49 protein-coding genes (2 of these 49 only partly in view) are annotated in these 57,671 nt (G+C 62.7%); 27 read left to right on the forward strand and 22 right to left on the reverse strand.

Going from position 1 to position 57,671, the window contains the following annotated elements; genetic code table 11:
* The 5 genes in view from RS897_RS30385 to RS897_RS30405 are tightly spaced (at most 10 nt apart) and all read right to left on the reverse strand, a layout consistent with a single transcriptional unit that may run on beyond the window.
* A protein-coding gene (locus RS897_RS30385; RefSeq protein ID WP_315832383.1) for a branched-chain amino acid ABC transporter permease crosses the window boundary here: on the reverse strand, nt 1–782 show its 5' portion. Its footprint begins 97 nt before the window's first position; the window shows 782 of its 879 coding nt (coding positions 1–782); its start codon is at nt 780–782; its stop codon lies off the left edge, out of view.
* 10 nt (nt 783–792) lie between these two features.
* Nucleotides 793–1,506: an ABC transporter ATP-binding protein gene (locus RS897_RS30390; protein ID WP_315832384.1), complete on the reverse strand. Its 714-nt coding sequence runs from the start codon at nt 1,504–1,506 to the stop codon at nt 793–795.
* Nucleotides 1,503–2,312, reverse strand: a complete 810-nt coding sequence (locus tag RS897_RS30395) for an ABC transporter ATP-binding protein (protein WP_407654577.1) — start codon at nt 2,310–2,312, stop codon at nt 1,503–1,505. The genes RS897_RS30390 and RS897_RS30395 overlap by 4 nt, the downstream gene beginning before the upstream one ends.
* A complete protein-coding gene (locus RS897_RS30400; protein ID WP_315832386.1) occupies nt 2,296–3,009 on the reverse strand; it encodes a glutathione S-transferase family protein in 714 nt (237 codons plus the stop codon). Before RS897_RS30400 ends, RS897_RS30395 begins: the two co-directional genes overlap by 17 nt.
* A 1-nt stretch (nt 3,010) precedes the next feature.
* A complete protein-coding gene (locus RS897_RS30405) occupies nt 3,011–3,754 on the reverse strand; it encodes an SDR family NAD(P)-dependent oxidoreductase (protein ID WP_315832387.1) in 744 nt (247 codons plus the stop codon).
* Between the two features lie 337 nt (nt 3,755–4,091).
* On the opposite strand from RS897_RS30405, the gene RS897_RS30410 reads away from it, so the two are divergent.
* Nucleotides 4,092–4,841 carry an SDR family NAD(P)-dependent oxidoreductase gene (locus RS897_RS30410; protein WP_315832388.1) on the forward strand — a complete coding sequence of 250 codons (750 nt, stop codon included), beginning with the start codon at nt 4,092–4,094 and terminating at the stop codon, nt 4,839–4,841.
* 65 nt (nt 4,842–4,906) lie between these two features.
* Here RS897_RS30410 and RS897_RS30415 read toward each other — a convergent pair whose 3' ends face one another.
* Entirely contained in the window at nt 4,907–6,469 is a 1,563-nt protein-coding gene (locus RS897_RS30415; protein WP_315832389.1) for an acyl-CoA carboxylase subunit beta, read from the reverse strand.
* 40 nt (nt 6,470–6,509) lie between these two features.
* Nucleotides 6,510–7,046 carry an acyl-CoA carboxylase biotin carboxyl carrier protein subunit gene (locus tag RS897_RS30420; protein ID WP_315832390.1) on the reverse strand — a complete coding sequence of 179 codons (537 nt, stop codon included), beginning with the start codon at nt 7,044–7,046 and terminating at the stop codon, nt 6,510–6,512.
* 70 nt (nt 7,047–7,116) lie between these two features.
* Between RS897_RS30420 and RS897_RS30425 the strand changes: the two genes are divergently transcribed.
* Nucleotides 7,117–8,334: an ABC transporter substrate-binding protein gene (locus RS897_RS30425; protein ID WP_315832391.1), complete on the forward strand. Its 1,218-nt coding sequence runs from the start codon at nt 7,117–7,119 to the stop codon at nt 8,332–8,334.
* Between the two features lie 233 nt (nt 8,335–8,567).
* Here the strand turns inward: RS897_RS30425 and RS897_RS30430 are convergent, their stop codons facing one another.
* Nucleotides 8,568–9,086 carry a winged helix-turn-helix transcriptional regulator gene (locus RS897_RS30430; protein ID WP_315832392.1) on the reverse strand — a complete coding sequence of 173 codons (519 nt, stop codon included), beginning with the start codon at nt 9,084–9,086 and terminating at the stop codon, nt 8,568–8,570.
* Nucleotides 9,087–9,427: 341 nt separating this feature from the next.
* Here RS897_RS30430 and RS897_RS30435 point away from each other — a divergent pair, with 341 nt between their 5' ends.
* The 8 genes from RS897_RS30435 to RS897_RS30470 all read left to right on the forward strand — a co-directional run bounded on the left by RS897_RS30435 (nt 9,428) and on the right by RS897_RS30470 (nt 18,975).
* Nucleotides 9,428–10,048 (forward strand): 2-hydroxychromene-2-carboxylate isomerase, encoded by a 621-nt coding sequence (locus RS897_RS30435; RefSeq protein ID WP_315832393.1) that lies wholly within the window; start codon nt 9,428–9,430, stop codon nt 10,046–10,048.
* A 70-nt stretch (nt 10,049–10,118) separates the two neighbouring features.
* Nucleotides 10,119–11,348, forward strand: a complete 1,230-nt coding sequence (locus tag RS897_RS30440; protein ID WP_315832394.1) for a CaiB/BaiF CoA transferase family protein — start codon at nt 10,119–10,121, stop codon at nt 11,346–11,348.
* 467 nt (nt 11,349–11,815) lie between these two features.
* Entirely contained in the window at nt 11,816–13,399 is a 1,584-nt protein-coding gene (locus RS897_RS30445; RefSeq protein WP_315832395.1) for a class I adenylate-forming enzyme family protein, read from the forward strand.
* 34 nt (nt 13,400–13,433) lie between these two features.
* Nucleotides 13,434–14,177: an SDR family NAD(P)-dependent oxidoreductase gene (locus tag RS897_RS30450; RefSeq protein WP_315832396.1), complete on the forward strand. Its 744-nt coding sequence runs from the start codon at nt 13,434–13,436 to the stop codon at nt 14,175–14,177.
* Nucleotides 14,178–14,197: 20 nt separating this feature from the next.
* A complete protein-coding gene (locus tag RS897_RS30455; RefSeq protein WP_315832397.1) occupies nt 14,198–15,421 on the forward strand; it encodes an ABC transporter substrate-binding protein in 1,224 nt (407 codons plus the stop codon).
* 12 nt (nt 15,422–15,433) lie between these two features.
* Nucleotides 15,434–16,615 carry an acyl-CoA dehydrogenase family protein gene (locus RS897_RS30460; RefSeq protein ID WP_315832398.1) on the forward strand — a complete coding sequence of 394 codons (1,182 nt, stop codon included), beginning with the start codon at nt 15,434–15,436 and terminating at the stop codon, nt 16,613–16,615.
* 19 nt (nt 16,616–16,634) lie between these two features.
* Nucleotides 16,635–17,774 carry an acyl-CoA dehydrogenase family protein gene (locus RS897_RS30465; RefSeq protein WP_315832399.1) on the forward strand — a complete coding sequence of 380 codons (1,140 nt, stop codon included), beginning with the start codon at nt 16,635–16,637 and terminating at the stop codon, nt 17,772–17,774.
* Between the two features lie 16 nt (nt 17,775–17,790).
* Nucleotides 17,791–18,975, forward strand: coding sequence for an acetyl-CoA C-acyltransferase (locus RS897_RS30470; protein WP_315832400.1), 1,185 nt, complete (start codon nt 17,791–17,793; stop codon nt 18,973–18,975).
* 28 nt (nt 18,976–19,003) lie between these two features.
* Here the strand turns inward: RS897_RS30470 and RS897_RS30475 are convergent, their stop codons facing one another.
* Complete coding sequence (locus RS897_RS30475) at nt 19,004–19,984, reverse strand: sugar-binding transcriptional regulator (protein ID WP_315832401.1); 981 nt, start codon at nt 19,982–19,984, stop codon at nt 19,004–19,006.
* A 206-nt stretch (nt 19,985–20,190) separates the two neighbouring features.
* Between RS897_RS30475 and RS897_RS30480 the strand changes: the two genes are divergently transcribed.
* The 5 genes from RS897_RS30480 to RS897_RS30500 are packed head-to-tail and all read left to right on the forward strand — an operon-like array spanning nt 20,191 to nt 25,687.
* Nucleotides 20,191–21,471 (forward strand): alkaline phosphatase family protein, encoded by a 1,281-nt coding sequence (locus RS897_RS30480; RefSeq protein WP_315832402.1) that lies wholly within the window; start codon nt 20,191–20,193, stop codon nt 21,469–21,471.
* Nucleotides 21,471–22,580 (forward strand): ABC transporter ATP-binding protein, encoded by a 1,110-nt coding sequence (locus RS897_RS30485; protein WP_315832403.1) that lies wholly within the window; start codon nt 21,471–21,473, stop codon nt 22,578–22,580. The genes RS897_RS30480 and RS897_RS30485 overlap by 1 nt, the downstream gene beginning before the upstream one ends.
* Nucleotides 22,577–23,515, forward strand: coding sequence for a carbohydrate ABC transporter permease (locus tag RS897_RS30490; RefSeq protein ID WP_315832404.1), 939 nt, complete (start codon nt 22,577–22,579; stop codon nt 23,513–23,515). Before RS897_RS30485 ends, RS897_RS30490 begins: the two co-directional genes overlap by 4 nt.
* Nucleotides 23,516–23,553: 38 nt before the next feature.
* Nucleotides 23,554–24,375 carry a carbohydrate ABC transporter permease gene (locus RS897_RS30495; RefSeq protein ID WP_315832405.1) on the forward strand — a complete coding sequence of 274 codons (822 nt, stop codon included), beginning with the start codon at nt 23,554–23,556 and terminating at the stop codon, nt 24,373–24,375.
* A gap of 19 nt (nt 24,376–24,394) precedes the next feature.
* Nucleotides 24,395–25,687 carry an ABC transporter substrate-binding protein gene (locus RS897_RS30500; protein ID WP_315832406.1) on the forward strand — a complete coding sequence of 431 codons (1,293 nt, stop codon included), beginning with the start codon at nt 24,395–24,397 and terminating at the stop codon, nt 25,685–25,687.
* A gap of 197 nt (nt 25,688–25,884) precedes the next feature.
* Here RS897_RS30500 and RS897_RS30505 read toward each other — a convergent pair whose 3' ends face one another.
* A complete protein-coding gene (locus tag RS897_RS30505) occupies nt 25,885–26,625 on the reverse strand; it encodes an SDR family NAD(P)-dependent oxidoreductase (protein ID WP_315832407.1) in 741 nt (246 codons plus the stop codon).
* 202 nt (nt 26,626–26,827) lie between these two features.
* On the opposite strand from RS897_RS30505, the gene RS897_RS30510 reads away from it, so the two are divergent.
* Nucleotides 26,828–28,051: a multidrug effflux MFS transporter gene (locus RS897_RS30510; protein ID WP_315832408.1), complete on the forward strand. Its 1,224-nt coding sequence runs from the start codon at nt 26,828–26,830 to the stop codon at nt 28,049–28,051.
* 61 nt (nt 28,052–28,112) lie between these two features.
* On the opposite strand, the gene RS897_RS30515 is transcribed toward RS897_RS30510, so the two are convergent.
* Nucleotides 28,113–29,315, reverse strand: a complete 1,203-nt coding sequence (locus RS897_RS30515) for an acetyl-CoA C-acyltransferase (RefSeq protein WP_315832409.1) — start codon at nt 29,313–29,315, stop codon at nt 28,113–28,115.
* A 263-nt stretch (nt 29,316–29,578) separates the two neighbouring features.
* On the opposite strand from RS897_RS30515, the gene RS897_RS30520 reads away from it, so the two are divergent.
* Both RS897_RS30520 and RS897_RS30525 read left to right on the forward strand, forming a co-directional pair.
* Entirely contained in the window at nt 29,579–31,267 is a 1,689-nt protein-coding gene (locus tag RS897_RS30520) for a methyl-accepting chemotaxis protein (protein ID WP_315832410.1), read from the forward strand.
* A 155-nt stretch (nt 31,268–31,422) separates the two neighbouring features.
* The gene (locus tag RS897_RS30525) at nt 31,423–31,764 is read left to right on the forward strand and encodes a GrlR family regulatory protein (protein ID WP_315832411.1); all 342 of its coding nucleotides are present in this window, start codon (nt 31,423–31,425) and stop codon (nt 31,762–31,764) included.
* A 64-nt stretch (nt 31,765–31,828) separates the two neighbouring features.
* Here RS897_RS30525 and RS897_RS30530 read toward each other — a convergent pair whose 3' ends face one another.
* Nucleotides 31,829–32,833: an NAD(P)H-dependent flavin oxidoreductase gene (locus RS897_RS30530; RefSeq protein ID WP_315832412.1), complete on the reverse strand. Its 1,005-nt coding sequence runs from the start codon at nt 32,831–32,833 to the stop codon at nt 31,829–31,831.
* 333 nt (nt 32,834–33,166) lie between these two features.
* On the opposite strand from RS897_RS30530, the gene RS897_RS30535 reads away from it, so the two are divergent.
* A complete protein-coding gene (locus RS897_RS30535; protein WP_315832413.1) occupies nt 33,167–33,751 on the forward strand; it encodes a TetR/AcrR family transcriptional regulator in 585 nt (194 codons plus the stop codon).
* 230 nt (nt 33,752–33,981) lie between these two features.
* Entirely contained in the window at nt 33,982–35,457 is a 1,476-nt protein-coding gene (locus RS897_RS30540) for an MATE family efflux transporter (protein ID WP_407654349.1), read from the forward strand.
* Here RS897_RS30540 and RS897_RS30545 read toward each other — a convergent pair.
* Nucleotides 35,409–36,146 (reverse strand): haloacid dehalogenase type II, encoded by a 738-nt coding sequence (locus tag RS897_RS30545; protein WP_315832414.1) that lies wholly within the window; start codon nt 36,144–36,146, stop codon nt 35,409–35,411. The genes RS897_RS30540 and RS897_RS30545 overlap by 49 nt on opposite strands.
* A 142-nt stretch (nt 36,147–36,288) precedes the next feature.
* Here RS897_RS30545 and RS897_RS30550 point away from each other — a divergent pair, with 142 nt between their 5' ends.
* Nucleotides 36,289–37,887, forward strand: a complete 1,599-nt coding sequence (locus RS897_RS30550) for an alpha-amylase family glycosyl hydrolase (protein WP_315832415.1) — start codon at nt 36,289–36,291, stop codon at nt 37,885–37,887.
* A 12-nt stretch (nt 37,888–37,899) separates the two neighbouring features.
* Here RS897_RS30550 and RS897_RS30555 read toward each other — a convergent pair whose 3' ends face one another.
* From RS897_RS30555 to RS897_RS30595, 9 genes are all read right to left on the reverse strand, one after another.
* A complete protein-coding gene (locus RS897_RS30555) occupies nt 37,900–39,492 on the reverse strand; it encodes a methyltransferase regulatory domain-containing protein (RefSeq protein ID WP_315832416.1) in 1,593 nt (530 codons plus the stop codon).
* A 10-nt stretch (nt 39,493–39,502) separates the two neighbouring features.
* Nucleotides 39,503–42,145 carry a type VI secretion system ATPase TssH gene (gene tssH / locus RS897_RS30560; protein ID WP_315832417.1) on the reverse strand — a complete coding sequence of 881 codons (2,643 nt, stop codon included), beginning with the start codon at nt 42,143–42,145 and terminating at the stop codon, nt 39,503–39,505.
* Nucleotides 42,146–42,316: 171 nt separating this feature from the next.
* Complete coding sequence (gene tssG, locus RS897_RS30565) at nt 42,317–43,378, reverse strand: type VI secretion system baseplate subunit TssG (RefSeq protein WP_315832418.1); 1,062 nt, start codon at nt 43,376–43,378, stop codon at nt 42,317–42,319.
* Nucleotides 43,342–45,309 (reverse strand): type VI secretion system baseplate subunit TssF, encoded by a 1,968-nt coding sequence (tssF, locus tag RS897_RS30570; protein ID WP_315832419.1) that lies wholly within the window; start codon nt 45,307–45,309, stop codon nt 43,342–43,344. Before tssF ends, tssG begins: the two co-directional genes overlap by 37 nt.
* Nucleotides 45,306–45,812, reverse strand: coding sequence for a type VI secretion system baseplate subunit TssE (gene tssE, locus RS897_RS30575; protein WP_315832420.1), 507 nt, complete (start codon nt 45,810–45,812; stop codon nt 45,306–45,308). Before tssE ends, tssF begins: the two co-directional genes overlap by 4 nt.
* A 243-nt stretch (nt 45,813–46,055) precedes the next feature.
* Nucleotides 46,056–46,538 carry an Hcp family type VI secretion system effector gene (locus RS897_RS30580; RefSeq protein ID WP_315832421.1) on the reverse strand — a complete coding sequence of 161 codons (483 nt, stop codon included), beginning with the start codon at nt 46,536–46,538 and terminating at the stop codon, nt 46,056–46,058.
* Nucleotides 46,539–46,584: 46 nt separating this feature from the next.
* A complete protein-coding gene (tssC, locus tag RS897_RS30585; protein ID WP_315832422.1) occupies nt 46,585–48,087 on the reverse strand; it encodes a type VI secretion system contractile sheath large subunit in 1,503 nt (500 codons plus the stop codon).
* Between the two features lie 16 nt (nt 48,088–48,103).
* Nucleotides 48,104–48,637 (reverse strand): type VI secretion system contractile sheath small subunit, encoded by a 534-nt coding sequence (tssB, locus tag RS897_RS30590; RefSeq protein ID WP_315832423.1) that lies wholly within the window; start codon nt 48,635–48,637, stop codon nt 48,104–48,106.
* A 133-nt stretch (nt 48,638–48,770) separates the two neighbouring features.
* Nucleotides 48,771–50,084: a type VI secretion system protein TssA gene (locus RS897_RS30595; RefSeq protein ID WP_315832424.1), complete on the reverse strand. Its 1,314-nt coding sequence runs from the start codon at nt 50,082–50,084 to the stop codon at nt 48,771–48,773.
* A 374-nt stretch (nt 50,085–50,458) separates the two neighbouring features.
* Here RS897_RS30595 and RS897_RS30600 point away from each other — a divergent pair, with 374 nt between their 5' ends.
* The 6 genes from RS897_RS30600 to tssM all read left to right on the forward strand — a co-directional run.
* Complete coding sequence (locus RS897_RS30600; RefSeq protein WP_315832425.1) at nt 50,459–52,342, forward strand: type VI secretion system Vgr family protein; 1,884 nt, start codon at nt 50,459–50,461, stop codon at nt 52,340–52,342.
* 36 nt (nt 52,343–52,378) lie between these two features.
* On the forward strand, nt 52,379–52,918 hold the full coding sequence (locus tag RS897_RS30605) for a DUF6931 family protein (protein ID WP_315832426.1): 540 nt from the start codon (nt 52,379–52,381) through the stop codon (nt 52,916–52,918).
* A gap of 12 nt (nt 52,919–52,930) precedes the next feature.
* Nucleotides 52,931–54,346 (forward strand): type VI secretion system-associated FHA domain protein TagH, encoded by a 1,416-nt coding sequence (tagH, locus tag RS897_RS30610; protein WP_315832427.1) that lies wholly within the window; start codon nt 52,931–52,933, stop codon nt 54,344–54,346.
* A gap of 56 nt (nt 54,347–54,402) precedes the next feature.
* Nucleotides 54,403–55,740 carry a type VI secretion system baseplate subunit TssK gene (gene tssK / locus RS897_RS30615; protein WP_315832428.1) on the forward strand — a complete coding sequence of 446 codons (1,338 nt, stop codon included), beginning with the start codon at nt 54,403–54,405 and terminating at the stop codon, nt 55,738–55,740.
* Between the two features lie 125 nt (nt 55,741–55,865).
* Complete coding sequence (gene tssL, locus RS897_RS30620) at nt 55,866–57,323, forward strand: type VI secretion system protein TssL, long form (protein WP_315832429.1); 1,458 nt, start codon at nt 55,866–55,868, stop codon at nt 57,321–57,323.
* A gap of 64 nt (nt 57,324–57,387) precedes the next feature.
* Nucleotides 57,388–57,671: the 5' end (the start) of a type VI secretion system membrane subunit TssM gene (gene tssM / locus RS897_RS30625; protein ID WP_315832430.1), read on the forward strand. It continues 3,262 nt past the right edge of the window; 284 of the gene's 3,546 nt are visible here — the first part of the coding sequence; it begins with the start codon at nt 57,388–57,390; its stop codon lies beyond the right edge, outside the window.

Consider the following 57,671-nt stretch of genomic DNA (forward strand, 5'->3'; position numbering starts at 1 on the left):
CCGCCCACCACCGGAATGTAGGTGCCCGACAGGTTTTCGATGATGCCGACGGCGAAGCCGCCGAGCACTGCGCCGGGTGGGCTCGACAAGCCACCCAGCACGGCGGCGGCGAAGCCATACAGCAGGATGCCGAGCATCATGTTGGGTTCAAGAAACACGATGGGCGCGATCAGCACGCCCGCGATGGCGCCGATGGCGGCGGCCATGCCCCAGCCCAGCGCAATCATCCATTCGACCCGGATGCCGACCAGCCTGGCGGAGGCTGGGTTCTCGGCTGCCGACTGCATCGCAAGTCCCACCCGGGTGTAGCGAAAGAAGCCAAACAGCAGCAGCAACAGGCCGAAGGTGATCAGGATCATCGCCAGTTGATGGGTGCTGATCAGCCCGCTGCTGAACAGCGGATCGGCCCCAAACGGCGTGGGAAACGGCTTGCTGGTGAAATCCCAGATGAAGCCGGCGAGGCTGTTCAGCATGGCCAGAAGGCCGACGAACATCACGATCTGGGTCAGCATCTGGGCGTTGCGGACCGGCTTGAAGATGGTGCGATCGATCAGCACGCCACCGGCGAACGAGACCACGACGGCGGCTGACAACGCGACCCAATAGGGCGCGCCCCACTGCATGAATTGCCAGGCGAGAAACGTGGAGAACATCGCCATTTCGCCCTGGGCGAAATTGATGTGGCCGATCGCCTGGTAGATCATCACCAGCGCCAGTGCGACGCAGGCATAGATGGCGCCGGTCGCGATCCCGGCCGTCAACTGCTGTGCGAACAGCTCCATGGCAGTCTCCTCAATAACCGAGATATGACCGGCGCAACTGTTCGTTGGCGCGGATGTCCGATGACGCGCCGGAAAATACGATGCGTCCGGTTTCGATCAGATAGGCGTGGTCGGCGAGTTCGAGCGCGATCGAGGCATTCTGCTCGACGAGGAGGATGCTGACCTTCTCATTGCGATTCAGTTTGCGGAAGATGTCGAAGATCTCGCGCACGATCAGCGGGGCGAGGCCGAAGGAGGGCTCGTCGAGCAGCAGCAGTTTGGGCCGCAGCATCAGCGCACGGCCGACCGCCAGCATCTGCTGCTCGCCGCCGGACAAAAGTCCGGCCTGCTGGGTGCGCCGCTTTTTCAGGATCGGGAAATAGCCATAGACCATCTCCATGTCGGCGGCGATGCCAGCCTTGTCGTGCCGCGTCATGGCGCCGAGCTGGAGATTGTTCTCGACGGTCTGCTTCGTGAAGGTGCCGCGGCCGTCGGGCACATGCGCCACGCCAAGCCGGACGATGTCCTCGGTCTGCGACTGGATGATCGAGCGGTCGCGCAGGCGGATATCGCCGGAGCGGCGGACCATGCCGGAGATGGCGCGCAGCGTGGTGCTCTTGCCGGCGCCGTTGGCGCCCAGCAGCGCCGTGACGCGTCCCTCCGCGATGGAGAAATCGAGGCCATGCAGGGCGGCGGTCTTGCCGTAATAAGCGTGCAGGTTCTCGACGGTCAGCAGCGCGCTCATGCCGCCTCCGCGCCGAGATAGGCCGCGATCACATCCGGATGGGCCTGGATCTGCGCCGGGGTGCCTTCGCCGATCTTGCGGCCGAAATTCAGGGCCACGATCTTGTCGGAGATCGACATCACCAGCGCCATGTGATGCTCCACCAGCAGGATGGAAATGCCGCGCTCAGTGCGAATGCGGCGAATTAGCTTGGTGAGCTCGTCGACCTCTTCGTGATTGAGGCCGCAGGCCGGCTCGTCCAGCAGCAGGAGTTTGGGATTGGTGGCCAGCGCCCGCGCCAGCTCGACGCGCTTCTGCGTGCCGAACGGCAGATCCACCACCTTGCGCTCCGCCACCGGGCCGAGGTCGAGATAATCGATCAATTCCTGGGCGACACGGTTCGTGAATTTTTCGCCGCGGCGTGTCCAGGGCAGGTACAGCGCGTCGCTGGCGTAGTTGCCTTTGACCCGTGCATGGGTGCCGATCCTGACATTGTCGCGCACCGAGAGGTTCTGGAACAGCGCCAGGTTCTGGAAGGTGCGGCCAATGCCGATCTCGACCATGCGATGCGCCGGGCGATCGAGAATGGAGCGGTCTTCAAACACCACATCGCCGGAGTTCGGCGTGTAGAGCCGGCTCAGGCAATTGAACAACGTGGTCTTGCCGGCGCCATTGGGGCCGATCAGGCCGAGAATGGTACAGGGATCCATCTCGAAGCCGACGCCGTCCAGCGCGACAATGCCGCCGAACCGGACGCAGACGTCGCGGACCGAAAGAATGGGCTGGGTCACAGATAAGCTCCGGCTCTGGTCAAGTGGCGGGGGCAGGGCGCGGCGGCCGCACCGGTGGACTGCCGGGCGGCGGAGTGTTGGCGGTCTTGCCGCGCTGATAGCCGGCGCGCGCAGTGGTGCGCTCCAGATAAGGGTAGGCGTTGTCGCAGATGCCGACGCCATAATCGATCGCCCAGACCAGGCAGGTGGTGAGCAGGATGTCGGCGCTGGTGAATTGCTCGCCCATCAGATACTTGCGCCCGTCGGTCAGCGCGGTTTCGACATGGCGCAACTGGCCGCGAAAGTATTTTGCGGCTTCGGCCACGACCTCGGGCGCGTCGCCATAGATGTGCTTGAGGTCGGTGTGCCGGCGCATCACATAGAGGCTGGTCGAGTCGAGTTCGGCCACGATGAAGAAACACCATTCCAGCCAGGCCGCATATTGGCGGCGCTCGTCCGGCACCAGCGAACAGTCCGGCGTCGAATAGGTGCGCGAGAGGTAGGCAACGATGGCGGCGCTTTCACCGATGGTGAAATCGTCATCCTGCAGCAGCGGGATCTTTTGGCGCGGATTGAGTGCGGTGTATTCCGCGGTCAGGGTTTCGCCGGTGCGTGGCAGGATCGGACGGGACTGATAGGTCAGCCCCAGTTCCTGCATCGCCCAATGCGGGCGGATGGTGCGGCTGGTGCCGACGCCCCAGAGGATCAGCGGTTTGTTCGGCGTATTGGTTGTGGATGCGGTTGCGGAAGCCATCTCACCATGTCTCCACACCGGGGCGCAGATCGAGCTCGTGAGTCCAGCCGTCGCGGCTTTGGTGGTGCACGAACCAGTAGGCCTCGGCGATGGATGAGGTCTTGGTCAGGCTGTCGGGCGGAATGTCAGTCACATCGATCCCGCGCATGGCCTTGTAGCGGCGGTGGATCTCCTCGCTGTCGACGCCGGCGTCGATCAGGAGGTGCACGACATGGATGTTTTGCGGTCCCAGTTCGCGCGCCATGGCCTGGGCCACCGCACGCAGACCGAACTTGGCGGCGGAAAATGCAGCAAAGCCCTTGCCGCCGCGTACACTGGCGGTGGCGCCGGTGAACAGCATCGTGCCGCGTCCCCGCTTGAGCATGTGATTGGCCGCCTCGCGGCCGACCAGGAAGCCGGCGAAGCAGGCGAGCTCCCAGGCCTTGAAGAACAGCTTCTCGGTGGTTTCCAGCAGCGGCTTGTTGACGTTGGAGCCGGCGTTGAACAGGCAGACCTCGATCGGCCCGACCTTGTCCTCGACCTCGGCGAACAGCGCTTTCACCTGTTCTTCATTGCGGGCATCGACGCTGAAGGCCCTGACGTCCGCACCGGTCGCTTTCAGTTCATCGATCAGTGCCTGTGACTTGGCGGCTTCCCGCCGTGCGATGCAAACCTTGAAACCACCGGCCGCAAACCGCCGGGCGACCGCCGCGCCAATGGCGTCACCGGCGCCGACAAGCAAAACCACTCCAGATCCCTGAGCCATCGCTCTTCTCCCATTAAGTTCTTTTTTTAGACTGATAGAGCAAAAGCCGATTGTTAGGAAGTCATAAATTTCAATGGCGGGTCGAAATCACGACTTCTTGGTTCTCGTGCGCCGGGTTTTCCGGCGAGGAACACGGACATAACATTCGGGAGAAACTGGCTATTCGCTGCGAGATGGGCTCCGTCGTCCGGCGGTGGGGCGGTGTGCTATTGTTGTGGGCGGCCGCGTTGATCGGCCGGATTGCGACGGGCTGGTAGCGGCAAGGGTGCTGACGAGGCGGCAATTGACAAAGTCCTAAAAAAGAACTTTATGGTTTGAAATACAATGTCGGGAGGTCATGGTGGCAACAAAGCGCAATGCGACGGTGGTGGTGGTCGGGGCCGGTGATTTCATCGGCGGCGAGATCGCAAAGAAATTCGCGTCCGAGGGCTTCACGGTGTTCGTCGGACGGCGCAACGGCGACAAGCTGGCCGGCCTGATCAAGGAGATCGAGGATGCCGGCGGCACGGTGTTCGGTCGCTCGCTCGATGCACGCAAGGAGGAGGAGGTCGTCAAGCTCATTGCCGACGCCGATGCGCATGCACCGCTCGAAGTCTGCGTGTTCAATATCGGCGCCAATGTCAATTTCCCTGTCGTCGAGACCACGGAGCGGGTGTTCCGCAAGGTCTGGGAGATGGCGTGTTATTCCGGCTTCCTGACGGGGCGCGAGGCGGCGCGCGCCATGCTGGCCCGCGGCAAGGGCAACATCTTTTTCACCGGCGCCACAGCCAGCCTGCGCGGCGGCTCAGGTTTCGCCGCCTTCGCCAGCGCCAAGTTCGGCCTGCGTGCGGTGGCGCAGGCGATGGCCCGCGAACTCGGGCCGAAGAACATCCATGTCGCTCACCTGATCATCGATTCCAGTGTCGACACCGAATGGGTGCGGCAGCTGATCACGACGCGGGAAGGCGCCGACGCCATGAAGAACCTCGATCCCAACCGGCTGATGCGTCCGGCGGCGGTCGGCGAGGCTTATTGGAGCCTCTATCAGCAGCCGCGCGACGCCTGGACGTTCGAGCACGAGATCAGGCCCTTTGGCGAGAAGTGGTGACGCGTTCACAAGATCTGGACGACAAAAGCGGGCCGAGTGGCCCGCTTTTTCGTGCCGATGGGAGATCAGGGCCGGAAGCTGAACTGCGGCGGCCCCAGCTGCAGCTTGAGCTGGGCCTGCACCAGTTCGATCCAGTCGGTCAGGCGCGCGCGGGTCTCGCGCGGATGAATGAGATCATGAACTGAAAAGGTCTCCGCCTGGCGGAACGGCGATTGCAGCGCTGCGAACTGGTCTTCCAGTTCGGTGCGCCGGGCGACCGGATCGGGAGAGGCCGCGATTTCGTGCCGGAAGGCCAGCGCCACGCCGCCTTCGACCGGCAGCGCGCCGCTCTCGGCCGAGGGCCATGCCAGCACATAAGCGCCGGAGGGCATGTGCGCGTAGTTGGCAAGCCCCATGCTCTTGCGCACCAGGATGGTGGCCCAGGGCACGGTCGACAGCGCCACCGAAATCAGCGCCGAGGCGCCATGGCGAATGGTGGCGTCGCGCTCGGCCTCGGGGCCGATCATGAAGCCGGGTTCGTCGACCAGGGTGACGATGGGCAAATGAAATGTCTGGCAGAGATCGACAAAGCGGCGCAGCTTCTGTGCGCCGGCTGCCGTCAGTGAGCCGGCATTGTGTTTGGGATCACTGGCGAACACACCGATCGGATACCCGTCGAGGCGGGCGAAGCCGGTGATCTGTCCCGGACCGAATTTTCGGCCCATTTCGAAGAACGAGTCCCGATCGACAATGGCGGCCACGACCCGGCGCATGTCGTAGATTCGCCGGCGATTGGCGGGAACGATGTTTTCGAGTTCGGCGCTGGCTTCTTCCGCGGGGGCGACCGACGCACTGCGCGGCGACAGCTCCCAGACATTCTGCGGCAGATACGACAGGAAACGCTTGATGGCGTCGAAGGCAGCGCTCTCATCCTCGACCACGTCGTCGACCAGGCCGCTCTTCTCATGCACCTGGGCGCCGCCCAGCTCCTCCTTGGTCATCTTGATGCCAAGCGCGCGTTCGACCAGCGCCGGACCGCCAGTCAGGATCTGCGAGGTGTGGCGGGTCATCACGGTGTAGTGCGAGGCCACCAGGCGGCCGGCCGGAAAACCGGCGACGGCGCCGAGCGCGGCGCTCGCGACCGGGACCGTTCCGAGACAACGGGCGATGGCTTCAAAGCGGTCGCGGGCATAGACAGGCTCGGGCAGGGTCTTGGCGGTCTTGCCGCCGCTGCCGGTGATGCTGGCGCCGGATCCCTCATGCAGTCGCACCAACGGGATGCGGTACTGCAGCGCCAGGTCTTCGGTATAAATGCTCTTGCGCAGGCCGGCGGCGTTTGGTGATCCCGCGCCCATGGTGAAATCCTCGCCACCGATCACGCAGTGACGTCCCGCGATCTTGCCGATCCCGAGCACGAAATTGGCGGGGGTGAACGACAGCGAGCCGTCGTCGTTGCGTTCGCCCGCGCCGGCAATCGGGCCGACCTCGCGCAGCGATCCCTCGTCCAGCACCCGGTCGATCCGTTCCCGGACGGTCAGGCGATCCCTGGAATGCTGCTTGCGGACGGCTTCCTCGCCGCCCTGGCGTTTGGCCAGCTTGCGGCGCTGGTCGATTTCATCGGCCTTGTCTTGCCACGGCGTGTCGCGCATCGCGTCCTCCGAAAAACTGTTCAGTTCAAGCGTGTCGTCGTCAGGTATCGAGGGTCACCAGCAGCTGACCTTCTTCGATCATGTCTTCGACGGCAACCGCGATGCTCCTGACGATTCCCGAGACGGGGGCCGCGACCGGAATCTCCATCTTCATGGCCTCGACGATGGCGACGTCTTGCCCGCTTGTTACTTTGTCGCCGATCCCGACGTTGATCAGGAACACGCGTCCAGCGAGTTCGGCCGTGATTTTCGTTTCCGCCATGAGGGTGTTCACCTGATCGTTGCTATCGAGAGATGCGAAATTTAGTTCGATAAAAGAACCTGTCAATCCAGCTGCATTCACGTCACCAGAAGCTGTTCCAAAGCTAGTGTTATCAATCTGGAGTCGATCCTTCTTGACATAGTTCTTAAAAAGAACCTTTATTGTGGCAACGACGGCCGGCTCATCGGCCGCGACAGGTTGAGGAAACGGAAGCAGGTCGGCCGGTCGCGTTACCTGAAAAGGTGCGACCGACGCCACGGCAGACACGTCTCCAGCGTCAGGACTGAACGATTCTCCCGGCACGGTGCGCTGCATCGGCCGGGGTCGATTGCTCATGGGAAAATGCCGGATGCATCCGGCATCAACGCCAACAGAGGAGGGATAAATGCTTGCAGGGAAAAGACTGATTGCCGCGATGCTGCTGGGAACGCTCGGAGTGTGTTCCGACGCATTCGCCGCGGAGATGCCCGGTGTCACGGCAACGGAGATCAAGATCGGCGGCGTGTTTCCGTTCAGCGGTCCGGCGTCGTCGATCGGCCTGGTCGGCCGCGGCATGCTGGCCTATGTCAATTCGATCAACGATCGTGGCGGCATCAATGGCCGCAAGATCAACTATATCGCGCTGGACGATGCCTACAGCCCGCCGAAAGCGGTGGAGCACGTCCGCAAGCTGGTCGAAAGCGACGAAGTCGCCTTCATGTACAGCCAGCTCGGAACGCCCGGCAATTCAGCGACGGCGAAATATCTGATCGGCAAGAAGGTGCCGACCATCGCGATCATCAGCGGCTCCAGCAAGTTCACCAACGTCAAGGAGTATCCGACCACGACGACGGGGCTTGCGAGCTACGACACCGAAGGCAAGATCTACGCAAAGCATATCGTCAAGTCGCTGCCGAACGCCAAGATTGCGATTCTTTATCAGAATGACGATCTCGGCAAAGACTACGTCAGCGCCTTCAAATCCTACTTCAAGGATGCATTCGACAAGAAGGTTGTGACCGCTGCGTACGAGATCACCGATCCGACGGTGGATTCCCAAGTGGTCAATCTGAAGAGTTCGGGCGCCGAGGCGCTGCTGGTCGCGGGCACTCCGAAATTCGCCGCCCAGGCCATTCGCAAGGCCGGCGAGATCGGCTGGAAACCGCTGCTGATCGTCAACTTCCCCTCGAGCTCGGTGAACGCCACCTTGAGACCGGCGGGCCTCGACAGGGCGGTCGGCGTCGTGGTCGGCACCTTCCACAAGGATCCGGTGGAGCCGGCCTGGGACAACGATCCCGGCATGAAGGCCTATCGCGAGTTCTTTGCCAAGTATCTGCCCGGCGCCGACATCGCGGAGGGCAATTATCAGACCGGCTATGAGCAGGGCGTGATCCTCGAGCAGATCCTCAAGCAGTGCGGCGACGACCTGTCGCGCGAGAACATCCTGAAGCAGGCCAAGAATCTGAAAGACTTTGTGGTTCCGACGGCGCTGCCCGGTGTGAAGATCAACACCAGCGCAACCAACAACAAGATCTGGACCCAGCTGCAGTTGCAGCGCTGGACCGGGATGGCGTGGGAGCGGTTTGGCGAGGTGCTGACCGCGGACGAGGACGCAGGGCAGTAATCATCGAGAAAGCCGGCGTCCTTCGAGGGGCGCCGGCTTTGTCATGTCTGTGGTGCGGTGTGGATGAGATCTTACTCGGTCAATGTAATCCGTCATCCTGAGGTGGCCGTGCGTAGCGCGGCCCTCGAAGGGCGACGGCCAATTCTTAAGAAGATTGGGCCGTGCATCCTTCGAGGCTCGCCCAGCGGTGCAAGTGCACCGCAGGGCTCGCACCTCAGGATGACGGGATTAGTTCAGGAGGCGCGGAGCAGGGCCTTCTTGCGCGGAGCCTTGTCCGACGCCGCTGCAACTTCCTTGACCGGCAAAGCTCCGGGGCCAGGATGGGTGTGCACTTCCTTGGCCTTCAGCGGCTCGCCGCATTCCGAGCAGACCATCACCGGATCGAAGAACTTGCCGCAGGTCTTGTGCTGATGAACCAGCGGCCGGCCACGCTCGTCGACCATGTGGATATCGCCCCAGTGCACGATGGTCATCAGGATCGGATAGAGGTCGAGGCCCTTCTGGGTCAGGATATATTCATGGCGCTTGGGGTTGGTCTGGTAGGGCGCGCGCCGCAACACGCCAAACCGCACCAGCTTTTTCAGCCGGTCTGCCAGCAGGTGGCGGGTGATGCCGAGCTTGGACTGGAATTCCTCAAACCGTCGGACCCGCAGGAAACAATCGCGCAGGATCAGCAGGCTCCAGCGGTCGCCGATCACCGCGAGGGTGCGCGAAATCGAACACGATTCTTCCTCGAGAGCATCCCACTTCATATCGATCTCCAAACCCTAGTCCAGAAGCCCCGCCATGAGGTGCCAGGGATATGAGCTGTGTTTCCCGCGGTACCGACGCTGCTTTCATTACCCTACAAATAGCAAATATTTCGAAAAGTGCCATTCCGAATCGGCATTCAAGTTTAGCAGGGATTGCGTATTTGCCGCTCATAACGCTCAAAATCACGGCGATTGCCGTAAAAGCCAGATCGGTTTGACAGTTCTATTTTAGAACTGTATAGAGGGGCTATCGTTCGATGGCCGACCTGCTTGTCGGCCAGCGCCGGCTCCAGGAGCTGCGCGAATACTGACACCAACAAGGTTTTAGGGAGGAGATTGCCGTGGCACCCAAGGTGGAGTTTCTGTTCGACTTCGGCAGCCCCAACGCCTACCTGGCGGAAAAAGTGATCCCGTCGATCGAAAAACGCACCGGGGTCAAGTTCGAGTATGTCCCGGTGCTGCTTGGCGGGATCTACAAGCTGACCGGCAACAGCTCGCCCGGCGACTATCTGCGCGGCATCAAGAACAAGCCGCAGCATATGCAGGTGGAGACCGAGCGGTTCATCCGCCGTCACAACATCACGACCTTCAAGCAGAACCAATTTTTCCCCGTCATCACCCTGATGCTGATGCGCGGCGCGATCGCGGCGCAGTTCGAGGGTGTGTTCGAGCCATATTTCCGCGCCGCCTATCACCACATGTGGGAAGAGCCCAAGAAGATGGACGATCCCAAGATCCTGCGCGAGGCGCTGATCTCGTCCGGGCTCGACGCCGACAAACTGATTGCCCGCTCGCAGGAGGCCGACGTCAAGAACCGGCTGCTGGAACTCACCCAGAATGCGGTCGATCGCGGCGCGTTCGGATCGCCGACCTTCTTTGTCGGCAACGAGATGTTTTTCGGCAAGGACCAGTTGCGCGACGTGGAAGAAGAAATCGTCGCGCAGAAGGCCAAAGCTGCCTAGACTTGGCGGCATGATATCGGACTTGGATGCGTAACCACCAATAACAAAAGACGGCTTCGGGAGAATGGCGATGGCGGGACCACTGAGCGGCGTGAAGGTCATCGACCTGACGGGTGTGGTGTCAGGCCCCCTGGCCACCATGTTCCTGGCCGACCAGGGCGCCGACGTGCTCAAGATCGAGCCGCTCGGCGGCGACATCACCCGGCGCAGCCGTCAGACCATCGACAAGGCGGGGAATTTCTCCGCCTTGTTCATTTCCACCAACCGCGGCAAGCGCTCGCTCGCCATCGACATCAAGACCGACATCGGGTGCGAGGTGCTGGCCAAGCTGATCGGGCAAGCAGACGTGCTGGTGCAGAATTTCCGTCCCGGCACCATGGAGCGGCTGGGGCTCGGTTTCGAGCAACTGCGCAAGTCTCACCCGCGGTTGATCTATGTCTCGATCAGCGGCGTCGGCGACAGCGGCCCCTATGTCAAGAAGCGGGTGTATGACCCGATCATCCAGGGGCTGTCGGGCTTCGCCGACATCCAGTCCCAGCCGGTCACCAATCGCCCGCAGATGATCCGCACCATCGTTGCCGACAAGACCACGGCGATCTTTTCCGCGCAGGCGGTTTGCGCCGCGCTGTATGCGCGGGAGAAGTCGGGCGAGGGCCAGCATATCCAGGTGGCGATGCTGGACACCATGATTTCCTACCTCTGGCCCGAAGGCATGATGCAGTACACCGTGGTCGGCGCCGAGGCGACCGCGACGGATCCGAACGACCGGCCGGATCTGGTGTTCAAGACCAGCGACGGCTACATCACCGTCGGCACCATCTCGGACTCCGAATGGCGCGGCTTCTGCCAGGCGAGCGGCGACAGCAAGCTTGCCGAGGATCAGCGGTTCGCGACCCCGGCGGGGCGTTCGGTGAACGCGACGGCGCGCATCAACCTGATGGGCGAATACATCGCCAAACATACCACCGCCGAATGGCTGGCGCGTCTCGATGCGTCGGATGTGCCCTGCGCACCGATCCTGCGGCGTGGCGAAATCATTCACAACGAGCAGGTGATCGCGCGCGGCCTGATCGAGGAGTTCGATCAGCCCACCGTGGGCAAGGTGCGACAGCCGCGGCCGGCCGCCCGCTTCGATGTCAACGAAGCCGGCATCCAGGGGCCCGCGCCGCTGATCGGCGAGCACTCGCGCGACGTGCTGCGTGAGCTCGGTTATTCGTCCGGTGAGATCGATGCGTTCGTGAGCAGCGGTGCTCTGCGGGTGGCCGGCGAGGCGCCGCCGCCGAAGCGTCAGGCGTCGTAGTCGCTGTTGCGGTGATCTGATATCCGGTCGACGGCATTTCGGTTGCTGCGGCTGGATAGTTAATTCCGATTCAGAACTTAATGGTCAGGACTGCTGTCGTATTGCGTAGGCAATGCGATGCTGCGTGCACGTGGATGTCATCTCGCTGTCCACTGTAGCCGAGTTTATCTCCAACTCGCGTCATCGTCGCTGTGGGAGCCGAGCGCATTCACACCCTCCATCGTCATCACCGGGCTCGTCCCGGTGATCCCGCTTAGGGACGCAGTGCGCTCCTAAGCGAGGTTGCCGGGACAAGCCCGGCAACGACAGAAAATATGATTGTGTTTCGATGCATCGCGACCGTGGAAAATCGTCACATGCGCTTCATGCAATGGATTTCAATTGACGGGTTCTAAAAAAGAACTTTATATCTCGCGCAGACATGAAGTCGTGTTCAACACGACCAGCACCATCAGCGGAGAAACGTCTTGACCGATTTCTACAGCATGACTGCGGCCGATCTGCTGGAAGGACTTCCGGCGCGGGTTCACCAGGTTTACGAACCATTCGTTCGCGAAACGCCGGATCATCCGGCTTTTGTCGAAGCTGGGCGAGTGTGGACGTATCGCCAGTTCGCGGCGGCGGTCGATCAGGTTGCGAAGGATTTGACCGCGCTGGGCATCCGTCCGGGCGACCGCGTGATGATCGCCAGCGAGAACAGCGTGGCGCTGTCGGCGCTGCTGCTGGCGTCGAGCAAGCTCGATGCCTGGGGCATCTGCGTCAATCCACGGCTGTCGCCGCGCGAACTCGATCAGATCTATACCCACAGCGGCGCGCGCCGGGCGTTCTTTACCGTCGATATCTCAAAGGAAGCTGCCGATCATGCCGCGCGTCTCGGTGCGCTGACCAGCAGCATCGGCCCGTTCGGCGAAATTGGCGTGGGCGCCTTGAACGAGGAGACCCAGGCTGAGCCCGTGCATGCCGAGGGCGCGGAGCAGGTTGCGGCGCTGATCTATACGTCCGGCACCACCGGCACGCCGAAGGGCGTGATGCTCAGCCACGACAATCTGCTGTTCAGCGCCAAGATCTCGGGGCTCACTCGCCACCTCGCGCAGACCGATCGCATCTACGGCGTGCTGCCGATGTCTCACATCGTCGGCTTCTCCATTATCCTGGTGTCGACACTGATGTTCGGCGCCACCGTCCAGATCGAGCCGAAATATGATCCGGCGCGGCTGGCGGACGCCATTGCCAATGACGGCGTGTCGATTCTGTTCGGCGTTCCCGCGACCTATCAGCGGCTGCTGGCCTATCGGATCTCGAAAGACCTGCCGAAGCTGCCGCGGGGATCGCTGCGGCTGATGAACGTCGCCGGTGCGCCGCTCGATCTCGATCTCAAGGAACGGGTCGAGGCGGAGTTCGACCTGCCGCTGATCAATGCCTACGGCATCACGGAATGTTCGCCCGGCATCTCGGGGGTGCGCGCCCACGATCTGCGCCAGGACGACACCGTCGGCCCGCTGATCCCGGGCATCGAAGCGCGGCTGGTGAAGCTCGACGGTTCGATTGTCGTGCCGGGCAGTGGTGAGGTCGGCGAGCTGCACATTCGCGGCCCCAACGTCATGCTCGGCTACTACACGTCGCCCGATTTGACCGCAAAGGCGATCGACCGCGACGGCTGGTACAACAGTGGCGATCTCGCCCGGTTCGACGGACCCTATCTCTATATCGTCGGGCGGACCAAGGAGATGATCATCCGCTCCGGCTTCAACGTCTATCCGGCGGAAGTGGAGGCGGTGCTCAATTCGCACGATCAGGTGGTGCAATCCGCCGTGGTCGGACGCGCCGTGGACGGCAACGAGGAGGTGGTGGCGTTTGTGCAACTGATGCCCGGCGCCAAGATCTCGCCGGCCGAGCTGATGATTTATGCCGGCCAGCAACTGACCTCCTACAAGCGTCCCTGCGAGGTGTTCGTGCTGGATGTGCTTCCGGCCGGCTCGACCGGAAAAATCCTGAAACATCGCCTGTGGGAAGCCGCGCGCAGCGCCGCGGTTCAGACCCCGGCGGCCTGAGTTTTCATTCCATCGTTATATCGGGAGACCTGACGTGCAGAAAAGAAACGCGACAGTCGCCGTGATCGGTGCGGGAGACTTCATCGGTTCGGAAATCGCCAAGAAATTCGCCCGCGAAGGCTTTACGATCTTTGCCGGGCGTCGCAATGGCGACAAGCTGGCGCCGCTGGTGCAGGAGATCAGCAGGGAGGGCGGCACGATTTCCGCCCGCTCGCTCGATGCCCGGAACGAGGCGGAGATCGCCGCCTTCCTGTCCGATGCCGACAAGCATGCGCCGCTGGAAGTCTGCATCTTCAACATCGGCGCCAATGTCAATTTCCCGATCCTCGACACCACCGAGCGGGTGTTCCGCAAGGTGTGGGAGATGGCCTGCTATTCCGGCTTCCTCGCCGGGCGCGAGGCGGCGCGGCTGATGCTGCCGCGCGGACAGGGCAACATCTTCTTCACCGGCGCCACAGCCAGCCTGCGCGGCGGCTCGGGCTATGCGGCATTTGCCAGCGCCAAGTTCGGTCTGCGCGCCGTGGCGCAAGCAACGGCACGCGAGCTGTGGCCGAAGAACATCCATGTCGCCCATCTCATCATCGACTCCGGCGTCAACACCGAATGGGTGCGTGAGCGCCTGAAGGAGCGCGAGGGGCAGGAGGCGCTCGATAATCTCGATCCGGATCGGCTGATGCCGCCGGCCTCCGTCGCCGAGAGTTACTGGCAGCTGTACCAGCAGCCGCGCAGCGCCTGGGTGTTCGAACAGGAAATCCGGCCCTTCGGCGAGAAGTGGTAGTGGCGATGGGACCGGCGACGATGACCTCTGCACGGTTCAACCGGCGCGCGATGCTCGCGACCGTGGGCCTGATCGCCTTTGCGCCATTGACCGCGTCTTTCGCGGCGGATGAGCTTCCCGGCGTCTCCGCAACCGAAGTGAAGGTGGGGGCGACCTATCCGTTCAGCGGACCGGCGTCGCCACTCGGCAATACCGGCAAGGCGGTGATCGCCTATGTCAATCTGATCAACGACCGCGGCGGTATCAATGGCCGCAAAATCAACTATCTTGCACTCGATGACGCCTACAGTCCGCCGAAGGCGGTCGAACACGTCCGGCGCCTGGTGGAGAGCGACGAGGTGGCCTTCATGTTCGGCCAGCTCGGCACGCCCGGCAATTCCGCAACCATTAAATATTTGAACGGCAAGAAGATCCCGGATGCCTTCATCGTCACCGGTGCGTCGAAGTTCACGGACTTCAAGGAATATCCGTACACGACGACCGGGCTGCCGAGTTACGACACCGAAGGCAAGGTGTTCGCGAAATACATCGAGCAGATGCTGCCCAAGGCCAAGATCGCGATTCTCTACCAGAACGACGATCTCGGAAAAGATTTCGTCAACGCGTTCAAGGCCTATTTCAAGGATGATTACGCCAAGCGGGTGGTGACGGCCTCCTACGAGGTCACCGACCCGACGGTGGATTCCCAGGTCGTCAATCTGAAGAACTCGGGCGCCGAAGCCTTCCTGTTCGCGGGCACGCCAAAGTTCGCGGCCCAGACGATCCGCAAGAAATTCGAGCTGGGCTGGACGCCGCTGTTCCTGTTCAACACCGTGGCAGCTTCGATCGCGTCCGCAATCCAGCCGGCAGGGGCCGATAAGGCGGTCGGCGCGATCTCGACGGCCTTCTACAAGGATCCGAACGATCCGCAGTGGAAGGACGATGCGGGCGTCAAAACCTATCGCGCCTTCATGGACAAATACATGCCTGGCGCCGACCTTGTCGACGTGAACTATATCTTCGGCTCGATGCAGGGCGAACTGCTGGAGCAACTGCTGAAGCAGGCCGGACAGGACCTGTCGCGCGACAACATCGTGAAGCAGGCGCGGGCGATCGCCAAATTCAGCCCATCGATGATGCTGCCCGGCATTGCGGTCAACGCCGGCGCCGCCAATAGCCAGTCCATCACACAGCTTCAGCTGCAGCGCTGGAACGGTACGTCGTTCGAGCGGTTCGGTGACGTCTTGAGCGCAGATTCGCATTGATTGGAGCCAATCATGGAACTGAACCTTTCCAAAGAGGATGCCGCGTTTCGCGACGAGGTGCGCAGCTTCATCGCCGAAAATTACCCCCAGGAGATGCGGGTCGCCAATCCCGAGACCGATCTGACCAAGGAGCAGTCCTTGCTCTGGCACCGCATCCTGCACAAGAAGGGCTGGATCGCGCCGCTGTGGCCCAAAGAATATGGCGGGCCCGGCTGGTCGATCATCCAGCGCTATCTCTGGGAGCAGGAGACAGCGCTGGCCGGCGCGCTGCCGCCGCTGGCATTCAGCATCACCATGGTCGGGCCGGTGATCTACACCTTCGGCAACGCAGCCCAGAAGCAGAAATTCCTGCCGCGCATCTTGTCGGGTGACGACTGGTGGTGCCAGGGTTATTCCGAGCCCGGATCCGGGTCCGATCTAGCCTCCGTTCGTTGCAAGGCGGTGCGCGACGGCGACCACTATGTGATCAACGGCCACAAGACCTGGACCACGCTGGCCCAGCACGCGGACTGGATCTTCTGCCTGGTGCGCACCGATCCCGCCGCCAAGCCGCAGAGCGGCATCTCGTTCCTGCTGATCGACATGAAGACGCCCGGGATTTCGGTGCGTCCGATCATCACCATCGACGGCTCGCACGAAATCAACGACGTGTTCTTCGAGGACGTCCGGGTGCCGGCCGAGAACCTGATCGGCGAGGAGAGCAAGGGCTGGACCTACGCCAAATTCCTGCTCGGCAACGAGCGCACCAGCATGGCGCAGACCGGCCGCTCCAAGCGCTATCTGAAGCAGCTCAAGAAAGTCGCCGCCTCGGAGATCCGTGTGGATGATCCCAGCGCATCCGACTTCGCCCGGGACATTGCCCGCGTCGAGATCGATCTGATGGCGCTGGAGGCGACCGAGTTCCGGATGATTTCGCAGATGGAGCGGGGCAAGGACCCGGGCGCCGCGGCGTCGCTGCTGAAGATCCGCGGCACCGAGATCATGCAGCGGGTGCGCGATCTCAGCCATCGTGCGATCGGCCATTACGGCATGGCGCTGCGCGAGCATCCGGCCAGCGACAACATCTTCGTGCCCGGGCCGGACTACGCCCACACCGTGACCGAGAAATATCTCAACACGCGCAAACTCTCGATCTACGGCGGCTCGAACGAGATCCAGCGCAACATCATCGCCAAGGCGGTTCTTGGACTCTAACGCCGGTCAGGGATTTCTTATGGACATCGAATTTACCGACGAACAGGAACTGCTGCGCTCGAGCGTACAGAAGATGCTGCGGGGGAATTACGCTTTCGAGGCGCGGCAGGGCATCGCACACAGCGAGGAGGGCTGGAGCCGGTCGCACTGGCGCGAATTCGCCGAGGCGGGCCTGCTCTCCGCGCCGTTCTCGGAAGAGGTCGGCGGTCTCGGCGAGGGGCCGATTGCCACCATGATCATCATGGAGGAATTCGGCCGGCGGCTGGTGGTCGAGCCGTTCTTCGAGACCGTGGTGGTCGCGGGCGGCCTGCTGGAGGACGCCGGCTCGCCCGAGCAACAGCGCCAGCATATTCCGGAGATTATGTCGGGCGAGGCAATCTGGACGCTGGCCACGTTCGAGGCTGGCTCGCGCTACGACCTGCACGTGGTGGCGACCAAGGCCGAGCGCCAGGATGGCGGCTTCGTCCTGCGCGGGGGCAAGGCCGTGGTGACCGCGGCTCCGTTTGCCGACAAGTTCATCGTGTCCGCACGCACCTCCGGTGCGCCTGCGGATCGCGATGGCGTCACCCTGTTCGTTGTCGACCGCCAGTCCGCCAACCTGCATCTGAAAAGCTTCAAGACGCTGGATGGACGGCGGGCCGCGGAGGTCAGCCTGGACGGTGTTCGTGTCGAAGCCGACGCTGTTCTCGGCGGCGAAGGCAAAGCCATCGAGGTCCTCGAGCGATGCCGCGACCGGGCGATTGCCGCGTTGAGTGCGGAAGCGGTCGGCGCCATGCGTGAGCTGAACGACGCCACCGTCGAGTATTCCAAGACGCGCAAACAGTTCGGCGTGCCGCTGGGATCGTTCCAGGTGCTGCAGCACCGGATGGTCGACATGTTCGTGGCGCTGGAGGAGGGCATCTCGATGACCTACCTCTTGAACTCCGCACTGGCGGCGCGCGGCGTGCCGCAGGCGCAACTGGCGGCGGCGACCAAGGTCAAGGTCGGCGAGGTCGCGCGCCATGTCGGGGAGCAGGCGATCCAGCTGCACGGCGGCATGGGCATGAGTGACGAGCTCAATGTCGGCCACTATTTCAAGCGCCTGCTCGCCATCAACATCCAGTTCGGCGATCCGGCCTATCACCTCACCACATACGCTCGCGCGGCCGAAGCCGCCTGACAACGGAGACAGAACCATGGTTGATGCAGTCATCGTATCGACGGCGCGCACCGGCGTCGGCAAGGCCTATCGCGGCGCGCTGAACAACACCGAAGGGCCGACCATGGCCGGCCACGTAATCGCCGAGGCAGTGAAACGCGCCGGCATCGCGCCCGGCGAGGTCGAGGACGTGGTGATGGGCTGCGCCATGCAGCAGGGCACCATGGTGATGAACGTCGCGCGCAAGGGCGCGATCCGCGCCGGGCTGCCAGTAACCGTCGCCGGCACCACCATCGACCGGCAATGTGCGTCCGGCCTGCAGGCGATTGCGGTGGCGGCCCGCTCGGTGATGCTCGACGGTGTCGAGATCGCGATCGGCGGCGGCATCGAGTCGATAAGCCTGGTGCAGAACGACCACATGAACAAATTCCATGCGGTCGACGACGAGCTGATGGCGATGAAACCCGACATGTACATGTCGATGCTGGAGACCGCCGAGGTGGTCTCCGAGCGCTACAAGATCTCGCGCGACCAGCAGGACGCCTACAGCCTGGAATGCCAGCGCCGCACGGCCGCCGCGATCCAGGGCGGCCGCTTCAATGACGAGATCGCGCCTTTCACCACCAAGATGGTTGTCATGGACAAGGACACCAGGCAGGTGTCGTATCACGATGTGACGCTGAGCAAGGACGAGGGACCGCGCGCGGATACCACGGCGGAAGGACTGGCCAAGATCAAGCCGGTGTTCGAGGGCAAAACCATCAGCGCCGGCAATGCCAGCCAGCTCTCGGACGGTGCGTCCGCGTGTGTGGTCATGAGCGATACGGTTGCCGCCAAGAAGGGCCTGAAGCCGCTCGGCATCTTCCGCGGCTTTGTCGCCGCCGGCGTCGAGCCGGACGAGATGGGGGTGGGTCCGGTGGTGGCGATCCCGCGGCTTTTGAAGCGGCACGGCCTGAAGATTGACGATATCGATCTCTGGGAGTTGAACGAGGCTTATGCGGTGCAGGTGATCTATTGCCGCGACAAGCTCGGCATCGATCCGGACAAGCTCAACGTCAATGGCGGTTCGATCGCCATCGGCCACCCCTATGGCATGACCGGTTCGCGCCTGACGGGACACCTGCTGATCGAGGGCCGCCGCCGCAAGGCGAAGTACGGCGTGGTCACCATGTGCATCGGCGGCGGCATGGGTGCGGCCGGATTGTTCGAGATCGTGCAGTAAGGCACGGCGTTGCGCGCGCGAGGCACCGTTATGCGGTCAGCGCGCACGCCACATCCTCATCCGTGATAAGGACATGACACAGTCCGGCGCGGATTGCGGCGCGGACGATGGCGACCTTTTGCAAACCGCCGGCGGCGAGCAGCAGCTCCGGCACCTGCAGCAGGTCGTCCAGCGCCGGATTGATCACGCGCGAGGTCAGCGGATGATCGATGGTTCGGCCATCGGCGTCGAGATAATGCCCGCAGATATCGCCGACCGCTCCGGCCGCGCGCAGCGACTGCCAGGTCTTCCGGTCGATCACACCATATTCAAGCGGCTTGGATTGCTCCGAGAGATCGGTGGCGCTGAGCAAGGCCATGTCGAGGCCCGGGACCATCGCCAGCACGCCGCGGATCGGTTCGCTGGTCACCAGCGCGTTCCGCAGTTCAGGTGACGAAGCGAACATCGGAGCGGTGACGTAGTAACACCTTGCGTCCAGCGCACGTGCCATCATCGCCGCGTTGTCATAGGGATTGATAAGGGTGCTTTCCGCCAGCCCTCCGCACAACAGAACGACGCGATTGTCGGTGCCTTTTCGCCGCTTCAGGTTTTGCGCGACGGCATTGATGGTTCCGCCCCAGCTGATGCCGAGCGCGCCTGATGGCGGCAGGCGATCGGAGACATACTGGGCGGCCGCGGCGCCGACCATGGCCCTGACATCCGTATCGGCGAGTGGAGAGGGCACCACGATCGCCTGGCGCAATCCGAAGGCTGAGACGAGATCGGCCTCGAGTTCGTGGCAGGGCCCGGTTGGACTCGCGATCGAAATCTGGACGAAGCCGCTCTCGCGGGCGTCTCCCAGGATGCGGTTCACCCGTTTGCGCGTGATCTTCAGGCGCTGCGCGATCGCATCCTGGGTCTGTCCTTCCTTGAAATAGTACCAGCAGATCCGCGCCATCAATGCGGCGTCGGCGGGCTCATCGCCGCTCTCCTGCGCGCTCACTATCTCGTTCTTCGCCCGATTCAGCACGGCGGCCCCCATCACTGCTTTGCATCTCGCTTACAGCAGACACACGACACCAATATTACAAATGTGCCGCTAGCGTCACAGATGTGTCGCGCAACGCGCCTATAGCTCCCTGCGACATCTGAAGGAGCGCGTTTCATGCATCGGTTGGTTCTGGTCTCTCTGACACGTGGAGGCTGTGCGGCCTGCCGATCGGTGGAGGCCTGACCGTGCGTCGTGTCGTCATCGTCACCCTCGACGGTCTGCGCAGGGACCTGATCTCCGCGGAAACCACGCCAAATCTCGTGACATTCGCTCGGCAGTCGGAGCGGTTCGAGGATTACCGCACTGTGTTTCCGTCCTGTACGCGCGTGGTGTCCGCCAGCATGGCGACCGGGTGCTTTCCGGCGCAGCACGGTCTGCAGGGCAATTCGGTTGCGTTGATGGAAGAGGGCCGGCTGGTGTTTCGCGATGCCGGCCATCCGGATTTCCTACAGCACAAGCGGCGCATCACCGGGCAGTCGCTCGCCAGACCGACGCTGGCTGAGCGACTGAAGGACGACGGAGGCGCGATCATTTTCAGCAATGTGTCGCCGGGGGCTGCCTATGCGCACGATCCCGATGGCCATGGCCATGTCTATCATCGCGCTGGCTCGTTCGGGCCGCGGCGCGAACCGGTGCCGACTTCGGATCGTCTGGATGTGACGCTGGACGCGACTGGCGATCGCCGGATGACGGAGCGTTTCATCGACGAGGTTCTCCATACGCGGCGCCCGGCGCTTGGCGTGTTGTGGCTGGGCGAGCCGGATCATATTCAGCATGAGGCGCCGCTGGGATCGCCGGAGCATCTCGCCGTGCTCGCTCAGGCGGATATCCAGGCCGGGCTGGTGATCGACGCGGTCGCAAGACTGCGCGAGCAGGGCGATGACGTGTTACTGCTGGTCGGGTCCGATCACGGCCACCAGACCGTGAGCGGAGTTGTCGACATCGATTCGGAGCTGATTTCAGCCGGTTTCAGGGCCGACGCCGGTTCCGGTGACGTGATGGCGGTGTCGAACGGGACCTCCGCGCTGATCTATGTGCATCCGGACCATGCTGCTGTGACGCCGCGCATTCATGCCTTTCTGCGGGCGAGCGAGTGGGCCGGACAGGTATTCGGCCCCGGCGACCTCGGTGCGGTCGGGCAGGCCCCGGTCGGCGGACTCGCCTTCGCCGTCTCGATGCGGGCCAGCGATCAATCCAATGCGTTTGGCATTCCCGGCACCAGCCTTGTTGCCAAGCCCGCCATGGGCAAAGCGGACCGGCTTGGCTGCGGCCAGCATGGCGGTCTTGCCGCCTTCGAGCAGGCGCCGTTCCTGCTGGCGTCAGGGAGCGGCTTCATCCCCGGAGCGACGCGCGGGGAGACAGTGCGCATCATCGACATCGCGCCGACCGTGCTGACCCATCTCGGCGTCGCTGGTTCCGGAATGGACGGCCAGCCGCTGCAACGGCCGGCGAGGGAGGCGACCTGATGTCGGACATCTCCCTGACGAACATTAGAAAGCATCACGGCGACACGGCCGTGCTGCGCGGGATCTCGCTGGACATTCGCGACGGTGAATTCCTGACGTTGGTGGGCCCGTCGGGTTGCGGTAAGTCCACACTGCTGCGGATCATCGCCGGTCTCGACCTGCAGGACGACGGCACCGTCGCGATCGGCAGCCGGGGTGTCGATGGCCTGCGCCCCAGAGATCGCGACGTGGCCATGGTATTCCAGGCCTATGCGCTTTATCCGCATCTGTCGGTTTTCGACAATATCGCGCTGCCGCTGCGCGTGCGCCGGTTGTCCGGCCTGCAACGCACGCCGCTGATCGGCGCCCTGGTCGCGGGCCGGCGGGCCATCGAAAACGACATCCGCCGAGAGGTGGAGGAGACCGCGGCGGTCCTCGACATCGGCCACCTGCTGGCGCGCAAGCCAGGACAATTGTCCGGCGGGCAACGACAGCGGGTCGCGCTGGGCCGCGCCATGGTGCGTCATCCGGCCGTGTTCCTGATGGACGAGCCGTTGTCCAATCTCGACGCTAAACTGCGCGTGCAGATGCGCGCCGAGATCACCAGCCTGCATCGGCGGTTGCGCAACACCTTCGTCTTCGTCACCCATGATCAGGCAGAGGCGATGACCATGTCCGACCGGGTCGCCGTCATGATGGGGGGCGAACTGATCCAGGTCGGCGCGCCGGACGATCTCTATCACGACCCGCAGGACCTGCGGGTCGCCGAGTTCATCGGCAGCCCGAAGATCAATGTGGTGCCGGCTGCGGCGCTGGCGCGTGATATGGGCATCGTCTCGCCCGAAGCGGCCAAGCTGGCGTTTCGTCCGGAGGCAACCAGCCTCGCATTGCCCGTCGCCGGCGTGCTGTCCGGGCCGATCGAGACCATCGAGAATCTGGGCGCGGATATTTTCCTCCATGTCGCTGTCACGGTGGGCGGTGAGGCGCTGTCGGTAATCGTCCGGGTTGAGCCATCAGCGCGGCGTTTTGCGATCGGCGAGGTGGTCGGCGTCCGTCCTGATCCCTCGCGGGTGCTGCAGTTCGATGCCAAGGGACAACGCGTTCGGGCACGGGAGCTGGTCGCGGCATGACCCTTCACGTATCAGCAGATCTGGCGCCGACCGGTGCCCTCACGCCTTCGATCGCCGCGCGCCGCCGACGCGAGCGCGGGACGGCGTGGCTGGCGATCACGCCGGCGCTCGGGTTGCTGTCGCTTCTGCTGTTCGGGCCGGTGCTGGCCGTCATGCTGTTTTCGCTGACCGACTGGCAGATCGGGTCATCGACGTTTCACTTTCTCGGGCTCGACAACTACCGCGCGCTGCTGTCGGACGCGCTGTTCTGGAAAACCCTGTCCAACACGGGGCTCTATGTCGTGCTTGTGGTGCCGGGCACCGTCCTGCTCGGGCTCGTGGTCGCACTCCTGATCGAGGCGCGCCCCGGGCTGCGCAGTTTTTATCGCGCGGCTCACTTCCTGCCGGTGATGTCGACCATGGCGGCGATGGCGATTGTGTGGGGCGCCATGCTGCACCCGACCATTGGCCTGGTGAACCGGCTGCTGGCGGAGTTCGGGATCATCGGCGTGAACTGGCTGCGCGACGAGCGCACGGTGCTGCCTGCTTTGGCCGTCATCGGCATCTGGCAGAACTTTGGTTTCGCCATGGTGCTGTTCGTGGCCGGCCTGAAATCAATCCCGCGTTCGCTCTATGACGCCGCGGATATCGATGGCGCCGACGGCATGCTGGAGCGGCTGCGCACCGTGACGCTGCCTATGCTCGGCCCCGCAACCATGTTCGTTGTGATCCTGACCGCGACACGGGCCTTCGAGGTGTTCGACACTGTGCGGGTGCTGACCCAGGGCGGCCCGAACTTCGCCTCTGATGTGCTGCTGCATCGCCTCTACACTGAAAGCTTCGATTTCCTGCGCACCGGCTATGGCGCGGCGCTGACCGTGGTGTACCTCGCCATTGTCATGCTGCTGACCCTGGTGCAGGCGCGGGTGCTCGATCGCCGGGTGCATTATTCATGAGCGCCCCAAAATCACGATCGGCCATATCTCGACCAATCATGCCTCGGTTGGGAGAGCTCGCGCGCCATGGGGGCTTGCTGCTGACAACGGCCTTTGCTCTGATTCCGTTCATCTGGATGCTGAGCCTGTCGCTGAAACCCCAGGCGGAAATCTTCCAGCCCGCGTTTCATCTCTGGCCGCAGTCCTTCCACGGCTTTGAGAACTATCGCATCGCGCTGACGTCAGCGCCGATGCTGCGGTTCCTGCTCAATGGGCTGTTTGTCTGCGCCACCATCTTCCTGCTGCAGATGCTGGTCTGCGTGCCCTGTGCCTATGCCCTGGCGAAGCTGCGCTTTCGCGGACGCGATACGCTGTTTTCGGCAGTGCTCGTTGGTCTTCTGGTCCCGCCGCAGGCGCTGGCCATCCCACATTTCGTGCTGCTGCATGTGTTCGGCCTGCTCGACACCTATGCCGCGCTGATCCTGCCCTGGACCATTTCGACCCTCGGCATCTTCCTGATGCGGCAGTTCTTCCGGGCGGTGCCGGATGAACTAATCGATGCCGCGCGGCTCGACGGGCTCGGCGAGTTCGAGATCATCTGGCGGGTGATGTTGCCTGTGGCGGTGCCGGCCCTGGCGGCCTTTGGCATCTTTTCGGTGGTGGCGCATTGGAACGATCTGTTCTGGCCGCTGATTGCGGTGCGCAGCGAGGAGTTGTCGACGCCGGCGCTCGGCATCCTGCTGTTTCGCGACGACGAGGCCGGCCAGCTGATGGGACCGCTGATGGCCGGCTCGGTCATCATCGTGGCGCCGTTGATCCTCGCCTTCCTGTTCGCCCAGCAGCGTTTCATCGATGGCATTTCCTTCACCGCCAACAACTGACAGCTTCGGAGACCCTCCCATGTCCTACCGGCCAAAGGCCTTTGTCTATCGCCTGTTCACGGTGGCTATCCTCGGCACGGCGGCGTTTGTCTCGCCCGCGGCAGCAGAGGTTACGCTTGACGTGCTCTACACCACGCCCGGCACCTTCAACACGCTGCAGCAGGATCTGGCCAAGCGCTTCACCGAGCTGCACCCCGACATCAAGATCAAGTTCCGCAATCCGGTCGCCGGTTATGAGGAGGCGGCGCAGCAGATCCTGCGCGACCAGCTGACGGGACGGCTGCCCGATGTTGCCTTCAACGGCATCAACCAGATCGGCCTGTTTGTTGCTCGTGGTCTCGGTGCACCGCTCGATGAGTTCATCGCCAAGGACGGCGGCGTGGACAAACTCGGTTATTATCCGACGCTTGCGGAGCTCGGCAAATGGAAGGGCAAGACCTACGGATTGCCGTTCGCGGTCTCGACACCGGTGCTTTATGTCAATGCCGATCTCGTGGAGAAGGGCGGTGGGAACATCAACGATCTGCCGCGCGCGTGGGGCGAACTGACTGCGCTGGGCAAGAAGGTGGAGAGCTCGGCGGGAGCCGGTGTCACGGGGCTGTATTTTCAATGGGAGCAGACCGGCAACTGGCTGGTGCAGTCCCTGGTGACCAGCCGGGGCGGGTACATGCTCAAGAGCGACGGCTGCAGCATTGCCTTCAATGATGCGGCCGGTCTGTGGGCCCTGAAAACGCTCGAAGGTTTCGGCAAGTCCGGCATGCCCAACCTGTCATTGGCGCAGGCGCGCCAGTCCTTCGTGGCCGGCAGTGTCGCGATCCTTGTGGACTCCACGTCCTATGTGGCGGCTGCTGATCGCCAGATCGGCGGGCGCTTCAAGTTCCGGACGATGGCTTTTCCGCTGGCATCGGAAGCCGGTCGTCTGCCCGCGGGCGGCAACGTGGCCATGGTGTTTGCGACCGATGCCGCCCGGCGACAGGCGGCCTGGGAGTATGTGAAGTTCGTGACCGGCCCGGTGGGACAGACCCAGATGGTCAACCTGACCGGGTACATGCCCGGTAACGAAATCGCGGTGAAACAGCCTGACATGCTTGGCGGCTTCTATGAGAAAAACCCCAATCACAAGACCAGCATCGCGCAGCTTCCGGTGCTGACCGAATGGGCTGCCTTTCCCGGCGACAATTCCCTGAAGATCATCGAGGTGATCAAGTCCCACACAGAAGGTCTGGTGACGGGACGGCGCTCGGCAGAGGAGACCATGCCGGTCCTGGTCAAGGACGTGACGGCGCTGCTGCCGGCCTGCGCTGGTCGGTAGGCTGCCTTGAATTTAAACCCGGCTGAATCATCAGTCGTGTTTCGTTTTGCTGATCGAACCGGTTCAGAGCCGTAGGATGGGTTGAGCCAAACGCGAAACCCATCATTGCTCTGCTGGCGGGGAATGATGGGTTTCGCTGCGCTCAACCCATCCTACATGCTGGTGAAGCCGGGCTTTTTGTGGAAGCGGAGAGGAGTTCAGTAGTTTTCCTTGAACGGGCGCAGGTCGATTTCCTGGGTCCAGGCCGAGCGTGGCTGCGAGTGAATCTGCCAATAGGTCTCCGCGATGGCGTTGACATCGAGCAGGCCATCTTCGCCGCGCTGTTCCGCAAGCGCCGGATTGCGCGACAGCAAGCGTTCGCCGGCGATGCCGCCATCGATCACGGCGTGTGCGACATGGATGCCGGCCTTGCCGTAGTCACGCGCCATGCTCTGGGCGATCATCCGCAGGCCGGCCTTGGCTGCCGCGAACTGCGCATAGCCCGGCTTGCCGCGCAGGCTGGCGGAGGCGCCGGTGAAGATCACGGTGCCACGTCCCAGCGGCACCAGCCGTCGTGCCGCTTCGCGTCCGACCAGGAAGCCGCCGAAGCAACAGATCCGCCAGAAATTCTCGAACTGCTCGGCGGTCAGTTCGCGGAAATCGATGTGCTGGTTGATGCCGGCGTTGAACACCACCGCATCAGGGGCATCGAACTCGCTGCCCAGCGACGTCGCGCGGTCGAACAGCTTGATGACGTCGGCTTCCTTGGTGGCATCGGCGATCACGAATTCGGCGCTGCCGCGCGACTTGCCGATGGTATCGACCACCTGTTGCAGCTTGCTCGCGGTGCGGCCGGCGGCGATCACGTGATAACCTTCGGACGCAAAACGGCGGCAGACGGCGGCGCCGACGCCTAATTCGGCCCCCACGCCAACGATCACAGCGGTTGGTTTTGCCATTCATCAACTCCTTGAGGTTGCGGACCAAATCCTGATCGAGCCTAGCTCAGCCCGCAGGATTCCGGTCAGGTATTTGGCGTCAAATCTGCAGGGGCCACATGCAGCATTCCCATGGTGTCAGGCCATATTGAATGATAGTCATAATACAAAGCCGACGCCACCGGCCGACCGTTTATTGAGTGATTTGGATCTGGATTTCGCCATGACGCAGGAATTGCCCCACCAGGGCGCATTTGCAGTGGATTCGCCGCGTGTCGCGGCCGGAACCGGCAATATCCTTATTCTCGCGGGACTGGCGGCGCTGGGCACACTGGCGACCAGCATCCTGCTGCCGTCGCTGCCGAGTCTGGCCAAGACCTTCGGTGTTCCGACCGCATCGGTATCGAGCGCGATCAGTCTGTTTCTGGCGGCCTTCGCGGTCGGCCAGCTCATTGTCGGTCCATTGTCCGACCGGTTCGGCCGGCGCGGGCTGGTGCTGGCAGGGCTTGTGCTGTTTGTGATCGGGAGTGCGATCTGCGGGTTGGCCTCCGATCTGCCGACGCTGCTGATCGGTCGTGTGGTGCAGGCCCTGGGGGCGTGCGCGTCATCGGTGCTGGCCCGGGCGATCGCGCGGGACCTTCTGGATGGCGAGGCGCTGGCGCGCGCGCTGGCCTTCATCATGATTGCGACTGCCGCGGCCCCCGGATTTTCTCCCTTGCTCGGCGGCTTGCTGGAGCAGGCCTTTGGCTGGCGCTCCGCCTTTATCGTGGTCGCGATCATCGCCGCCGTCGTGGCCTTGCTTTACAACAGTGCGCTCGGGGAGACCCATGACGGCGTCAAGCTGCCGCTCGACCCCTGGCATATCGCGCTATCGTATGTCGGCTTGATCAAGGATATCCGGTTCATCGCGCCGGCGCTGACCGTAGGGCTGATCATGGGTGGGCTGTTTGCGATGTTCTCCGCGTCACCAGCGATCCTGATCGAGGGATTGAAGTATTCACCGCTGGCGCTCGGCGCATTCTTTGCCGGCACGGTGTTTGTGGTGTTCGCCGCAGGCATGATCGCTCCCAAATTGGCGGCGCGCTGGGGCCTGCGGAATGCGATCCTGTTTGCACTCGCCGTGGCTTGTGCCGGCGGTCTCGCGCTGCTGGGCGCGCAGTTTGTCGAGCGGTCGCTCGCGACTTATCTCGGCCCGGTTCTGATCTTTCTGTTCGGCATGGGGATCGTCAATCCGCTGGGGACTGCGCTGGCGCTGTCGCCATTCGGCGATCGCGCCGGTCTCGCCTCGGCGCTGGTGGGTTTCCTGCAGATGGCGGGAGCTGCCATCGGGGTCAGTGCTGCGGCGTCCGTGGCATCACCGGCGATCCTCGGGCTCGGCATTGTGCTGGTGGTCGCGACGCTGTCGGCGCTGATCGTGTTTTTCGTTGGTCGCGTGAAGCCGGCTTGAGAAACACGCACATAAAAAAAGCCCCCGCCGAAGCGGAGGCTTTCGGAAGTGCCCTCGAAAATCAGTGCACGCGCTCGATGGCAATCGCAGTGGCTTCGCCGCCGCCGATACAGAGCGAGGCGACGCCGCGGCGCAGATTGTTGTTTTCCATGGCATGCAGCAGGGTGACGATCAGGCGTGCCCCCGTGGCGCCGATCGGATGGCCGAGTGCGCAGGCGCCGCCATTGATGTTGAGCTTGTCGCGGGGAATGCCGAGATCGCGGGCGGCCGCCATCGGAACCACGGCGAAAGCCTCGTTGATCTCGAACAGGTCGACATCGCCGACGGTCCAGCCGAGCTTCTCCAAGAGCTTGCGGATGGCCGGGATCGGCGCGGTGGTGAACCACTGCGGCTCCTGGCTGTGGGTGGAATGGCCCTTGATTTCGGCGAGGATCGGCAGCCCCTCGCGCTGCGCCAGCGAGCGGCGTGTCAGCACCAGGGCCGCGGCGCCGTCGGCATTGGCCGAGGAGGCGGCCGGCGTAATGGTGCCGTTGGCGCGGAACGCCGGCTTCAGGCCGGGGATCTTGTTGGGATCGACTTTCAGCGGATGCTCATCATTGGCGACGACGCGTGGGCCGGCTTTCTCAGCCAGCGTGATCGGCACGATCTCGTTCCTGAACGCGCCGCTCTCCACCGCCTTGCGGGCGCGGGTCAGCGTTTCCATCGCATATTCGTCCTGGTCCTTGCGGGTGAATTGATAGGCTTCCGCGGTGGCCTCGCCGAAATCGCCCATCGAGCGGCCGCTTTCATAGGCGTCCTCGAGGCCGTCCATCAGCATGTGGTCGATGATGCGGTCATGGCCGACGCGATAGCCGGCGCGGGCCTTCTGCAGTAAATAAGGCGCGTTCGACATGCTCTCCATGCCGCCGGAGACGACGATCTCGGCGGAACCGGCATTGATGATGTCATGGGCGAGCATGGTGGCCTTCATGCCGGAGCCGCAGACCTTGTTGATGGTGGTGGCGCCGGTGGCATCCGGCAGTTTGGCGCCGCGGGCAGCCTGGCGGGCCGGCGCCTGGCCCTGGCCGGCGGGCAGCACGCAGCCCATGAACACCTCGTCGATCCGCTCCGGCGACAATTTGGCGCGCTCCACGGCGGCCCCGATCACGTGCGCGCCGAGCTTGTGGGCGCTGAGCAGCGACAATTCGCCCTGGAACCGCCCGAGCGGGGTGCGGGCTGCGGAGACGATGACGACGGGATCGGATGATGCTGACTTAGAGGACATGGGGTTTGCTCTCCTGATGATTGTCTGGCGATTGCCTGGGTGTGATCCGCAGCCGCAATTATAGAATGATATCTATCATATGATCCGCCTCATTCGATTGCAATCGACGCGGGGCAGGCGCCCGTATGTGGTGTGCCACGGCATGACGGGAACGGGCGTGATCACAGTTGAGGTCCGAAGCACAGTTAAGACTGCCCTAAGCAGTTCACGGTACGGTTTTCCCGCAGATTTGATTGACTCGTTTTTCCCAGCCGGAGATTTCCATGAAGCTGTTCGACAACCTTCCCATCCCCGCAAAGCTGGGAGGTCTGGTGGCCATTGCATTGCTCGGCTTGGGAGCCGCCGGCGTGTGGGCCGGGCGGCTGATGAACGAGGAAATCCTGAACGATCGAATCACACAGACACACGCCATCGTCGAGGTGGCGAAGAATGTCGCGCTTGGATTGCAGAAACAGGTCGAGGCCGGCGAACTGACCAAGGATGCTGCGATCAAGGAATTCGCGCGCCGCGCGCAGACCATGACCTACGACAAGGGCACCGGTTACATCTTCGTCTACACCATGGATGGCGTGACGGTGGCCACCCCGGACACCAAGACCATCGGCACCAATCGTCTCGACATCAAAACCAACGGCCGGATGCTGACGCGCGAACTGCGTGACGGGGTGGCGGCGAAAGGCGACGTGACGCTGAGCTACGAATTCGTGAAGCCGGGCGGGACCGAACTGAGCCGCAAGCTGGGATATGCGGTGGCCATTCCGGGCTGGGATATGTTCGTCGGGACAGGCGCTTACCTCGACGATCTCGATGCCAAGCTGAAGCCGATCATGTGGTCGCTCGGGCTTGCGATGCTCGCGATCGCCGCCATCACTGGTTTGACTGCGTGGCTCACCGCCCGTGGCATCACCGGACCGCTCGGGCGGCTCGGCGCCAGCATGCAGAAGCTTGCCGCCGGCGATCTGGATACGGTCGTGGCGGGCGCCGGCCGGCGCGACGAGATCGGCTCGATGGCGGCCACCGTGCAGATCTTCAAGGACAATGCGATCCGGATTCGCGGACTTGAGCAGAAGGACGCGGAGACGCAGCGCCTTGCCGTCAGCGAGCGTCGCGCGACAATGACTGCGCTGGCGGACGGTTTCGAGCGCAGCGTCAACGGAGTTGTGCGCTCGGTCGCATCCTCGGCGGTTGCGATGCAGACGGCCGCGGAGTCCATGACGGCGACCGCCGGCGACACCAGCCAGCGCGCAGCGACCGTAGGTGTCGCGTCTGAAAAGGCGCTCAACAACGTGCAGACCGTTGCGGCGGCGGCTGAGGAGCTGTCGGCCTCGGTCTCCGAAATCTCCCGCCAGGTGGCGCAGTCCAACGACATCGCGCGCCGCGCCGTGGGCGAGGCGGAACAGACCAACTCGACCGTCCGGTTGTTGTCGGGTGGTGCGGAAAAAATCGGCGCGGTGGTTCAGCTCATTCAAACCATCGCCGAGCAGACCAACCTGCTGGCGCTCAACGCCACCATCGAAGCCGCGCGTGCGGGCGAAGCCGGCCGTGGCTTTGCAGTGGTCGCCTCGGAAGTGAAGGCGCTGGCGACCCAGACTGCCAAGGCGACCGAGGAAATCTCCGCCCAGGTCGCCAACATGCAGTCCACGACCGGCGATGCGGTGGCCGCGATCAACGGAATCGCCGGCACCATCGGCAAGATGAGTGAGATTGCCGTGACGATTTCGTCGGCGGTGGAAGAGCAGGGCGCGGCGACGCAGGAGATCGCGCGCAACATCCAGGCCGCGGCGGCGGGCTCGCGCGACATCACCGGCCATATCGGCGGCGTCAGCACGGCGGCTTCGGCCACGGGAACGGCGGCGTCGGACGTGCTGCGCGGCGCTCGCGAGCTCGACCAGCAGGCCGGCATGCTGCGCACGGCGGTCGACGAGTTCCTCGCCCAAGTTCGTGCGGCATAACGCTTTTTCGTGATCGTCCTGCGGCGCATTGGGCTCGCTTTTTTTGAGCCATTGCTGCTGATCCACAGCTTCGCTATGCCTCGTAGGGATGGCCCGGTCGGGATACCGGGCCAGATCGCGGCCTGGGCGGGCGGCGCCTTAAGCGACTGCGGGACATGAAAAACGGACTGTATTCAATTCGCATCGAGATGCTCGATGGCGTGCACGGCATCAACACTGGCGTGATGGTGCTGCGCGACGGGGTCATCCTCGGCGGAGACTCGTTCTTCTATTACGTCGGCAGCTACAGCTTCGCCGACGGCAGGTGGAAAGGCGAGATCCTCAACCGCGAGCACACCAAAACCTTCGACGAGCGACCGGTGTTCGGCGGCAAGGAGGTCTCGATTGGATTTTCGGGGGCCTACACCGACGATGGCGCAGAGGGCTCGGCCACGGCGCTCGCGGGCAAACGCAGCATCCGTTTCAAGGCCGATCTGCGCTTCCTGGCCGACGCATAATCTGGAGCAGCTTGCACAAAGAACGGGGCCTGCGCGGTGGCGCAGACCCCGCTATTTTATGTGATCACGCCACCTTCGCGGCCGCCTGTGCGGGACGACCGAGGAAGCCGGCAAGGCGCCCCAGGATCAACTGCTCGGCTTCCGCCATGATGCGGTCGATCAGTTCCTTGACTGTCGGGATGTCGTGGATCAGGCCGACCACCATGCCGCAGCTCCAGGCACCGGCATCCATCTCGCCGTCGATCATGACCTTGGGATAAACGCCCGCGACCTGGTCCATGATGTCTTCGATCTTCAGCGCAGCGCCCTTTTCGCGCTCGATCTGGATGAGTTTTTCGACGTTGGCGTTGTTCAGCACGCGCTCGGTGTTGCGCAGTGCGCGCATCACCAGCCGGGTGTCGAGCTCGGTGGCGGCGACCAGCGCTTTCTTGACGTTCTCATGCACCGGGGCTTCCTTGGTGGCGATGAAGCGGGTGCCCATGTTCATGCCTTCGGCGCCCATCGCCAGCGCCGCGACCAGGCTGCGCGCATCGGCCATGCCGCCCGAGGCCACGAACGGAATCTTCAGTTCCTCGGCGGCGCGCGGCAGCAGGATCATGTTGGGCATGTCGTCTTCGCCCGGATGTCCGCCGCACTCGAAGCCGTCGACGCTGACTGCGTCGCAGCCGATGCTTTCAGCCTTCAGCGAGTGACGCACCGACGTGCATTTATGAATGACCTTGATGCCGGCTTCCTTCAGCAGCGGCATATACTGTTCGGGGCTGCGGCCGGCGGTCTCCACGGCCTTGATGCCGCCTTCCTTGATGGCGGCGATATATTCCGGGTAAGGCGGCTTGGCGAAGGTGGGCAGGAAGGTCAGGTTCACGCCGAACGGCTTGTCGGTCATGTCGTGACAGCGCGCGATTTCCTTGGCGAGCAACTCGGGTGTCTTCTGGGTCAGCCCGGTGATGATGCCGAGACCGCCGGCATTGGAGACGGCCGCGGCCAGCTCCGCGAAACCGACATAGTGCATGCCGCCCTGGATGATCGGATGCTCGATGCCGAAGAGGTCCGTGATACGCGTCTTCATCCCTGTCTCCTGCCTTTCGATTGTTGTCTATATTTACCGGTTTGCCGACGGCTTGATTCCAGCTTGGCCATGAAACCGCGCGACTTGCAAATGCCGAGAAATTTGCCTGCCAGCGCCTGGACGCAATCATTTCGCAGGGCGAAATCGACAGCGTTTCCTCCATTAAGTTCTAAAAAGGAACTATAGTATTGCGCTGCACTGCCGCAATGGTCAAGCGGGATTCTGCGCAACGCCCGACAGAGCAGCATTGAATTACGGTTATAATTTTCTATGATGGGTGCCCTATATAGGTTCAACCCGTGCTTGATCGTCGGTGGAACCAAGAGGAGCCGAATGCGCTACGAGAAGGGTCACAAGGACACCACCCGCAAGCACATCATCGATGTGGCGGCGCGCCGGTTTCGCAACGATGGTGTTGCGGCCGCGGGCCTCGCGGGCATCATGACCGATGCCGGCCTGACCAACGGCGCGTTCTACACGCACTTCTCGTCCAAGGACGATCTGGTCTGCGAGACCCTGACCGCAGCGCTGGACAAGATGCGGCAACGGATTCTGGCTGCCGAGGGTGACGGCGCCATCCGCGATTATTTGAGCACCCGCCATCGCGATCACCCCGAGACCGGCTGTCCAACCTCGGCGCTGGTCGCCGAAATCGCCCGGCTGCCGCGAAAGACCCGTGCCATCTACACCGAGCGGGTGGCCAAATTGTTCGAGCTGATGGCAAGCCGCTTTGCGGAGGGGTCGGAACAGGAGCGGCGGCGGCGCGCCATGGCGCTCTACGGCCTGATGATCGGGACGCTGCAACTGGCCCGCGCCGTGTGTGACAAGAAACTCTCCGACGAAATCCTGGAGAATGGCCTGCAGACGGCGCTTGCCATTGCGGGGCGGCCGACCGACGGCGGGCCATCCAAGCCCTGAGACGTAGTCCAGCGCCGGGCTGCTATGCGCCGCGCCCGATCGGGCCGCAACATGCCGCGGCTGAACCCGTTTCTTCCGTAAAACCAAAGCGCTAGTCCGGCTTGCCGACTCCGCAGCACGGTTCGGCCCGCCGACCGCCAAGGCTTCAACGTATGATCATAATGCAATAGTATGGGTATAAGTTAATGTTGCGATCTCGCCGGTGACCGGCAGCCCTGAGGAGTTCTTCGATGAACCAGATTGCAAGAGTCTCAGGCGACTTCGTACCGATGACCTCCGGCACTCCGGACCCCGCAGAGCGCGAAGCGGCCGACCGCAAGGCCGCGGCGCGTCAGGAAATCCTGACTGCACCGGTCTTTCGTACCCTGATGAAGCTCGCTTTGCCGACCACGGCTGTGCTCTTTGCACAAACCGCGGCTTGCGTGGTCGAGGCCTTCTATGTCGGCTTCCTCGGCACCGATGCACTCGCCGGCGTGGCGCTGGTGTTTCCGGTGTTCATGCTGATGATGACGATGTCGAACAGCGGGATCGGCAGCGGCGTCGCTTCGGCAGTGGCGCGGGCGATCGGCGCCGGTCGCCAGGAGGATGCCGACGCGCTGATGCTGCACGCCGTTGCGCTCGCCGTTATCTTTGGATTGATCTTCACGTTCGGGACGGCAGTGTTCGGCCGTGCACTTTATGCAGCGATGGGCGGGGCAGCAGGTGCGCTCGATGCTGCGTCTTCCTACTCGAGTTACCTGTTTGCAGGCTCGGTTCCGATCTGGATCGTCAATCTGCTTGCGGCTGCGCTGCGCGGATCAGGCAATGTTCGCGTGCCGGCGCTGGTGACGCTGGTCGGGGCGATGATTTTGATTCCGGCGTCGCCGGCATTCATCTTCGGCTTAGGTCCGATTCCACCGCTCGGGATCGCCGGCGCCGGCCTCGCGTTCGGACTTTACTATGGCGGAGCCTCGCTGGTGTTGCTGGCCTACATGGCCAGCGGCCGATCGGGACTGCGACTCAAGGGCGGCGCGCTGCAACGCCGCCTGATGGTGGATATCCTGCGCGTCGGCGTGCCAGTCGCGGTCACGACCGTGCAGACCAACCTGATTGTTGTCATCGTCACCGGCATGTTCGGGCTGTTTGGCACCCATGCCCTCGCTGGATACGGTGCGGCGTCGCGGCTCGACTATGTGATAATTCCGCTGCTGTTCGGTTTTGCGTCGGCGGTCCTCACCATGGTCGGGATCACCATGGGGGCGGGCGACGTCGCCCGGGCCCGGCGGATCGCCTGGGTGGGCGCGGTGACCGGTGCTGCGATCACTGGCGCGATCGGCCTGCTGGTGGCGTTGTTCCCCGAACAAGCATGGCTTTATCTGTTCAGCGAAGAGGCCGAGGTGCTGGCGCCGGCGTCGACCTATCTGCGGATCGTCGCACCGTTCTATGGCGTGTTCGGTCTTGCCTTCGTGATTGGTTTTGCGGCCCAGGGGGCGGGCAAGGCGGCGTGGCCGTTCCTTGCCGTCAGCGCACGCATGCTGGTGGCCGTCGGGATCGGCTGGCTCGCCGTGGTCGCATTCGGGGCGGGGCCGACCACGCTCTCGGCCATCGTCGCGGCGTCGCTCGTGGCCTATGCGATCGTGGGCCTGGCGGCGATGTTCTCCCGGTCGGTCTGGGGCAATCAGCTCGCGACCAATGCAGGCAATTCGGAGAGCGCACCGACGCGGTGATCGGGGGCGACGCCCAGCTCGTCCATCTGCGTGCGCAGCATCTTGAACAGGGTCAGCGGCGCGATCGCATCGAGATCGACCAGTGCGCTGGCGAGCGCCGCCGGCGTGACGCGCTCGATCCAGGCGACGTTGAACCCGAACGATTTCGCGCCGCAGACATCGAACGGATTGGACGAGACGAACAGTACCTCCGACGGACCGATACCGAGCCTGCTTTCGACCAGGGAATAAGCCTCCGGGGCCGGCTTGAAGACCCGCTGCTGGTCGACGCTGATGGTGGCGTCCAGCACCTGGTCAAGCCCGGTGTTGCGGACCAGCGCGTTCAGCATGTCGGTGCTGCCGTTTGACAGGATCGCGAGCTTGCGGCCCTTCAGCGCGGTCAGCGCCGCCTTGGCGTCAGGGTAGAGATCGAGCTGGACATACTTGTCCATGATCCGCTCGAAGGCCTCGCGATCGTAACCGAGGCCGAGACCGCGCAGGGTGAAAGCCAGGGACTCCCGCGTGATGACGGAAAAGTCCTCATAACGGCGCATCAGCGACCGCAGCCAGGTGTATTCGAGCTGCTTCAGCCGCCACACCTGGGTGATGATGTCGCCATACCCCGGAAAGGCCTGCTCGGTCACGGTCGCGACCGACTGGATGTCATAGAGCGTGCCATAGGCATCGAACACAACGGCTTTGATGGTCACAGGCGGCCTCGCGGGCTGGATGGGTGGCCGGAGCATGAAAGTTTCATGTCAACCGGTCAAACAGGACTGCAAGTCTTGTCACGCGGACCAGCTATAGGATGCAATCAAACAGTTGTTGATCGGCACGAAATTCGGCCCACACATGCAAAAGACCGTTCCCTGGTGGACGTCCGGCGTCCTCTATCAGGTCTACCCGCGCTCGTTCCAGGATTCCGACGGCGACGGGGTCGGCGATCTCAGCGGCATCATCCGCCGGCTGCCGTACTTGCGCGAGCTCGGCGTCGACGCGGTGTGGCTGTCGCCGATCTTTGCCTCGCCGATGGAGGATTTCGGCTACGACATCTCGGATTATATCGGGATTGATCCGCTGTTCGGCGCGCTCGGGGATTTCGATGCCCTGGTCGCGGCCGTGCATGGCCATGGGCTGAAGCTCATTCTTGACCTCGTGCCCAATCACACCTCGGAGCAGCATCCGTGGTTTGTCGAGAGCCGTAGCTCCAGGGATAACCCGAAGCGCGACTGGTTCATCTGGCGCGATGGGGCCGGCGATGGCGGGCCGCCGACCAACTGGCTGTCCGAATTCGGCGGCAGCGCCTGGCACTTCGATGAACTGAGCGGGCAATACTATTATCATGCCTTCCTGCGCCAGCAGCCGGACCTGAACTGGCGCAATCCGGATGTGCGCCAAGCCATCGCCGAAGTGATGCGGTTCTGGCTCAAGCGCGGCGTCGACGGCTTTCGCGTCGACGTGATGTGGCACCTGATCAAGGACGATCAGTTCCGCGACAATCCACCCAATCCGGATTATGCAGCCGAGCGTCAGCCCTATGAGCGGCTATTGCCGCTTTACTCCACCGACAGGCCGGAGGTGCATGCGGTGGTGGCGGAGCTGCGTCAGGTGATGGACGCGTTCGACGATCGCGTGCTGATCGGCGAGATCTATCTGCCGCCGGAGCGGCTGGTGGCGTATTATGGCGAGAATCTTGCGGGCGCCCATCTGCCGTTCAATTTTGCGCTGATCTCGACACCGTGGAGCGCAGCAGCGATCGCCAAGCTGATCGCGGCGTATGAAGCGGCGCTGCCGCCGGGGGCCTGGCCGAACTGGGTGCTGGGCAACCACGACCGCATGCGGATCGCAAGCCGGGTCGGGGCCGACCAGGCACGCCTCGCAGCCATGCTGCTGCTGACACTGCGGGGAACGCCGACGCTCTATTATGGCGATGAAATCGGCCTGCCGCAGATTCCGATCGCGCCGGAGCAGGTGAGGGATCCGTTCGAAAAGAATGTGCCGGGCTTCGGCATCGGCCGCGACGGCTGCCGGACGCCGATGCAGTGGGATGGGTCAAGCCATTCGGGTTTTAGCAGTGCAGAGCCTTGGCTGCCGCTTTCGGACAATTTCAGGAATGAGAATGTGGCCAGCCAAAGCGAGGACATGGCCTCAATCCTCAATCTCTATCGCACCCTGATCGCACTGCGCCGTGCGCGGCCTGAGCTTTCGATTGGCGATTACAATCCGATGGCGGTTGTCGGCAACGTGCTGGTGTTCCAGCGTGCCCATAATGGCAGTCGCCTGATCATTGCGCTGAATTTTGGTACGGTTGCCGTGGCACTCGCCGCCGAGACGGTCGGCTTGAACGGACAGATCGTACTGTCGACGGTAACGGACCGGTCGTCAGGGGGCGTCGCCGGCCAGTTGGAGCTGCGCGGTGGCGAGGGGATCATCCTCGAACCGGTTGCGTAAGAGCGTCCAGCGTTAACTCACCAGCAGCCCCAGCTTGCTCACCGTCGCCAGCGACTGTTGCACGCGCTCGCTGATCGACTGGGGTGACACGTCGCCGGAGTTGTTGCCGGCCGGCGGCAGGTCGCCGAATTTGTCCGTCATCTCTGCGGCGAGCTGCTCCATCGTCCGCGTGCCATCCAGCAATTGCAGGAAGTAACGGGCTCGGTCGTCGGCAAGCCGCACGGCCTGATGCAGCACGTTGGTGAGCAGGGTGCCGCTCTCGGCCTGCTTGCGCGCCAAGAGGCTCGCCTGCGGCCGGTCGCTGACCTCCCTCACCACGAATGGCGGCCAGCGCAGGAACGTGACTTCGCCGCTGCAGGCCAGGATATACATCGCGCCAATCAATGTCTGTTCATCGTCATCAGCGCGGCCGGAGTTCGGTCCGGAGCCCAGCAGGTCACGGGCGCCTGCGAGCAGCTCGGCAAACGACAGCGCGCGGGGCCACGCCTTGCCGAGGCAACGATGAGCCGCCTTCAGGATCGGTTTGGAGACCGTCAGCGACGTGTCGTCATAGGTTTTGAACTCCATCGGCGACATGTCGGTCAGGCAAAAGTCGGCGGAAACGGGAGTAGCGTTGCTCAGCAAATGAAACCGGGTCACGAAATTCCGATCGATCCCGCGGTCGAGAGCGATGTTGTCATGGCACAGCAGCGTGCGGCGGAAGCCGTTGCCGTCGATGAAATCCTGATACTGGTCGCGTGCGACGAATTCGGTGTCCGGGAATTGCTGCAGCGTGGAGCAGACTTCGTCCGAATATCCCGCGACATGGCGGCGGGAGAAGTCGGTGTCGCTAAGGTATTGCAGGCCGTGATTGCCGGCCTCATCGACGACCTGATGGAGCAGGAACGCGGTCGCGATTTCGTTCAGGTCGTCGTGGAACAGCACTTCTTCGGGCATCGTCGTGACGCGCTTGTACTGGTCCCGCATGACCTTGCCATGGAGCGTGTCGGCCGACGTGCCCTCGCTGAGAAACTTCATGATGGCGCGGGCCTGCGCGGTCTTCTGCTTCATGCCGCTGACGTGACGGGTGTGATACAGCATCATGTCGCGGGTCATGTCGCGCAGATGCGAGTAGGGATGCGCATTGTAGCTGACATAACAGATGCCGTTGGGGGAGAGGCGCTGCTTGAAGATCGTCATCATCTTGCGGCGGACCTCGGGCGGCACCCACGAGTAGACGCCGTGCGCGATGATGTAGTCGAACTGGCCGAAGCTCGCGTCCACATCCATGATGTCGCAATGCATCAGCTTGATGTTGTTCAGGTCAAGCGCTGCGACATTGCGCATCCCGCGTTCGATGGTGACGCCGCTGAGATCGATGCCGATGAATTCGCTGTCGGGATATTGAAACGCCATCGGCAAGAGATTGCCGCCGACGCCGCAGCCGAGCTCCAGAACCCGGCAACGCTCGACGGACACCGGCTGTAGGCCGTAAATCGTCGCCAGTGTCGCGAGATGGTTCGGGTGGGTGTGTTCGTAGACGTGGCCGGGGTAGTAGACATCGTCATAGAGCGTTGGTTCGGACGCGCCGGCTGGTGGCCGGGTCTGTGCCTGAATATTCATCATGCTGATCCCATCAGCTCCAGGAATAGGCGAATTTGTCATTCTCGATCGAGACCTTGGCCTGCGAGACCTCTTCCTTGGCCAGGGACTTGTTGAGGAATTCGCGCGACAGCTCGGGCAGCAGGGTGTTGGTGATGATGTTGTCGATCATGCGTCCGCCGGAGTCCGGATCGTTGCAGCGGGAGACGATGTGTTCGACCACGGCGTCGTCATAGACGAAGGCGGAGTCGTGATTGTCGTGGATACGCCGGCCGATCCGGTCCAGCTGCAGCCGCACGATGCCGCCGAGCATTTCGTCGGACAGCGGGAAATACGGGATCGAGACGATGCGCCCCAACAGGGCCGCCGGGAAGACTTTCAACAGTTCCGGCCGCAGCATCTTGGCGAGTTCTTCGGGATCGTTGCGATATTTCGGATCGCGCGACAGGCCCATGATGACGTCGGTGCCGACATTGGTGGTGAGAATGATCAGCGTGTTCTTGAAGTCGATGCGCCGTCCCGTGCCATCCTCCATGATGCCCTTGTCGAACACCTGGAAGAAGATCTCGTGCACGTCCGGGTGGGCCTTCTCGACCTCGTCGAGCAGGATGACGCTGTAGGGCTTGCGCCGGACCGCCTCGGTCAAGCGTCCGCCTTCGCCATAACCGACATAGCCGGGAGGGGCGCCCTTCAAAGTGGAGACGGTGTGGGCTTCCTGGAACTCGGACATGTTGATGGTGATCATGTTCTGCTCGCCGCCATAGAGCGACTCCGCCAGCGCCAGCGCGGTCTCGGTCTTGCCGACGCCGGAGGGGCCGGCCAGCATGAACACGCCGATCGGTTTTGACGGATTGTCGAGCTTGGCCCGGCTGGTCTCGATCCGCTTGGCGATCATCGACAGCCCGTGGGACTGGCCGACCACGCGGCGATTGAGGATCTCCGGCAGCTTCAAGACCGTCTCGATTTCGTCGCGCACCATCCGGCCGACCGGGATGCCGGTCCAGTCCGACACCACCGACGCCACCGATTGCTCGTCGACATGGGCATAGATCATCCGCTTTTCGGGGTTGATCCCTTCCAGGGCATCGAACTTGCCGCGCAGTTCGACGCGTTTGGCCGCGGGGTCGTCGCCTTCCTTCGGTTCCGCCAGGATGTCGCGGATGCTCCTGATCTCGCCGACCAGAGTCTGTTCGGCGGCCCAATCGGTTTCCAGCGCCACGAGCTTGTCTTTCAGCGCCGTAATATCCGTGTCGATTTCGGCAATGCGTTCGGCGTCGTCGAGCCCGAGATCGCTGTCGCTGACGAGCGCCGACTTTTCCGCCTCGCGGGCAGAGATGGCGACGCGGGCGTCCTCGATCATGGCGGGCGTTGCGCTCTGGCTGATGGCGACGCGGGCGGCGGCGGTGTCGAGCAGGCTGACGGCCTTGTCCGGTAACTGCCGTGCCGGAATGTAGCGATGCGACAGATTGACGGCGGCATTGATCGCGGCGTCGGAAATGCGCACGCCGTGGTGCTTTTCCATTGGCGCCAGAATGCCGCGCAGCATGATGCAGCAGGTGGCGACATCAGGCTCATCGATATGGATCGGCTGGAAGCGCCGCGTCAGCGCCGGGTCTTTTTCGATGTACTGGCGATACTCGGCCCACGTCGTGGCGGCGATGGTGCGCAGTGTGCCGCGGGCGAGGGGAGGCTTGAGGAGATTGGCGGCGTCGCCGGTGCCAGCCGCGCCACCGGCGCCGATCAGGGTATGGGCTTCGTCGATGAACAGGATGATCGGGGTGGGCGAACTCTGCACCTCGTCGATCACTGATCGCAATCGCTGCTCGAATTCGCCCTTCATGGAGGCGCCGGCCTGCATCAGGCCGATGTCGAGCGCACAGAGACGGACATTGCGCAGGGGCGGCGGGACGTCGCCGGAGGCGATGCGCTGGGCGAAACCTTCCACCACGGCGGTCTTGCCGACGCCGGCTTCACCGGTGAGGATCGGGTTGTTCTGCCGCCGGCGCATCAGCACGTCGATCAATTGGCGGATTTCATTGTCGCGGCCGAGGATCGGGTCCATCTCGCCGGACTTGGCCTTGGCGGTCAGGTCCTGGGAGAAACGATCCAGCGGCGTGCTGCCCTTCGGGCCAGCCGCCTGATCGGCGCCCGGCGTGCCGGCGCCGATGGCACCGGAGCCGTCCATCGGCCGCAGGTTCTCCTCGTCGGAGCCGGCCCAGATGGCGCGATGTTCCGCCGCCAGGGCGTCGACATTCACCTTGGTGAATTCCTGGGAGATGTTGGTCAGCGCGCGGCGGATGTCGGTGGATTTCAGGCCCGCCACCAGCAGATGGCCGGTGCGGATCTGGGTTTCGCCGAAAAACAGCGTGGCATAATGCCAGCCGCGATCGAGCACATCGATCACCGGATTGGCGACACCCGGCATGTCGGTTTCGTTCTTGCGGAAGCCGTTGATGACCCCTGCGAGATCGGACAGCAGCCGCGCCCGGTCCAGCTTGTAATAATCGGCCGACAGGCTGAGGTCGGTGCGCTCCTGCTGCAGGATATGGAACAACCAATGAGCCAGCTCGATATTGCGGTTTCCCGCGCTCTTGGCATGGCGCAGCGCCTGGATGAAGGCGTCATAGCCGGCCCGGTTCAACTTTCCCGTTACGGACTCAAGGCTGATATCGGTCACGGCGGTCCCTCCATCTCAAATCGCCCCGCTCTCAACCCCGAGGTTGACAGCATCAGGCATGTCTCGCCCGCACAAATGGTGCACCGCAACCGGAGCGATGGATCCGCAAAGGCAATGCGGTGGAATTTTCGAGTCCTCCTCATCTTGAGACGATCCATCGGCCCGGGTGGTTCAACCGGCGTGATCGGACGTGCCGCTGCGTTTCGCCCGAAATCGCTCACTCAAATGGAAGCGGGCATCGCATCGGTATTCGTCGGTCGAGGTCCAGTTCGGCGAGACCCAGGTGGTCCAGCCGAGACGCCCGCTTTGTCCGAGTTTGACGGGAGCAACGGCGCCGGACGGGATGGCGAGTTCGACTTCCCAATCCAGTTCATCGCCGATGTAGAAATAGACCGCGTCCGCCAGCGGCTCCGACAGATTGGGGGCGTCCGTCGGCAAAAAGCGTTCGTATTGCGCAAAATCCTTGACGTAGAACCTGACCCGGATCTTGTCTTCGACGCTGAAGACACTCGATCCCAGCAGCATATCCTTGCCCAAAGCAGCATGCTTGCGGCCCAGACTGCTGCAATCCGCCTTATCGAACTTCAGCCAGGAGCCGACGAACTCGTCGATTTCGACCCTGACATCGAACAGGCCCTGCAGAAAGCCGGCCAGGCGCGAGGCGGATTTCGCTTTCGGCGCGACCAGGCCGGCGAATGCCATCTTGGCCATGTCCGGCACGGTATCGAGATCGGAAAACACCGATGTTCCGAGCCCGGTGAACGAGCCGATATAGGCAAAGAAGCGATCTTCCGAGGGGCGGTCATGCTGCGCGATCGGGCGCGCATCGGCCCAGGTGCGAAAGAACAGCTGCAGGAAGCGGTTGTTGATGAGATCGAGGAAGCGCGGAAACGCGTCGTCGCGCATCAGCACCCAGCCGAGGCTCTCATCAGTGGTGGCCAGCGGCAGCGCGCCCTGCGGTCCCAGCAGGCCGAGGAATTTCACCAGGATCCGGAGCCGGCCGTTCTGCTCCTCGGCCGAACTGAGGTTCGACGCCGGAAATTCCAGATAAGGATCCTGTCCGAGGTCGAGATACTCCTCGCGCCGGGCGGCGCTGTCGCCGATCCGCGGACTGTTGAAATGCGCGCGCTCGAGCTGGCGAAGCACGTGATAGAAATCGAACCGCCAGGGCTCGGCCTTCATCTCCCCGATCAGGCTCACAATGACCTCCGTGTGCCCATGCGGGCGGGCCATCGCATGATCTGACCGCGTTCCGGGGTGGAGATCACCGTCTGGGTAAAATGATTGAAGCCGGAATAGTCCGCGAAAAAACGCTCGAGGACGGCGCCGAGCAGGAAGACGCCGCTGCCTTCGAAAGCCTTTTCATCCAGGGTGATGGTAATTTCCTGTCCTCGCGCCGCACCGCTGCCGGCGCGCTCGCGCACCCGCCGGACGATCGGCCGGCTATCGACGCTGCGAACGCCGCGAATCTTGCGCTCGGTGGCGTCGTCGAACAGATCCGCAAACAGCGACAGCATTTCCCGCAGCGCGGCTGCGTTCTTTCCCGCGCCCCGCTCGACCAGCCCGAGATAGTTCAGGCTGAGCATGTTGATCAGTCGCCAGGTGATGACGCCGACGCTGGCGATCTCGCTCCGGGTCCGCATTTGCGAAATGACCGGTTCGCGCGGCCGGGTCGGGCCGGCGACGCAGCGCAGGTCGAGTGATGTATCGTCGAGCAGTCGGAAATCGGCGCCGCCCTGGCCGACCGGAAGGTGCTCGGTCAGGTGGCGATTTGAACACAGGGCCCGGACGCTCAGTTCGGCGGCGGACGTCCGGCCGCTCATTTCACCCGGTTCGACCAGCGACATGTACATGTCGGTCCCGGTGTAGTCGGACGCCGCGCCATAGGCCTTTTCTTCAACGGTCCGTCGCCGCGGCAGCCGGCGCACCGTGAAGTATAATCCTTCGACCGAGCCGCTGGTGCGATCGACGGCGGCCGAGTAGAGCGGACGAACCGGTTGTTTGTCCTTCTCCGAGGGGAAGTGCGCGTAGACGTCCAGCACCCGGTGGGGTTCGTATTCAAGATAGCGGCTGCGATCCGGAACGACATGATACTCGTGGGTGTTCGACTTGATCGGGATTCTGTCGCTGGTCTTCTCGAACAGATTGATGGCAGGCGCAGTGTACAGACTGAACGTATCGGCATTGACGCTGGCGGCAAGCCGTGAGTTGTGTTCGCTGAACGCGAGCACGATATCGACCGATTTGCTGCGCAGCCGGGACATGATGCCGCGCAGCCCGACGAGATTGAAGGCCAGGAATTTGCGCGGAAACACAAAATACTCCCGCAACAATTCGGAGCCGCGAAATATCCTGTTATCGCTCGGGAACAGCGCTTCGTTGTCGTCGAAGCCGATTTGCTGGATGCAGTCCTCCGGCGCGCGGATCACCACCGGATCGCCGAAATCGTCGAGGTAGCGGAAATAGACCCCGACGCAGTTCGAAATCACCTGCTCATACAGCGCGATGGCGTCGGACTCCGCGCCGAGAAGATGGATCGGAAGCTCGTTCGTCCGGCAGCCGGCGAACCACATCTCCGGCTTGGCTTTCGCCTCGGCGTCGGCCGGCTCTTCCTCCAACCGTGCGGCCATGCGGTGGGTGAGGGACAGCCGAAGTCCGGCGATGACGTTGCCGCCGACCGGAACGCCAAGGGCCTGCAAGGCACCAGCGGTGGAGAAATATTCGGCGCCGGTCACATCGAACGGCCATAGCGTGATGTCGCGCGACAGCCGAAACCGGCACGCCAGGTTGCGCTCACGCTCGCGATAGGTGGCATCGAAATAAGCGCTGCGGGTGATCTTCTTGCCGTCGCGCAATGCGGGATCGGCGTAAGGCGGCAACGCCTTGACCAGCATGACTGACGGTGTGGGTGCCAGATAATTCGGCACCAGCTGTTCCAGCAGATTGGCCGTGAATTCCGGAAACTCGTGCTTGAGTTTGAGCTGCACGCGCGCGGCCAGGAACGCCGCGCCTTCCAGCAGGCCGCTGATCATCGGATCGGAGCGATCGCGGATCAATCCGCCGAGTCGCTCGGCAATTCCGGGATACTGCTCGGCAAAGTCTCCCGCCTGCTCGTACAGCAGAGACAGTTCGCGATTGTAGAAATCCAGAAATTCGCGGTTCATAGCCGGTTAACTTGAATGTCGCCGCTGTCGAGATCGACATCGGCGATGAACTCGACCGGAACGTTCAGGGGTTCGCATTGCAGATCGGCATAGACCAGAAAACGCAGCTTGAGCTGCTCCGCCGTCACGGACGTGTCCCGCCGCGCGCGGATGGTCTTGCGATCGAGGCGGGGTTCATAGGTCATCAGCACAGCGGTGAGTTCCTGACTCAGATCCTCGGTCGATATTTCATCGATCGAGCGATGCGCGATGTCCGGAAAACCGTAGTTCAGGATTGATGTCCTGACACAGGCGTGGCCGGTCAGGTCCTCGGTCGATTCCAGCGCGATGGTGTTCAGCAGCGATTCGAGATCGCGCGCCACCTCGCGGCGCAGCAGCGCTTCTGAAATGGGGAAGCGCCCGGAACTGCGGCGCCCCGCAATGATCCGCTCGCCAAATTCATCGCGCAGGTCGAGTTTCTTGCGGGAGTCACGCGCGACGTGCGCGCTGCGAAACGCCAGCATCAGCGGCGGGCTTAGCCGGTCTTTTTTTGACGTGACAGACATCACCCACCATCCGCAGACGTCACGGCGAATTCGGCACCCGTGGAAATCGACTTTTGCCCCGAACTCGCTCTAAACTGAGCGCGCTTTCTTCGCGCGCATCGGTATTCAATTCGCCTGGAAACGCGCCGGTTTCGATCGCGTGTCATTCGGCGCCGCCCGCTGAGCAGACTTTGCGGCGGCGCCGAAATCATGTCGCGTCGATCACCATTCCTTGTTGGCCGGAACGTCCCAGCCGAAGGTCGGTGACGCCCCCGCGCCGCCCTTGTCAGTCTGGGTCTTGTAGATGATCTTGAACTTCGCGAAGTTCAGGCTGACGTTCTCGACAAGACGGTCGTCGCCGTGCGATCCGCCGGTCGAGACGCTGGTGACGAGAATGTCCTTCATCTGAAGCTTCAGGTACTCAAGCGGCTTTTCGCCGGCCTTGCGGACGATGAGAGTGCCTTCATCGATGTGCTTGCCGTTCGCGCAGACCTTGAACAGCTCGGCGGTGGCCTTGTCCACGAAGTGGGTGAAGTGAAGATCCTGGATGTTGACCTTTCCTGCGCCGCCGCCGGAGCCGCTGTGGAAAGTGCCGGACTGGCTCTCACCAAACGACCAGCTCAGGACATCAATTTCGTCCTTGTGCCCGTCGCCCATGGATTCGCCTTTGATCGGATCCAGTTTCAAGAAGATATCGACAGCCATAGTGTGTTCCTTTCAAATTTTCGAAATTGTTGATGATGATGTGATCTCACGAGCTCGGGCCTGGCAGGCGCGAGACTAGACTGAGGCCCACATCCATCGCTTCCAACTGGAAATGTGGGCGGAGAAAAAATCGTGCGTTGTAATATCCCGGATTCTCCTCGTTCGCGATGACCTCAACTTTGGCGGCGGCCAGCGGCTTGCGCGCTTTCTGGGCCTCCGATGACAGGGCTGGATTGGCATCAACGTATTCGTTGATCCATGTCTGCAGCCAGATCGTCAGTTCATCCTTCTCCTTCATGGACCCGATCTTGTCGCGCACCATGCATTTCAGGTAGTGCGCGAAACGTGAGACCGCGAACATGTAGGGAAGACGTGACGACAGGTTATCGGATGCGGTGGCGTCGACACCCTTGTCACCGAAATACTTCTTCGGCTTGTACAGCGACTGCGCACCGATGAAGGCCGCCTTGTCGGTGTTCTTGCGGTGGATCAGCGGGATCAAGCCTGATTTGGCAAGCTCATGCTCGCGTCGGTCGCTGATGGCGATTTCGGTCGGACATTTCAAGTCGACGCCGCCGTCATCGGTCGGGAAGGTGTGGGTCGGCAGGTTGATGACCTCGCCACCTGACTGCACGCCGCGGATGCGGGTGCACCATCCGAATTCCTTGAAGGCCCGATTGACATTGACCGCCATCGCATAGGCTGCGTTCATCCAGCCGTATTTGTCGCCGGTATGGCCATCGGTTTCCTCTTCGAAGGCGAACTCCTCGACCGGTTCGGACTTCGCCCCATAAGGCAGCCGTCCAAGAACCCGCGGCATGCACAGACCGAGATAACGGGAGTCGTCCTGGTCGCGCAGGCCCTTCCAGGCCGCATATTCGGGCGTGTCGAACAGCTTGCTAAGGTCGCGCGGATTGGACAGCTCCGTCCAGGAGTCCATTCCCATCAGCGTCGGTTCGGCGCCGGTGAAGAAGGGGGCGTGCGCCGCGCCGGCGATCTTGCTCATGTCGCGTAGCAACTGGACGTCGGTGGGCAGATGGCTGAAGTAATAGTCACCGATCAGGCAGCCAAAGGGTTCGCCACCGAGCTGGCCAAATTCGTACTCGTAGACCTGCTTGAACAGCGGGCTCTGGTCCCATCGGGCGTCCGGATAAAGCCGCAGGTTGCGATAGAGCTCGTTCTTGGAGACGTTCATCACCCGGATCTTGAGGTTGGCGTCCGTTTCCGAATTGAAGACCAGGTAGCTCAGGCCACGCCAGGCGCTTTCGATGGCCTGGAATTCCGGCGCGTGAAGGATTTCGTTCATCTGCGCGGACAGTTTCTTGTCGATCCGCGCGATCATCTCTTCAATGGTGTCGAGGACGTCCGACTTGATGACGGTGGTGTCTTTCAGGGCCTCGCGGACGAGGGTGGAGACGGCGTTCTCGACTTCGGTCGCGGCCCGTTCGGTCCGCGGCTTGAAGCTCTGCTTGAGCAGATTGGAAAACTCGTCGGCCTCGACGGTTCCGACCTGAGTTGCAACTTCTTTACGACCAGTTTCTTTTGCCATGGTCCCCGTTCCTTATTTATTGTTCGGGATCTTGGTCGGTCGGCTGAGTTGCCGCCCGTTCCTGCAGCGATGCCATCAATTGCGGATCATTGAGAAGTTTTTTCAGCTGATCCTCTGCGGCAACCTTGCCGTCCATGTAGCGCAGCAGGTTTGCCAGCTGCTCGCGCGCTTCCAGGAGCTTCGCGGTCGCCGGAACCTGGCGGGCAATGGCGACCGGCGTGAGGTCGGCCATCTTCTCGAACCGCAGATTGACCGAGAGCTTTTCGCTTTCGCCTGATTCGTCGCCAAGCTTGTTGGCGACCCGCATCGTGACGCCAGGCTGGATCGCCGCCATGCGGTTGTCGAAATTGTCCATGTCGAAGTCGAGAAATTTTCGCTCCTCGACCTTGCCCTTCTCGACACCGGAATTGTTGCCCGACAGGTCGGAGAGGACGCCCATGACAAACGGCAGCTCAATCAGCCGCTCGGCGTCATAGGGATCTTCATAGGTGATGTGAACGCGTGGTGCGCGATTGCGCCGGATGAATTTTTGTCCGCTGTCAGTGGCCATGATCCGCCCTCGTCATGAAAAATGCATATCGAAGCAGAAGTTGCCGCAACACGAAAAGAAGGCATTCAGGCTTGCGGCGAAGCGACTTCCGTCTGTTCTCGTTAGTCAACGCGTCTTCAATTCCGGTTCAAAACTACTTGTCGATTGTTTTGAGCGCGCCTTCGGGAAGCACGTCGTGCAGCAGGCTGAGGAAGTCCCGCTGTGCCATGTCGCGTGCGCGGTCGATCAGGAAGGGGATCGGACTTGAGGGCTCCGACACTCTGAAAAAATTTGCGACCTGGCCCAGCAAAGCGAGCGTCTGTCCGCGGCTTTCGACAGAGAAAACAATGCTTTGAGTCTCTGTGTCGTCCGCCGGCGCCCCGTTTGTGGTCAGCAATGTCGCCATTCGTTCGATCGGCAGATCGAAGAACTTGTCCCGCCCGATATTGATGGCGGCGGTTTCGACATACGCCGGAACCAGCATCCGCATCACCTCGATGAAGGACTTTCCAACCATCTCCTGCGCTTGTCGAATGAGAAGCAGGGAGGGATTTGAGGGTTCGGAACGGGCGAAGTAATCGCCGGCCGCGGCGAGGGCGGCGGCGGCCATCGCCGTCGACGTGACGGTCTGGTTCGCGGCGGCAAGCGTCGGCTCGCCGTCTCCGGTCTCCTCGGTTCCCGCGGCACTGACGATCGCGCTCGGATCGCGGTCCTTGACCAGACCGGCGAGCCAGGTTGCGATCCCGCCAGCCATGGTTGAGAGCCGCTCGAAACTCGGCGCCGATCCCGCGTCTGGCTTGTCCAGCCAGGCAGCCTTGATCGCCGCTATGGCGGCGGTCAGTTCCGCAAACCGCGCGCTGATGGCCTTGAGTGCCTCGAGGTCGGCCTCGCTGATAATCCGCTCGACTGTCGCCAGGTCCAGGTCGTCTGTCTCGTCGCCACTTGGCGGAATCTCGCCCTTGGCGATCTGGTAGGCGCGATAATTGACCGTGCCGAAACGGCGGTTTTCGATCAGCGGCAGAAACTGCAGTGGATTGATTACGGTGGGAAACACGTCGATCGATTCAACGGTGACCAGGCGAAAGGAAAAATCACCGTCTTCGCTGCGAGGGTGTACCGTTTCCCACTGTTCCCGAATAAGAAAAGCAATTGTTTTCAGGTATTTAGTGAAGCCCGCAAGATCCCGATTGAGGATTGAGAACTTCGCCAGCAGGATGGTCAGGCGCAGGTCGCGGGTGCGCGCGAGCAGCGGTTGGGCTGTGGCAAATTGCGCGTCGAAATCGACGGCTTTGGGATCAAACCGGCCGCGCACACCGTTCGCATTGACGACGTCGAAGTAGGACATCGGCAGGAGCGGTTCGGCGGCGGCGAAGAAGTTGAGGTACTGGATGTCGCCAGCGGCATCGAGATCGGGACCGCTGGGGTCGTCGCCGGACACAGGCTGCGTCAGGGCTTCGAGATCGAGCATGCTATGCCGTCCAGTCTCTGAAGCGCATCCGGTACCGGTGTGCCCCGCGGTTAAGTATCCGGCAGCACGGCAATGAACAACCCGGCAAATGACGGGGGCCTGCGCGTTCGGCAGTCCAGGTCGTTGATAATTCAGCGATCATGATACTTCTTAGTGAACCGACAAGCCCTTAGGTTCGACCAAATCGATGACCCGGACAGGTTTTTGGTCGTGCGCACGTGCGAACGTACATCCAGAGCCGGCTGGGTTGGTATCCGCCGATCGGTGGTCGTGACAGGCTGGCGATTGCCCGAATATGCTGCGCTGCGACCCCACTTCACACCCGCTACGCCGTTACCCGCACATGACGGTCTGCAATGGAGCACGACGCTCACATGGGCGAACTTAAGCAGGATACCCGGCTTTGCGAGCTGACCACCCCTCTCGGCAAGGATGTTCTCGTCTTTGCCCGGCTCGATGCATCGGAAGGATTGAGCGAGCTGTTCGAGTTCCGCATCGAATGCCTGAGCGAACAGGCCGACATCAATTTCGACGACGCGATCGGCAAACAATGCACCCTCAAGGTGAAGCTGCACGGCAAGGAACGTGAGTTCAGCGGCATCCTGGTGGAAGCCCAGTGGCTGGGACTGAAGGGCGGCTATTACGACTACCGGATCGTGCTCAAGCCATGGCTGTGGCTGCTGTCGCGCACCACCGACTGTCGCATCTGGCAGGACAAGAAGGCGCCCGACATCATCAAGGAAGTCTTCAAGGATCGCGGCTTCAACGACTTCGAGTCCAAACTGACGGAAGAGGGCTCCTGTCCCAAGCTTGAATACTGCGTTCAGTACCGGGAGACCGACCTGAATTTCGTGTGCCGCCTTATGGAGCAGCACGGCATCTATTATTTTTTCAAGCACGAGGGTGGCAAGCACACCCTGGTGTTGGCTGACTCCAAATCGTCACATCAGCCGATCAGCGGTCTTGCCAAGATTCCCTACCTGCCGCTGACCGGCAGCGATCGCCGCGGGGAACAGCATATCTATGACTGGATCGCGGAACGCCGCTTCCGGACCGGCAAGATCGAGCTCAATGACTACAATTACCAGAAGCCGAATGCCAAAATGATCAGCGATGCGAAGGGCTCGGAGAGCTACACGCATTCGGAGATGGAGATCTACGATTATCCCGGCAAGTACAAGGAAAAGTCCGACGGCGAGCGGTATGCCAAGATTCAGTTGCAGTCCGAGCAGGCGATGGACCATCGCCGGCACGGCAATGGCGATGCGATCAGCCTGTTTCCCGGCGGGCTGACCAAGCTCGAGAAGCACCTGAAGGATTCGCAAAACATCGAGTACCTGGTGGTGCGGTCGACCCATTCGTTTGTGAACGAGACCTATCGTACCGGCGGCGCCGGTGATGGCGGCCAGCATGTCTATTTCGGCAGCTTTGAATTCCTGCCGAGTGACCGGCCATTCCGCGCTCCGCTCGTGACGCCCAAACCGCGGATCAACGGCGTCCAGACGGCGAAGGTCGTCACCAAGGACGACAACTCCAATGAGGAAATCGACGTCGAAGAGCTTGGCGAGATCTATGTCCGGTTTTTCTGGGATCGAAAGAAGAAGCGATCCTGCCGGCTGCGGGTGGCGCAGGTGTGGTCCGGCAAGCGCTGGGGCGGTCAGATCATACCGCGCGTCGGCCAGGAGGTGGTGGTCGAATTCCTGGAAGGCGATCCGGACCGGCCGCTGGTGATCGGCACCGTCTACAACGACGAATACAAGCTGCCCTACGACCTGCCGTCGAAGAAGACCATCGCAGGGTTGAAGTCCGACTCCACCAAGGGCGGCAGCGGTTACAACGAATGGAACTTCGAGGACAAGAAGGGCTCCGAGAAGATCACCATCCACGCCGAGAAAGATCACGACGTCACGGTCCGCGACACAGAGACGCGGACCATCGGCGACAAGGCGATGGGCGGCGACACCCGCAAGACCACCCTCAAGAACGGTAACGACAAACTCGACATCAATCTGGGCGGCCAGCATATCACGATGACCATGGATCAGACGGTCGACGCTGGAATAAGCATTTCGCTCACGGCCAATGTGATGATCAAGTTCCAGGTCGGTGCCAGCTCGATCACGCTGACGCCTGCGGCCATCCTGATCAATGCCCCGATCATCACCGCCACGGCAACGGGGCCGATGGCGCTGACGGGGGCGCCGGTCAATGTGGGCGTGCCGGTGATGGTGCATGTGCCGATTCCGTTGCCGGTTTAGCTGGGACACGCAATGATCCAGGTTCGCTTCAATACGGTGCAGGATCTGTTCGAGGCCTATCCGATGGCCAAACACGAAGTCGGCCCGGCGGAGTCCGGCTTGCCGTCGCTGGATTTTCTGCGGGCGGCGATCAGCAAACGCGACTGGTCCTCGGCGGTGTCATTTTGCGCCTATCTGCTTCCCAGACGGGTGGCGGTGGCGTGGGGATGCCGGGCGCTGCGACAGATGGTGGATCGCTTCGACCCCGGGGCGGACAGGGCGATCAGATTTGCGGAAGCCTGGGTCGAAGAGCCGGATGAGAGCCGTCGCAGCAAGGCGCTCGCGGCCGGCAATGCCGGCGACTACAACTCGCCCGCAACCTGGCTCGCTTTTGCCGCGGGCTTCTCCGGAGGAAGCATCCTTCCGCCCGAATATGATCCGGTCGAGGCCAAGCCCGAGCAAACGGCAAAGGCGGTTCGTGCCGCCATTCTCATTGCCCTGTGCGGGCTGGCCCGCGACTCCCGGGACCGAATAATGACGACGTGCCTGGAGGATGGTATTCAGTTGGCTCGCGGAGAGCCGCGTTCGCCGCGATAGTGAGATGACGTGATGGCGCTCCGTCTCAACATCGAAAACGAGCCGAACCTGCCCGACGGGGGGCCCGTCGTCTTTACGGTCGCGGGCAAACGCTCGGTCGACATTGGCCGGGACCGGCATCTCGATTGGACGCTGCCGGATCCGGCGCGGATGATTTCGGGCAAGCACTGCGAGGTTCACTACCGCGACGGCGGCTACTGGCTGCACGACGTGTCGACCAACGGCACCTTCCTCAACGGCGCCGATCAGCGGATGCGAGGACCGCATCGGCTGCGCAGCGGCGACCGGGTCGTGATCGGTCACTATATCATCGGTGTGAGCCTCGATGCCGACGACGGCATAGTGGCCGATGCCGGTCCGGTACAGGTCCCAGCGCCGATGTCGCAGCAGCATGCGGATTATCGCGAATTGTGGACCAGCGACCGCGAGGCACCGCCGCCGATCGATCCGCAGCACCTGAAGATCGCACGAGAGGCTGCGCGGCCGATCAATCCGGAATTCCTGGATTGGGCCGCCAGCGTTCCCGAGCCGGATGCGCAGCGTGTGCGCCGGCCCTCGCAGCATGCCGCGAACAACAGCCATGATCATGGCGACATGAGCTGGGCGAACGGTTCGATCGCAGTTCCGCAAGCCGCGGTTGAAGCGCCGCCGATCCCCACACCGCGCCGTCCGGTCTGGACCGACGACGATGCCGGCTGGCAAGACGAGCGCGTCTCAGCACCGTCGGCGCCGGCTCCGGTTGAGCCAGCGCGTCCGCCGGTCGACGCACCGCCGCCCGCCGCCGCGCCTTATCGGGCGCCCGCGGCCGTGAGCGCGCCGGCAGCAAGCGGGGCCGGGGACACCGGCGGATTTTCCCGGCAGGTCGCCAGGGCCGCGGGACTGCCGGAGACTTTTTTTGCGAACAAGACCGACGCCGAACTCGCCGAGCAGCTCGGCGGCATTCTGCGCATGACGGTCGAAAGCCTGATGGCGCTGCTGCAGGCCCGGCATCAGGCCAAACAGATGGCGCGCAGCACCAATCAGACTACGATCCAGGCGGTCGAAAACAATCCGCTGAAATTTTCGCCGACGCCGGAAGAGGCGATGCGCATCCTGTTCGGACCGGCGACCCGCAGTTACCTGGATGCGCACAGCGCTTTCGCGCAAGGTTTTGGCGACTTAAAGTCACATCAGCTCAAAACTTATATGGCGATGCAGCATGCCGTTGGCGAGCTGGTTGCCAGCATCGATCCGACACTGATGGCGCGTGAACTCGAACTGCAGCGCGGGGCGGGGTCCTGGCTCGGATCGAACAAGGGGAAACTCTGGGACGCATTGCTGTTGCGCTGGAAGGCATCTCTCGGTCGGGACAACAGCGCGCCGATTGATGCTTTCATGCTGCACTTTGCCGATTATTACGATCGCGCCGACAAGGGCGATAAAAAATAGACTTCTACGGTCGTCGGTTTCGGCGATCGCGACATGATTTCTGAGTGGATGGTGGAATGTCCTGGTACAGCAAGGTTTTCTGGTCTGAAGGTCTGTTTCTGCGGCCGCATCATCTGCAGCAGAACGATCGGTATATCGAGCATCTGCTCGAGAAACGCGTGCGTTACATCACTCCGTATCCATGGGGATTCGCCGAACTCGAGATCGACACCGATCTGACGCAGCAGAGCAAGTTCGCCGTGCGCCGTGCCGCCGGCGTGATGCCGGATGGCACGCCGTTCGATATTCCGTCCGACAGCCCGATCCCGGACGCGATCGACATTCCGGAGTCGGCGGCGGGCCAGATCGTCTGGCTGATGATGCCGGTGGCGGCGCCGAACACCCGTGAGGTTGACGAGGCGAGTGCCGACAGCGCCAGCCGCTACGTGCGCGGCGCCGAGACGTTCATCGACTCGACCTCGTCGCTGCGCGTCGAGGAAGAAATCGACATCGTCTATCCGCGGCTGTCGTTCGAGCTGCGCAAGACCAGCAAGCCCGGATACATGGGCGTCGGGATCGCACGGATCCTCGAGGTCCGCGACAAGAACGTACTGTTCGACGACAAGTTCGTGCCACCGTTGCTGGCCTGCGCGGCGCATCCATCGACCGACGGGTGGCTGAACCGGATCATCGGCTGGATCGAAACCAAGCTGGACGAACTGTCGCGTTATGCAGTCGATCCGTCCTCCGGCGGGGGACTTCAGAGCGTCGATTACTTCGTGCTGCAGCTTCTCAATCGCCAGATTCCGGTGCTGCTCCACTTCCAGCGCTCCGGTTATGTGCATCCGGAGCGGCTTTATCAGGAACTGCTGAGGCTGGCCGGGGAGCTTGCGACCTTTGCCACCGCCGAGCGCCGGGCTCGCGATTATCCGGCCTATGACCATGACGATCTGGAGAATGTGTTCACGCCGCTGGTGCGCGATATCCAGGATTTCCTCAGTGCACGGCTGGGACGCCGCGCAATCCGTCTCGAAATCATCGAGCGGGCGCAGAACGCTTTCGTGTCGCCGATCCGCGACCGGTCGCTGTTCCGCAATGCAACGCTGGTGCTCGAAGTTGCGGCGCGGCGGCCGCTGGTCGAAATCCAGAACGATTTCCCGCACCTGTTCAAGGTCGGGCCGAACACCAAGATGAACGAAATCGTTCATGCCAACCTGCCGGGCCTGACGCTGGTCCACCTGCCGACGCCGCCGCCGCATATCCGCGCCATCACCGATCACGTGTATTTCTATCTGGATCGCAAGTCGCCGCTGTGGCCCGACTTCAGCAATGCCGCGTCGATCGGAATGCACTTTTCGGGAGACTGGCCGGAGCTTGAACTTCACCTCTGGGCTATTCTGGAAGATCGGCCATGAACGACAAGGACAAACCGGTAAATCCTTTTGGCCGAGGCGAGCGGACCATCATCCGTCCGAATCCCGGCGGGAGGTTGCCGTCGAGTCCCGTCCCAAATCCGGTGCCCAATCCCGTCCCAAATCCAATGCCGAATCCAACGCCGGCTGCGAACCCGTATCCGTCGCCCGGTGAGCCGTCCCAGCCGGCGCCCCGTCCGGCGTTTTCGCCGACACCGCTGCCGACGCCGGGCGCACCACAGCCGGCCGCTTATTCTCCGGTGCCGCAGCCGCCGGGTTACGCCGCCGCGCCGACCAGCCAGGCGCCTGAGGAATGGATATCGACACCGAAGCAGCAGCCGCTGCCGCAGTTTGCCCCGGCCGGGCCGCAACTGCGTGTCGACGAACTGGTGGCGCCCAACGCCAACCCGATCATGCGGGCGGCGGGGCCGCTGCTGCAACTGCTTGGGCGGCTGCGCGTGGCGTTGATGCGGGCGCCGTTCGCGACCCTGATGGAGCAGGTCGCCGACGCGGTGAAGTTCTTCGAAACCGATATTCGCTCGGCGGGTATTTCCGAGCATCAGGCCAACACCGCGAAATACATTCTGTGCGCGACCGCCGACGACATCGTGCAGCACATCCCGACCGAGGACCGCCACGTCTGGACCCAGTACTCAATGCTGAGCCGGTTCTTTGGCGAGCGGGTCGGCGGCGTGCGTTTCTTCGAGATCCTCGATCACCTCAAAGCCGATCCGATGGTCAACTATCCGGTGCTCGAGCTGCAGCACGCCTGCCTGGCGCTCGGGTTCCAGGGCATGCACCGGGCCTCGGGCAGCGGCCTGGCGAACCTGCAGATGATCCAGCGCAATCTCTACGAGACGTTGCGCCGGGTTCGTCCCAAGGTCATGAGCGACCTGTCGCCGAACTGGCGCGGGCAGGCGCTGGCCAACCGCCGGCAGCGCATCCGGATGCCGGTGTGGATGGTCGCCGCGGTGGTCGCGGCGCTTTTGACCGGTGGCTATTTCACGCTGCGGTCCTTGCTCTCGGGCCGCTCGGAAAATGCCGCCGAAGTGGCGCTGGCGCTGCATCCCGGCGATCCGATCGAGCTGAAGCGCCGCATCATCGCGCCGCCGCCGCCACCGCCACCGCCGCCACCTCCGGATCGCATCACCCAGTTGCAGCGCATCCGCAACGCGTTGGCGCTGGAGAAGACCGCGTGCGTTATGACCGCCGACCAGACCGCGAGTTTCATCGTGATCCGGGTCTGTGACTTCGCCTTGTTTGCGCCGGCGCAAGCGACGGTGCTGGAAGCCTTCAAGCCGGTAGCCTCCCGTGTGGCGGCCACCCTCGACAGGGAGCCGGGCAAGATCAAGATCGTCGGCCATACCGACAGCTCACCGATCCGCAGCTCGCGCTTCGCCTCGAATTTCGAACTCTCCGTCGAGCGCGCCAAGGCTGTCGCCGGGGTGCTGAAGCCCGGGCTGACCGATTTCACCCGCGTCGAGATCGAAGGCAAGGGGCCGGATGCGCCGATTGCGGCCAATTCGACACCGGAGGGACGCGCCAAGAACCGGCGTGTCGAGATCTTCATCGAACGCAGTGAATAGCACGACGACTGAGCGATCGATAAACAACGACTGATTTGGCAGACTGACAGCGGATACCGGCAAGATGCTTCGGAAGGAAATTACCCGTACGATTCTTTACGGCATCGGGCTGGGATCGCTGGCGTCAGTGATCTATCTCGCCGGTCCATTCATTGCATTCGGCGACTGGCGGCCACTGGAAAACTACACCATCCGCGCCGTCGTTATTCTGCTGCTGGTTGCCGGTGCCGGCAGCTTCGGCGGATTCAACTTCTATCGACGGCGCAAGGGCGCGCAGCAGATCGCCGACGGCATCGCCGGCACGGGTGAGCCGACCAGCGACGAGCCGGTGCTCAAGGACCGCATGAA

It is taken from the genome of Bradyrhizobium prioriisuperbiae (genome assembly GCF_032397745.1).
Lineage (GTDB): Bacteria > Pseudomonadota > Alphaproteobacteria > Rhizobiales > Xanthobacteraceae > Bradyrhizobium_A > Bradyrhizobium_A prioriisuperbiae.

Coding starts and splice junctions, on each gene's coding strand:
- RS897_RS30405 (WP_315832387.1), bottom strand. CDS start 3,754: ATGGCTCAGGGATCTGGAGTGGTTTTGCTTGTCGGCGCCGGTGACGCC.
- tssK (WP_315832428.1), top strand. CDS start 54,403: ATGTCCTGGTACAGCAAGGTTTTCTGGTCTGAAGGTCTGTTTCTGCGG.
- RS897_RS30525 (WP_315832411.1), top strand. CDS start 31,423: ATGAAAAACGGACTGTATTCAATTCGCATCGAGATGCTCGATGGCGTG.
- RS897_RS30490 (WP_315832404.1), top strand. CDS start 22,577: ATGACCCTTCACGTATCAGCAGATCTGGCGCCGACCGGTGCCCTCACG.
- tssE (WP_315832420.1), bottom strand. CDS start 45,812: ATGCTGGCGTTTCGCAGCGCGCACGTCGCGCGTGACTCCCGCAAGAAA.
- RS897_RS30495 (WP_315832405.1), top strand. CDS start 23,554: ATGCCTCGGTTGGGAGAGCTCGCGCGCCATGGGGGCTTGCTGCTGACA.
- RS897_RS30600 (WP_315832425.1), top strand. CDS start 50,459: ATGGGCGAACTTAAGCAGGATACCCGGCTTTGCGAGCTGACCACCCCT.
- tssC (WP_315832422.1), bottom strand. CDS start 48,087: ATGGCAAAAGAAACTGGTCGTAAAGAAGTTGCAACTCAGGTCGGAACC.
- RS897_RS30580 (WP_315832421.1), bottom strand. CDS start 46,538: ATGGCTGTCGATATCTTCTTGAAACTGGATCCGATCAAAGGCGAATCC.
- RS897_RS30510 (WP_315832408.1), top strand. CDS start 26,828: ATGACGCAGGAATTGCCCCACCAGGGCGCATTTGCAGTGGATTCGCCG.
- RS897_RS30550 (WP_315832415.1), top strand. CDS start 36,289: ATGCAAAAGACCGTTCCCTGGTGGACGTCCGGCGTCCTCTATCAGGTC.
- RS897_RS30505 (WP_315832407.1), bottom strand. CDS start 26,625: ATGGCAAAACCAACCGCTGTGATCGTTGGCGTGGGGGCCGAATTAGGC.
- RS897_RS30440 (WP_315832394.1), top strand. CDS start 10,119: ATGGCGGGACCACTGAGCGGCGTGAAGGTCATCGACCTGACGGGTGTG.
- RS897_RS30485 (WP_315832403.1), top strand. CDS start 21,471: ATGTCGGACATCTCCCTGACGAACATTAGAAAGCATCACGGCGACACG.
- RS897_RS30500 (WP_315832406.1), top strand. CDS start 24,395: ATGTCCTACCGGCCAAAGGCCTTTGTCTATCGCCTGTTCACGGTGGCT.
- RS897_RS30535 (WP_315832413.1), top strand. CDS start 33,167: ATGCGCTACGAGAAGGGTCACAAGGACACCACCCGCAAGCACATCATC.
- tssG (WP_315832418.1), bottom strand. CDS start 43,378: ATGGCCCGCCCGCATGGGCACACGGAGGTCATTGTGAGCCTGATCGGG.
- RS897_RS30400 (WP_315832386.1), bottom strand. CDS start 3,009: ATGGCTTCCGCAACCGCATCCACAACCAATACGCCGAACAAACCGCTG.
- tagH (WP_315832427.1), top strand. CDS start 52,931: ATGGCGCTCCGTCTCAACATCGAAAACGAGCCGAACCTGCCCGACGGG.
- RS897_RS30415 (WP_315832389.1), bottom strand. CDS start 6,469: ATGCGCGACACGCCGTGGCAAGACAAGGCCGATGAAATCGACCAGCGC.
- tssB (WP_315832423.1), bottom strand. CDS start 48,637: ATGGCCACTGACAGCGGACAAAAATTCATCCGGCGCAATCGCGCACCA.
- RS897_RS30460 (WP_315832398.1), top strand. CDS start 15,434: ATGGAACTGAACCTTTCCAAAGAGGATGCCGCGTTTCGCGACGAGGTG.
- RS897_RS30470 (WP_315832400.1), top strand. CDS start 17,791: ATGGTTGATGCAGTCATCGTATCGACGGCGCGCACCGGCGTCGGCAAG.
- tssF (WP_315832419.1), bottom strand. CDS start 45,309: ATGAACCGCGAATTTCTGGATTTCTACAATCGCGAACTGTCTCTGCTG.
- RS897_RS30595 (WP_315832424.1), bottom strand. CDS start 50,084: ATGCTCGATCTCGAAGCCCTGACGCAGCCTGTGTCCGGCGACGACCCC.
- RS897_RS30520 (WP_315832410.1), top strand. CDS start 29,579: ATGAAGCTGTTCGACAACCTTCCCATCCCCGCAAAGCTGGGAGGTCTG.
- RS897_RS30455 (WP_315832397.1), top strand. CDS start 14,198: ATGACCTCTGCACGGTTCAACCGGCGCGCGATGCTCGCGACCGTGGGC.
- RS897_RS30390 (WP_315832384.1), bottom strand. CDS start 1,506: ATGAGCGCGCTGCTGACCGTCGAGAACCTGCACGCTTATTACGGCAAG.
- RS897_RS30425 (WP_315832391.1), top strand. CDS start 7,117: ATGCTTGCAGGGAAAAGACTGATTGCCGCGATGCTGCTGGGAACGCTC.
- RS897_RS30420 (WP_315832390.1), bottom strand. CDS start 7,046: ATGCAGCGCACCGTGCCGGGAGAATCGTTCAGTCCTGACGCTGGAGAC.
- RS897_RS30515 (WP_315832409.1), bottom strand. CDS start 29,315: ATGTCCTCTAAGTCAGCATCATCCGATCCCGTCGTCATCGTCTCCGCA.
- RS897_RS30555 (WP_315832416.1), bottom strand. CDS start 39,492: ATGATGAATATTCAGGCACAGACCCGGCCACCAGCCGGCGCGTCCGAA.
- tssL (WP_315832429.1), top strand. CDS start 55,866: ATGCCGAATCCAACGCCGGCTGCGAACCCGTATCCGTCGCCCGGTGAG.
- RS897_RS30465 (WP_315832399.1), top strand. CDS start 16,635: ATGGACATCGAATTTACCGACGAACAGGAACTGCTGCGCTCGAGCGTA.
- RS897_RS30530 (WP_315832412.1), bottom strand. CDS start 32,833: ATGAAGACGCGTATCACGGACCTCTTCGGCATCGAGCATCCGATCATC.
- RS897_RS30430 (WP_315832392.1), bottom strand. CDS start 9,086: ATGAAGTGGGATGCTCTCGAGGAAGAATCGTGTTCGATTTCGCGCACC.
- RS897_RS30540 (WP_407654349.1), top strand. CDS start 33,982: ATGAACCAGATTGCAAGAGTCTCAGGCGACTTCGTACCGATGACCTCC.
- RS897_RS30410 (WP_315832388.1), top strand. CDS start 4,092: ATGGTGGCAACAAAGCGCAATGCGACGGTGGTGGTGGTCGGGGCCGGT.